This is a genomic window from Lachnospira pectinoschiza (genome assembly GCF_020564355.1).
Classification (GTDB): Bacteria; Bacillota; Clostridia; order Lachnospirales; family Lachnospiraceae; genus Lachnospira; species Lachnospira intestinalis.
In genome coordinates, this window is sequence record NZ_JAJCRR010000001.1 from 346,029 (window position 1) to 403,699 (window position 57,671).

Here is a 57,671-nt window from a genome sequence, read left to right on the forward strand (position 1 = left end):
CTGATGCAGTTTTTTTATTCACTCAAACCGGAAGATTTATCGGATGTGGATTCCTTTCTTGAAAAAGGCATGCCCTATACAGAAGTCAATAAAATTACTAAGCAGAGTGATGCACTGACGGCATTTTTTTCGGGAGTAACAGTCTGCTTTATTGACGGCTTTTCAGAGTGCCTGTCCTTAGACTGCCGGACGTATCCGATGCGTAGTGTGACAGAGCCGTGGAAGGATAAAGTACTTCGTGGTTCAAGGGACGGTTTTGTGGAAACACTTGTTTTAAACGCGGCACTTCTGCGCAGAAGAATCCGCGATCCCCAATTAAGTCTGGAGCTGATGGGGGTAGGCACACGCTCGCGTTCCGACGTTGCTGTCTGCTATATGGAGGATAAAGTCGACAAAAAGCTGTTAGACAGCATAAAAAGGCGAATTCAGGCAATACGTGTAGAAGCATTGACGATGAATATAGAAAGTCTTGCAGAGTGTTTATATGAGCATAAATGGATTAATCCGTTTCCGAAATTTAAATATTCAGAACGTCCGGACACCGCTGCTGCTGCGGTTTTGGATGGAAATATTGTGATTATGGTAGACAATTCACCGGCGGTCATGATTGTGCCGACTTCGATTTTTGACATTATTGAAGAGGCAGACGATTATAATTTTGCACCGGTCATCGGGACGTATTTAAGAATTTCAAGATTTCTGCTGACACTGGTTACAATGCTTCTGACCCCGACATGGCTGTTACTGATTGACAATCCGCAGTGGCTGCCGGAGTGGATGATGTTTATTACAGTGTCTGATGAGATTACCGTACCGGTGTTTTTCCAGCTGTTACTGCTGGAACTCTCCATTGACGGATTAAAGCTGGCAGCTGTTAATACGCCGACTCTGCTTTCAACACCGCTCAGCGTTGTTGCCGGTATTGTGGTAGGTGAGTATGCAGTCAGCTCCGGGTGGTTTAATGCAGAATCCATGCTGTATATGGCAGTGGTTTCGGTAGGCACGTATTCGCAGGCAAGCTTTGAAATGGGATATGCAATGAAATTTATGCGGATTATTCTGCTGTGTCTGACGGCGGCATTCAACCTGGCAGGATATATTGCGGGAATCCTTTTAATAGCGGCAACGATAGCTTTTAACCGTACCATGACGGGATGCAGCTATATTTATCCGCTGATTCCGTTTGATAAAAAAATGCTGAAACGCAAGCTTTTAAGAGTCCGTCTGCCACATGGAAATGAAAAATAGGTGTGTACAGGGAAGAGATTAAGCCCGCAAAGCGGGCTTGATTATTTTCTGTGCAATTTTGTGAAAATTGTATAGCATTAAAAAACTTTTTCAAAAATAAATAGCTTTAACTTTGTAAAACACGGCAGTATCTGGAAACGCTAAAGGTAATAAAAAATGCAAAAAACAATCAATTGTAGAAAGTGCATGAAAATACTTTTTGTATGTAGAAAATATGTACAAAATGCACAAATATATTTGTAAAAATTGCCGTTGACTTTTGGTTTGTAAAAAAATACAATGACTGCATTGTGCCGGCAAAGCAAAAATAAAGAGGAAAATCATTTCTCACATGAGATTTTTGTTTCGCAAAAACAAACAGGCAAAAACAAGGAGGTTTCACAAGGTGAAAGCGAAAAAGGGTTTAAAAAAAGTATTGGCATGGGGCATGAGTATTGTCTGTATGCTGGCAATGGTGCTTGCAGGCAGTCCTATGACGGCAAAAGCATCTGATTCTACATCATGGAATTTTAAAAATACCGGTTTTAAAAATCTGGGGACAATTTCCTCTACGGTAACAGTGGATAACCTGTCACTGATTGCAACATCGTCAAAGACCATGTCTGTGATTGCAAACAGTCAGACAGTGGATGGAACAGCATATACATATGCACTGGCTTTGGGCGGCAGCGGTTCGACAAGCTATCGTGCAGTCAAAGTACCGGTATCGGGAACAGACACCATTAAAGTAACCTGTATGAGTTCCGGCAGTGCGGCAAGAACACTCGTTGTGGCAGACGGTTCTGGAAATAAGCTTGGCACGATGAATGCAGGCACAACGGCTGCAACGGTTTCATATAATTATTCCGGTTCATCAGGATACGTGTACCTGTATTCCTCAAACAGCGGTATTAACATTTACAAGATTCAGGTGGACAGTTCTGCTTCATCCGGTTCTGGAAGTTCATCTTCCGGCAGTTCCACAACTGATACCAGCAACGGAACAGTCGTTACTTCTTTTTCAGAACTGACGGCGGCTGTGACAAAGGCTGAAAAAGCGGGCGGCGGCATTGTCTATGTGAAGGGCAGCAGTATCAGCTGTACGGCACAGCTTGCATTAAAAGCTTCTAATGCCAATGTATCTATTATCGGTGTAAAAAACAGTGACGGTACCTATCCGGTGTTAGACTTTTCAGCATTCCGTTCAGCTTATATCGGAAAAGCAACAACGGATTCAGAAGTCGGCATCCGCATTTCGGGAAGCAATTATACAATCAAGAACCTGATTATCCAGAAAGCACCGGATAACGGCATCCAGATTAAGGGAAGCAGCGCAGGAAACAATACGATTGAAAACTGCATGGTGCGTTACAACAATGATGCCGGGGTGCAGATTACAGGTGGTGCATATAGCAATACCATGCGTTTTGTATACAGCTACAGAAATTGTGATGTCTATACACTTGGTGGCAACGCAGACGGCTTTGCGCCGAAGCTTGGCGCAGGCAAGGGAAATGTATTCTACGGCTGTTATTCATGGGAAAATTCAGATGACGGCTGGGATTCTTACGATAAGGACAGCTTAACCTACAACCTGACATATACCAACTGTGCATGCTGGAACAACGGTGACCCGACCATTTTTACCGGGGAATACGATTATAATAACGGAAATGCGCTGGATACGGATTTACTTTTAGTAGAATTAATCAGCAAGAAGGATTCTTCTTTTGCAAGCAATTACAAAAAAGGAAAGTTCTCTCTGCCAGGCGGCAGCTTTATCCGCACCACACAGGGAACTTTAAGCATTGCAAACTGGAAAAGCAAATATGACGGCAATCCAAACGGATTTAAGTTCGGTTCAGTGAATACTACAAGCAGCTGTGTAAGAACCGTAACCAACTGTTTAGCCTTTGGACACAGCAGTAAAGGCTTTGATAACAATAACAGCTCCTGCACGGCATATTTAAGCAACTGCATTTCTTATGACAACGGCTACAATTATTATATGCCGCCGTTTACACTCAAGAAATTCAGCAATATCCTCAGCTTCTCAGGAGCATCTTCTAACAAGCTGCCAAGCGGATATACGGCTTCCATACCGTCTTCCTCAAAGCAGGCACAGATTAGAAGCACAGTCAATGCAACGGTAAGCAGTATTACAACACAGTGTAAGAACAATGTAATACCGGGAGAAGTATATTTTAATATTTTCAGTTAAGTAAATAGAAATGAAGTTGGGGCGAAAGCTCCCAACGAGGATGCCGGCACAGCAAAAGGCAGAAAATAAGCGTCACGGAAAAGTTTATGTTTCCGTGACGCATTTTTACTTTATAAATGTAGTGACAGTATTTCAGCAATACGCATTTGTAATATTCCCTTTCGTCTGATAATATGATGTAAAATTGATTTTTATATTGGAAAAGGAGAAATGCGAAAATCCATAAATTAAAGATTTTCGCATAACAGAATTGTGCCACAGGCGTCACAATTCTGAATTTATCGCAGAACTGAATAAATTCAGTCCGCGATTCTTCCGGCATTAAAATGCCTACAGAATAGGAGAATGTTATGAAATATATTGACCTGCACTGTGATACGCTCACAGAGTTAAAAGAAGGGGAAACGCTAGTCCGGAATCATAAAAATGTAGATTTAAAATCCTTGAAAAAGGGCGGGTGTGTGATTCAGTGTGCATCCATTTTTATTCCGACAGGGACGTATACGGGAGTGGACAGAAAAGAAGCCATACAGACAGAGTATGACCGTGTAGTTTCCGTTTATAAACGCGAATTAAATGCCAACCCAAAAGAACTGTACAGGGTTCTGACCCGGCGGGATATACCGGATATCCGGCAGAACGATAAAATGCAGGATTTAGGCACGGGTATACTGCTTACGATTGAGGATGGCGGCGTTATGGGCGGAGAAATGCAGAAATTATACCGTGCGTATGAAGACGGTGTACGCCTTGTAACCCTGACATGGAATCATGAAAATGAAATCGGATACCCCAACAGCACAGACCGGGATATCATGCAGAAGGGCTTAAAACCGTTTGGATTTGAAGTGCTTGAAGAAATGAACCGGCTCGGCATGGTAATTGATGTATCGCATTTATCGGACGGCGGATTTTTAAATGTGTCGGAGTTTGCAAAAAAGACAGGCATGCCGTTTGTAGCATCCCATTCCAATGCACGCGCCATAACGGCGCACCCACGCAATCTGCCTGATATGTATATAAGGAAGCTTTCGGAAGCGGGCGGCGTTATGGGCTTGAATTTTGCATCGCATTTTCTTTCGGATACACAGCCGCCGGACGGTGAAAGCCGTATCTGCGATATGGTTACACACATTCTGCATATCCGCAAAATTGCAGGCAGTGAGGTGCTGGCAATCGGTTCGGATTTTGACGGGGTGGAGAGCCGGATGGAAATTGACAGTCCTGCCAAAATGGTCATGCTGTATGAAACACTTCATCAGACAGGGCTTTCGGAGGATGAACTGGAGAAAATATTTTACAAAAATGCACAAAGAGTATTGACCGCTGTTTTACGATAATCCCGGTTTTATAATTTTTTTTATTTTTTTCCGCTAAATTAATAATTATCCCGGCAGATTTATGGTATGATTATATATATGTGGTATTGGGGTTAAAAGTCCCCAAACGATGATTTTTACGGATTATGTGCTAGAACGAAGATTGGAAAGTGGATGGTCATGAGTAGAGTAATTGGAATTGACTTAGGGACAACAAATAGCTGCGTTGCAGTGCTGGAGGGCGATGTGCCGACAGTGATTGCCAATAAGGAAGGATACCGGACAACACCGTCTGTTGTGGCTTTTGCAAAAGACAAGACGATGCTTGTGGGAGATCCGGCAAGAAGGCAGGCGGCTGTCAATGCAGAGCGGACAATTTTTTCCATTAAACGTCATATGGGATCGGATTACAGAAAAAAGATTGACGGAAAAGCATATTCGCCGCAGGAAATATCTGCTTTTATTTTAATGAAGCTGAAAAAAGACGCAGAAGATTTTCTGGGGGATACGGTCACAGATGCCGTGATTACCGTACCGGCGTATTTTAACGATGCACAGCGGCAGGCGACTAAAGATGCGGGACGGATTGCTGGGTTAAATGTACTGCGTATCATCAATGAGCCGACTTCTGCAGCATTGGCATATGGTCTTGACAACGGACAGGCACAGAAAATTCTTGTCTATGATCTGGGCGGCGGCACATTCGATGTGTCCATTATTGAAATCGGCGACCATGTGATTGAAGTACTTGCAACGTCCGGTGACAATCATCTGGGCGGTGATGATTTTGATGAGCGCATTGTGCAGTATCTTGTGGAGCAGTTTAAAAAGACGGAGGGAATTAACCTGTCTAAGGATACGGCAGCGCTTCAGCGGTTAAAAGAAGAAGCGGAAAAAGCGAAAAAGGAGCTGTCATCCTGTATGACAACGAATATTAACCTGCCGTTTCTTGCGATGGCAAAAGACGGACCACATCATATGGATATCCAGCTTTCCCGCAGTAAATTTGAAGAACTGACCAAAGATTTGATTGAGCGGACGGTGATTCCGGTTGAAAATGCAATCCACGATGCAGGGCTTACAAAGTCACAGATTGATATGGTATTGCTGGTAGGCGGTTCAACAAGAATCCCGGCAGTGCAGGATAAAGTGCGGACCTTGATGGGCAAAGAGCCTTCAAGAAATGTTAATCCGGACGAATGTGTGGCAATCGGTGCGGCAGTCCAGGCAGGAAAGCTGGGCGGACAGCTTATGGCGGGGTCTGCGGCTTCTGAGATGATTTTAATGGATGTAACGCCGCTGTCGCTTTCAATTGAAACGGTAGGCGGTGTGTCAAGCCGTCTGATTGAGCGCAATACAACGATTCCTACAAGACACAGCCAGATATTTACGACTGCGGGCAATTTTCAGACAAGTGTAGATATCAAAGTGTTTCAAGGTGAGAGAAAATTTACAAGGGATAATAAACTGCTGGGGAATTTCCGCCTTTCGGGTATTAAGCGGGCGATGGCGGGGACACCGCAGATTGAAGTGACCTTTGATATTGATGCCAACGGCATTGTCAATGTATCGGCAAAGGATTTAGGCACGGGTCATGAACAGTCCATTACGATTACGTCCAGCTCCAATTTGTCCGAGGAGGAGATTGAGCGCGCAAAATGGGAAGCCCAGATGTACGGAAGACAGGATGAAGCAAAGACACAGCTGCTTGCGGTACGTCAAGAGGCAGTGCAGTTTGCAGGACAGGCGCAGGCAGAATTGGACAGCCATAAAAAAGAGTGGGAACGCAGTAAGAAAAAGGCGGTTAAAGAAATCCTCGGTAAGCTGAAACGTACTTTATATAAAGTGCCGCCGGAAAAGATTACGGCGGATTCTGCCGCAGTTATACGTGATTTGCAGGAAGAGCTGCAGCGGGCATTAAACAGCTAGGACATTCCTGCACTTTCTAAAAATCTATAAAAATGCAGAACCGGGACAAAACAGACAGTTGAAAACATAACCTTGTATATGGTATGATGAAGTGTCAGATAGAAAGTGGAAATGCCGCATTGTGTGGCGGAATGGAGAGAAAATGGCTGGTTCTACATATGGAAACAGATTTAAGATTATGACATGGGGCGAATCCCATGGAGAAGCGTTAGGCGTTGTAGTGGACGGCTGCCCGGCGGGTTTAGAGCTTTGTGAGGAAGATATCCAGAAACTTCTTGATCGAAGAAAACCGGGACAGTCTAAATTTACGACACCCCGCAAAGAAGCTGATAAAGTAAAGATTCTGTCGGGCGTTTTTGAAGGGAAAACGACAGGAACACCGATATCCATGGTAGTATTTAATACCAATCAGCGCTCAGGCGATTATTCGGAGATTGCAGGATACTACAGACCGGGACATGCCGATTATACATTTGATGCAAAATACGGATTCAGGGATTACCGCGGCGGCGGAAGAAGTTCCGCAAGAGAAACGATTGGCAGGGTCGCAGCGGGTGCGATTGCGTTAAAGATACTGGACAGCCTTGGGATTACCCTGCACGCTTACGCAAAGGAAATCGGCGGAATTGCGATTGACTATGAAAAGTTTGATCTGCAGGCAGCACGCGAAAATGCATTTACAATGCCGGATAAGGAAGCGGCAGCAAAGGCTGAAGCGTATGCTACGCAAAAGATACAGGAGGGCGATTCAATCGGCGGTATCATTGAGTGTGTGGTTGAGGGTATGATGCCGGGAATCGGTGAACCGGTATTTGACAAGCTGGACGCTTCTCTTGGAAAAGCAATGCTTTCAATCGGTGCGGTTAAAGGCTTTGAAATCGGAAGTGGCTTTGAAGCGGCAAAGATGACCGGCAGCGAAAATAATGACAGCTTTGTCATGAAGGACGGAAAACTTACAAAAAAAACCAACCATGCAGGCGGCGTTTTAGGCGGCATGAGTGATGGCAGCAACATTGTATTCCGTGCGGCGGTTAAACCGACACCGTCTATTTCGGCAGTGCAGGATACGGTCAATAAAGATGGTGAAAATATTGAAATTTCCATTAAGGGCAGACATGACCCGATGATTGTGCCGCGTGCCGTAGTCGTTGTGGAAGCAATGACGGCGCTGACACTCGTGGATCTGATTTTTGAAAATATGACGGCAAGATTGGATGGAATCTGTGCCTTTTATAATAGAAGCAAGTAAGAGTAAGAAAGAGGAAAGAGATGTATCGTTTATTAAAAACAGACGGGCGTGCAAAACGCGGTGAATTACAGACCGTGCATGGAACAATCCAGACACCTGTATTTATGAATGTCGGAACAGTAGCAGCCATTAAGGGTGCCGTATCGACAATGGATTTAAAGGAAATCGGAACACAGGTGGAATTGTCAAACACATATCATCTGCATGTACGTACCGGGGACAAACTGATTAAGGAGATGGGCGGTCTGCATAAGTTTATGAACTGGGACAGACCGATTCTGACCGATTCGGGTGGATTTCAGGTGTTTTCCCTTGCAGGTCTTAGAAAGATTAAAGAAGAAGGCGTAACTTTCCAGTCTCACATTGACGGCAGAAAGATTTTTATGGGTCCGGAAGAAAGTATGCAGATTCAGTCTAACTTAGGTTCTACAATTGCCATGGCATTTGATGAATGTGCACCGGCGAAGGCAGAACGCGATTATGTGGAAAAGTCTGTTGCCCGTACAACGCGCTGGCTGGCACGCTGTAAAAAAGAAATGCAACGCTTGAATTCCCTGCCGGATACCGTTAATCCAAACCAGCTTTTATTTGGTATCAATCAGGGTGCAGTTTATGCAGATATCCGTATTGATCATGCAAAACGTATTTCGGAACTGGATTTGCCGGGCTATGCAGTCGGCGGACTTGCAGTCGGTGAAACCCATGAAGAAATGTACCACGTACTCGATGAAACCGTTCCGTATCTGCCGCAGGACAAGCCGACTTATCTGATGGGTGTCGGTACACCGGCAAATATTCTGGAAGCGGTAGACAGAGGGATTGACTTCTTTGATTGTGTATATCCGTCCAGAAACGGAAGACACGGGCATGTGTATACAAAGTTTGGTAAAATCAATCTTTTTAACGCACAGTACGAAAAGGACGACAGACCGATTGAAGAAGGCTGTCAGTGTCCGGTCTGCAAAAACTATACGAGAGCATATGTACGCCATCTTTTAAAGGCAAAAGAAATGCTTGGTATGCGTTTCTGTGTACTGCATAATCTGTACTTCTACAATCATTTAATGGAGGATATCCGGGGAGCGATTGAAGAAGGAAGATACAGTGCCTTTAAGAAAGAACGCCTGGAAATGTTAAATACCTATGATAAAAAGTAAAAAATTATAAACAAAATGTTTTTTAGTGGACAGAAAGAATAAATTCCGCTATTATAGAGTGTATGTGTCAGGGACACGTATGTTATTACATTTGAAAGTATATTTTAGGAGGCAAATTAAAATGGGTTCAATCGGAATTATCGTTATTTATGTCGTTGCATTAGGACTGATGATGTATTTTCTTGCAATCAAGCCACAGAAGAAACAGCAGAAGGCACAGCAGCAGTTAATGGATTCAATCGAAATCGGCGATTATGTATTAACAACAAGCGGTTTCTACGGCGTAATTATGGATATTACAGATGATGATGTTATTGTAGAATTCGGTAACAACAAAAACTGCCGTATCTCCATGCAGAAGAAAGCTATTGCACAGGTAGAAAAGGCAAAGAGTTCGGAAGAATAAGTAATGAAAGTACAGACACCGGAGCGGAAAGCATCAATTCCCGCTTCGGTGTCTTTTGTTATTCATTTATCAGGCATTACATATTGAAAAATACATAAAAATACGTTATGATAATAAACAATAACCTTTTTCATACATAAATATGAAAGTGGAGAAGTATTCAGGGGCGGCAGGTACGGGTAGAACCCGCCGGATTCCTGTAAGAAAAGAGAAAGACAGGTGGTAGTAGCATGGATTGTAAAATAACATTAATTCCGGGAGACGGAATCGGACCGGAAATCGTAAGAGAGGCCGTAAAGGTATTAGATGCTGTGGGAAAGAAGTATGAGCATCATTTTACCTATGAAAAGATTTTAATGGGCGGTTGTTCCATTGATGCATACGGTGTGCCACTTACAGATGAGGCAATTGCTGTAGCAAAGGCATCCGATGCCGTATTACTGGGGGCAGTCGGCGGCAATGTCGGCAACTCCAAGTGGTATGACGTTGCTCCGAATTTAAGACCGGAGGCAGGACTGTTAAAGATTCGTAAGGAACTGGAATTGTTTGCCAATATTCGTCCTGCATATTTATACAATGAATTAAAAGATGCGTGTCCGTTAAAGCAGGAAGTAATCGGGGACGGATTTGACATGGTTATCATGAGAGAATTAACCGGCGGACTGTATTTTGGTGAACGACACACAGAAGAAGTAAACGGTGTCGTAACAGCAACCGATACGCTCACTTATAATGAAGAAGAAATCAGAAGAATTGCCATTAAAGGCTTTGAAATTGCCATGAAGCGCAGAAAGAAGCTGACAAGCGTGGATAAGGCAAATGTTCTTGATTCTTCAAGACTTTGGAGAAAGGTCGTAAAGGAAGTTGCAAAGGATTATCCGGAAGTTGAAGTAAGCGATATGCTTGTAGACAACTGTGCAATGCAGCTGGTTATGAATCCGGGACAGTTTGATGTGATTTTAACAGAGAATATGTTTGGTGATATTTTATCCGATGAAGCCAGCATGATTACCGGTTCAATCGGTATGTTATCGAGTGCCAGCTTAGGAAAGACAAAACTCGGATTATATGAACCAAGCCACGGTTCCGCACCGGATATTGCAGGCAAAGACATTGCCAATCCGATTGCCACCATTTTAAGTGCGGCAATGATGCTTCGCTACTCACTTGATTTAGATAAGGAAGCAGATGCCATTGAAGCGGCAGTAGCACAGGTATTAAAGGAAGGCTACAGAACCGTGGACATTATGGCAGACGGCATGCAGCAGTGCTCAACAACAAAGATGGGCGATTTAATCGCAGAACGTGTTTAAGATACGGATATAAAAATGTAAAATCTGTTATGAAGCCGGAATCCCGTTTATGCAGATACAGCGGGATTTCAGGCTTTCATGTTTAGAATAAAAAGAAAAGAAACGGAGAACAGTCATGAAAAGTGATAACGTTAAAAAAGGAATGCAGCAGGCACCACACCGCTCGCTGTTTAACGCATTAGGCTTTACAAAGGAAGAAATGGATAAGCCGCTCGTTGGTATTGTAAGCTCTTACAATGAAATTGTACCGGGACACATGAATCTGGATAAGATTGTAAATGCCGTAAAATTAGGTGTTGCAGAAGCAGGCGGTGTACCGGTTGTATTTCCGGCAATCGCAGTCTGTGACGGTATTGCAATGGGACATATCGGCATGAAATATTCTCTTGTAACAAGAGATCTGATTGCGGATTCCACAGAATGTATGGCACTGGCACATCAGTTTGATGCACTTGTTATGGTGCCAAACTGCGATAAGAATGTACCGGGACTTTTAATGGCAGCAGCAAGAGTGAATGTGCCGACTGTATTTGTCAGCGGCGGTCCGATGCTTGCAGGTCATGTAAAGGGTAAAAAGAGAAGTCTTTCATCCATGTTTGAAGCAGTCGGTTCTTATGCAGCCGGTTCAATGACGGAAGACGATGTACGTGAATTTGAAGAAAAAGTATGTCCGACATGCGGTTCATGCTCCGGCATGTATACGGCAAACTCCATGAACTGTCTGACAGAAGCACTGGGTATGGGACTTCGCGGCAACGGTACAATCCCGGCAGTATATTCTGAAAGAATCAAGCTGGCAAAACATGCCGGTATGGCAGTGATGGATATGTACCGCAAGAATATCCGTCCAAGAGACATTATGACAAAAGAAGCAATCATGAATGCACTGACAGTCGATATGGCATTAGGCTGTTCTACCAACAGTATGTTACATCTTCCTGCTATTGCACATGAAATCGGCTTTGATTTTGATATTAAATTTGCAAATCCAATCAGCGAAAAGACACCGAACCTGTGCCATTTAGCACCGGCAGGTCCTACTTATATGGAAGATTTAAATGAAGCGGGCGGTGTATATGCGGTTATGAAGGAACTGGCTGATGCAGGACTTCTGAATACTGACTGCATGACCGTAACAGGAAAGACGGTCGGAGAAAATATTAAAAATGCGGTAAACTTAAATCCGGAAGTCATAAGACCGTTAGATAACCCATATAGTAAGACAGGCGGACTTGCGGTATTGAGCGGAAATCTTGCACCGGACGGCAGTGTTGTAAAGCGTTCAGCCGTTGTAGATGAAATGATGGTTCATGAAGGTCCGGCAAGAGTCTTTGACTGTGAAGAAGATGCGATTGCGGCAATTAAGGGCGGCAGGATTGTAGCAGGCGATGTCGTTGTAATCCGCTATGAAGGACCAAAGGGTGGTCCGGGTATGAGAGAAATGTTAAATCCGACTTCTGCAATTGCAGGCATGGGCTTGGGTTCAAGCGTTGCACTGATTACAGACGGACGTTTTTCCGGTGCAAGCCGCGGTGCTTCTATCGGACACGTTTCACCGGAAGCAGCAGTCGGCGGACCGATTGCACTGGTAGAAGAAGGCGATATCATTAAGATTAACATTCCGGCATTAACACTGGAACTGGCAGTATCTGATGAAGAACTTGCAGCAAGAAAAGCAAAATGGCAGCCACGTGAACCGAAGGTTACAACAGGCTACTTAAAGAGATATGCTTCATTAGTAACCTCAGGAAACAGAGGGGCTGTTCTTCAGGTACCGGAAAATGAACAGTAACAAAAAGGTCAGTGGGTACCGGTATGAAAAATAGAATATAAAGGAAGGAAAGATACATGAAGTTAAATGGCTCAGAAATCATTGTAGAATGTTTAAAAGAACAAAATGTGGATACAATTTTTGGTTATCCGGGCGGCGCAATTCTGAATGTATACGATGCGTTATACAAACATTCAGATGAGATTACACATATTCTGACATCTCATGAACAGGGTGCTTCCCATGCAGCAGACGGTTATGCAAGAGCAACGGGAAAGGTTGGCGTATGTTTTGCAACATCCGGTCCGGGTGCGACAAACCTCGTAACGGGAATTGCCACAGCATATATGGATTCGATTCCGGTTGTTGCAATTACCTGTAATGTAACCGTTCCGCTGTTAGGTAAGGACAGCTTTCAGGAAATCGATATTGCAGGTGTGACAATGCCGATTACAAAGCATAACTTTATTGTTAAAGACGTAACAAAGCTGGCAGACGTTATCCGTGCGGCGTTCCGGATTGCAAAGGAAGGCAGACCGGGTCCTGTTTTAATTGATGTAACAAAGGATGTAACGGCAGCAGAATGTGATTATATCAAGGAAACGCCGAAGACAATTGAACGTCAGACAGATACGATTAAAGAAGAAGATGTGGAACGTGCCGTTGAAATGATTAAGGCATCAAAGCGTCCATACGTTTTTGTCGGCGGTGGTGTCATTGCTTCGGATGCTTCTGATGAGCTGGCGAGATTTGTAAAGAAGATTGATGCGCCGGTTGCAGATTCCCTGATGGGCAAAGGCGCATTTGACGGAACAGACCCGCATTATACAGGGATGCTTGGTATGCATGGTACAAAGACGTCTAACTTCGGAGTATCTGAATGTGACCTGCTGATTGCCATTGGTGCGAGATTCTCAGACCGTGTAACCGGTAATGCAAATAAATTTGCAAAAAATGCAAAGATTCTTCACTTTGATATCGATGCAGCAGAGATTAATAAGAATATCCATTCTGATGCAAGCGTTGTCGGTGATGCCCTTGAAATCTTAAAACGTGTCAATGCAAAGTTAGAACAGCAGGACAGACATGAGTGGCTGGAACATATCCACGATTATGAGAAACAGTATCCGATGGCATATCGTAAGGACTGCTTAAACGGACCACTCATTATGGAAAAAATTTATGAGCTGACAAAGGGTGAAGCGATTATTTCAACTGATGTCGGACAGCATCAGATGTGGGCAGCACAGCATTACAAATATAAAAAGCCAAGAACGCTGCTTACATCAGGCGGTCTTGGTACAATGGGCTACGGACTTGGTGCGGCAATTGGAGCCAAGGTAGGCTGCAAGGATAAAACAGTCATCAACATTGCAGGTGATGGCTGCTTCAGAATGAATATGAACGAAGTGGCAACAGCAACCCGTTATAACATTCCGGTTATCGAGATTATTTTCAATAACCATGTACTCGGTATGGTACGCCAGTGGCAGGATTTATTCTACGGAAAACGCTATTCGGCAACTGTTCTGGATGATTGTGTGGATTTTGTCAAAGTGTCGGAAGGCATGGGGGCAAAGGGCTACCGTGTTCAGACGATTGAGGAATTTGAAGCAGCATTAAAGGATGCAATGGCATTAAATATTCCGTGCGTCATCGACTGTCTTATTGACAGAGAAGATAAAGTATTCCCGATGGTTTCACCGGGTGCGGCAATTTCAGAAGCATTTGACAGAAAAGATTTAGACAGAATGAACTCAGAAAAATAAAGAATTGAGTTGACAGGAACACTTTAATGGAATAAAATGTCAGATAATAGTTTTAAAACTTGTAGGAGGAAAGAAAAGTGGCAAGAGTTTATAATTTTAGTGCAGGTCCGGCAGTATTACCGGAGGAAGTATTGAAGGAAGCAGCAGATGAAATGCTGGATTATCAGGGTTCAGGACAGTCTGTTATGGAGATGAGCCATCGTTCTAAAGTATACGATAACATCATCAAAGAAGCAGAAGCAGATTTAAGAGAACTGATGAATATCCCGGATAATTATAAGGTATTATTCTTACAGGGCGGTGCATCCCAGTTTTTCGCAGAAGTTCCGATGAACCTTATGAAGAATAAGAAAGCAGCTTACATTATCACAGGACAGTGGGCAAAGAAAGCTTATAAAGAAGCTCAGATTTACGGTGAAGCCGTTGCAGTTGCTTCATCTGAGGATAAGACATTCTCGTACATACCGGATTGTTCGGATTTGGATATTCCGGAAGATGCCGATTATGTTTACATCTGTGAAAACAATACAATTTATGGTACAAAATTTAAGACTCTTCCAAACACAAAGGGACATCTGCTTGTATCGGATGTTTCATCCTGTTTCTTATCTGAACCGATTGATGTAACAAAGTACGGCGTTGTATACGGCGGCGTTCAGAAGAACATCGGACCGGCCGGTGTGGTTATTGCAATTATCAGGGAAGACCTGATTACAGATGACGTATTACCGGGAACACCGACCATGTTAAAGTGGAAGACACAGGCAGATGCAGATTCTCTTTACAATACACCTCCTTGCTATAATATTTATATCTGCGGTAAGGTATTTAAGTGGATTAAGAAGATGGGCGGTTTAAGCGCCATGAAGGAACATAACGAAAAGAAAGCAAAGATTCTGTATGATTTCCTTGACGAGAGCAGGTTATTTAAGGGAACTGTTGTAAAAGAAGATCGTTCTTTAATGAATGTTCCTTTTGTAACCGGTGACAAGGAACTGGATGCAAAATTTGTTGAAGAAGCAACAAAAGCAGGCTTTGTAAACTTAAAGGGACACAGAACCGTTGGCGGTATGAGAGCATCTATTTACAATGCAATGCCAATCGAAGGTGTGGAAAAACTGGTTGAGTTTATGAAGAAGTTTGAAAAGGAGAATACAAAATAATGGTAAACGTACATTGCTTAAATAATATTGCCTCTGTAGGTCTTGACCTTTTTTCAGATGACTACAATATGGAGAGTTCTTATGAAGATGCACAGGCAGTTCTTGTAAGAAGTGCCAAAATGCATGATATGGAATTAAATGATCATTTACTTGCAATTGCAAGAGCCGGTGCAGGAGTCAATAATATTCCACTTGATAAATGTGCAGAAGCCGGTATTGTTGTATTTAATACACCGGGTGCGAATGCCAATGCCGTAAAAGAACAGGTGCTAGCAGCAATGCTGTTAGCTTCCCGTGATTTAATCGGCGGTAATCAGTGGGTTGCTGAAAATAAAGACAATGCAGATATTGCAAAAGCAACCGAAAAGGCAAAGAAAGCTTTTGCAGGACAGGAATTAAAGGGTAAGAAGCTTGGCGTTATCGGTCTTGGCGCAATCGGACAGCTTGTTGCCAATGCAGCCATTGCACTGGGTATGGATGTTTACGGTTATGATCCGTATCTTTCAGTCAATGCTGCTTGGAATCTTTCAAGCAAGGTTACGCATATTGTCAATGTAGAAGACATTTATAAAGAATGTAATTATATTACCATTCATGTTCCGGCATTAGACAGTACAAAGGGGATGATTAACAAAGCTGCATTTGATTTAATGCAGGATGGTACAATTATCGTCAACTGTGCAAGAGATGTTCTTGTCGATGAAACAGCAATCGGTGAGGCTTTAAAGTCCGGCAGGGTAAAGAAGTATGTAACAGACTTCCCGAATCCGACAACTGCCGGAATGGAAGGTGCAATTGTACTTCCACACCTTGGGGCTTCTACCGCAGAAGCAGAAGATAACTGTGCAGTGATGGCAGTCAAGGAATTGAGAAATTACATTGAAAACGGTAATATTATAAATTCTGTAAATTATCCTGCCTGTGATATGGGCGTCTGCACGGCTACAGGACGAATTGCAGTCTGCCACAAAAATGTTCCGGCTGTTATCAGCAAGATTACAACGATTCTTGGCGATGCAGGTGTAAACATTGAGGAAATGGCAAATAAATCCAGAGGCGATTATGCATATTCTTTATTTGATGTTGATAAGAATGTAGATGACAGTGTGATTGATAAACTGGCTTCTATTGAAGGAATCATCAAAGTCAGGGTCGTAAAATAATAAATTCAGAGCTGTTTTCCACAATTGGAGGAGAACAGCTCTTTTTTTGCTTTGATTTTAGAAATGTTTGTTTACTTAAACAAATGGGTACGGTATAATAATAAAAAAATACAAATGTGATAGTGGAGGAGTGAAAATGAACAGCGGGATAAATCCAAAAGAAAAAGATTATGAGCTGGCAAGGGAGAATACCGTTGCCATGAATTGCCACTTTTTAGTATGCGGAATCATTTCCATTGCTTATTTTGTGGAATTTTTAAAAGGTGACGGCACCCTGTTGTATGTACTGGCAACCATTATTTTAGCAATGGGACCGGTAGTAGGAGAAATTATCTGCTATAAAAAACAGCATGATACAAAGATGATTAAGCATTTCGTAGGAATTGGCTATGCAATTTTATATACATTTGTAATGTTTACAACCAATAATCACTTTACGTTTGTATATGTTATTCCCATGCTGATTGCCATTACGGTATACAATGATTTTAAGTATTCGCTGCCGATTGAAGTGGGGGTGGTAATTGTCAATGTTATACAGCTGGCATTGTTTTTTAAAAGAGGGATTTATACGAAAGCGGATATGGCATCTGTGGAAATCCAGTTCTTTGTTATTGTACTGATTTGTGGTATTCAGCTGTATGTCTCAATTGTGGCAGAAAAGTTGAATCAGAAGAAGCTTGCAGAGTTGAAGGCAGAACATGAAAAGACAGAAGAATTGCTGACGCGGATTATGGATACATCCGATAAGATGACACAGCAGATTACAGAAAGTGCACAAAAGACGGCATCGCTTGGTGAAAGCATGCAGGCAATGAAAGAATCCATGGAAGAGGTGAATTCAGGCTCTAATGATACGGCAGAAGCAGTGCAGAGCCAGTTAAACCAGACCGAAGAAATTCAGGCAATGGTAGAGCAGGTTGAAAAAGGCACAGAGAATATCATTGACAGTATGAATCAGAATAAAGAAGCCATTGCGCAGGGAAATGCAAATGTCGGTATTCTTGTAAAACAGGCAGAAGAAACGGTTGAATCCGGCAAAAAGGTGACAGAAGAACTTTCACAGCTGGATACATATATGAGCCAGATGAATTCAATTCTGGATATTATTAACAGTATTACGTCACAGACAAGTCTTCTGGCGTTAAATGCAAGCATTGAAGCGGCGAGAGCCGGAGAAGCAGGGCGTGGTTTTGCGGTTGTTGCTTCCGAGATTTCACAAATGGCACAGCAGACGAAAGATTCCACGGTGCAGATTTCGCAGCTGATTGAAAATGTATCCAATGCCATTCAGATGGTGGTTGAGGTCAGCGGCAGTATGATTTCCATGATTGAAAGCCAGAATGAAACCACTGAAAAGACAGCAGAAAGCTTTACGGTTATTGAAAAGAATTCGGACAATGTTTACGGACAATCTAATGAACTGGCAGCCTATGTTACAAAGTTAGCCGATGCGAACAAGAAAATTATTGACAGCATTTCTACCATTTCGGCAATTTCCGAAGAAGTGGCTGCCCATGCAAGCGATACACTTTCCGCAACGGAAAGCAACAATGTGATTGTGGAAGAACTGGCAGCGTTAAGCGGACAGCTTGAAACACTGGCACAGGAATTAAAAGAACAGTAAAAAGGGGCAGGGGATGACCCCGGAAAAGAGGACATATGGCAGTAATCAGACCTTTTGAATGTGTACGTCCGCAGGCAGAAAAAGCAGAGCGGGTGGCAGCACTTCCGTATGATGTATACAACAGAGAAGAAGCGTGCAGGGAAGTTGCCCGCGAGCCGCTTTCATTTTTAAAAATAGACCGTGCGGAAACACAGTTTGACAGTTCGGTCGATACCTACGCACCGGAAGTTTATGCAAAGGCAAAAGAACTTTTGGAAAACGCTATTGCAGACGGTACATTTATCAAAGACAGCGAGCAGGCATATTATATTTATGAACTTACAATGGATGGCAGAGTGCAGACCGGACTTGTGGCATGTGCTTCAATTGATGACTACGAATCCAATGTAATTAAAAAACATGAAAATACAAGAGCTGATAAGGAATTAGACCGCATTACGCACGTGGATACCTGTAATGCGCAGACCGGTCCGATATTTTTAGCATACCGTGCCAATGCCGTGATTAACGGTGAGATTGATAAGGCAAAGAAAAATTCTTCTTTATATAATTTTGTATCGCCGGACGGGGTCCGTCATCAGGTATGGAAAATCAGCGAACCGCAGTCCGTTAAAGCAATCCGCGGTGCATTTGAAGGAATTTCATCTATATATATTGCAGATGGACATCACAGAGCCGCTTCAGCAGTTAAAGTCGGCTTAAAGCGCCGTGCCGAAAACCCACAGTATACGGGAAAAGAAGAATTTAATTATTTCCTGTCTGTGCTGTTTCCGGACGAGCAGTTAAAGATTCTGGACTATAACAGGGTGTTAAAGGATTTAAACGGTTATACCGAACAGGATTTTTTAGAAAAAGTTAAAGAGAAATTTACAGTTAAAGAAAGTGCTGTACAGGTGCATCCGGACAAGCAGGGAACCTTTGGCATGTATCTGGGAAAGAAGTGGTATCGGCTGACGGCAAAGCCGGAAATCTTATCGGACGACCCGGTAGACGGTCTGGATGTATCTGTTTTGCAAAATGCCCTGTTGTCGCCGGTACTTGGCATTAAAGACCCAAAGACCGATGCACGCATTGATTTTGTAGGTGGTATCCGTGGAATTGGAGAACTGGAAAGGCGCTGTGAAACAGATTGTGTACTGGCATTTTCAATGTATCCGACATCAATTGCACAGCTTTTTGCCGTGGCAGATGCAGGACGGCTGATGCCGCCGAAGTCCACATGGTTTGAACCGAAGCTGCGCAGCGGACTGTTTATACATCAGATTTAAAAATATGGAGAAATGTGAAAAATCATAAATCACAATTTTTCACATAGATATTTGTTTTGAGCGAAAACAAATATCATAGATGGCAGATGAGAAATCGCCTGCGCGAATTTCTCATCGCCGCTTCGCAACAAAGTCGCTCAGAAATGAGGAAAATGTGAAAAATCATAAATCATAATTTTTCACATAACTAATTGTGCCGCAGGCATCACAATTAGATTTATCGCAGGACAAAATCAGTCATTTTGTCCGCGGTTCCTCCAGCATTAAAATGCCTGCGGAATTGGAGAAGAATATGATTCATCAGACTATGGAACTGGATATTGATTATGAGAGAGTGGGGATTTTACATAAGGGACAGAAAGCGACACTGACAACTTATATTAAGGAAATGTATCCGGGGATGCAGAAGCCGTTTCACAGACCAATGGTTTTAATCTGTCCGGGCGGCGGCTATGAACATCATTCGCCGCGGGAAGGGGAAGCGGTTGCAGTGAAAATGCTCTCACTTGGCATGAATGCGGCAATTTTAAGATACAGTCTGATTCCCGATGAATTTCCGTGTGCGCTGTACGAAGCGGCGTACGCTGTACGGTATCTGCGGGAACATGCTAAAGAATGGGACTGTGACCCGGATAAAATTATTATCGCCGGTTTTTCGGCGGGGGGACATGTAGCGGCAAGTCTTGGAACAATGTGGAACAGCAAAGAACTGGAAGGGTTTGTCAAAGAGTACCTGCATACAGAGCCGGAAATGATAAGGCCGGATGGCATGCTGCTTGGATATCCGGTGATTACATCCGGGGAGAAAGCCCACAGAAAATCATTTGAAAGACTGCTTGGGACACGTTATGAGCAGCTGCTTGAAAGTGTATCACTGGAAGAACGTGTAACGAAAGACACACCACAGACCTTTTTATGGCATACGGTTACAGACGGTGCTGTACCGGTAGAAAATTCCATGCTGTTTGCACAGGCATTGCAAAAAGAACATATTGGATTTGAATTGCACCTTTTTCCACACGGTAATCACGGACTTGGACTTGGAACGCGGGAAACAGATACCGCAGACGGAACACATTTCCAGCCGGAAGTATCCGTCTGGCCGGAATTATTTGCAACGTGGGTGGAAAATTTATAAAAAAGAATGGAGATTAGTATGAATCGGTTATATCAATTCATGAACTGGCCTGAAATTGAAGGACTGGTATATTCAGAGTGCAGTCATCCGATGGAGCTGCTCGGTGCGCATATGTGCAGGGATGGTATGCTGGTACAGGTTTTCCGTCCCGATGCGGTCGAGGCAGAGATTCATATTGCGGGGAGAAAAAAAGCGTACGCTTGTGAAAAGGTTGACGAATCAGGCTATTTTGCAGTCTGTATTCCGATAAAGAAACAGACTGCCTATACTGTCTGTATTGAAGATATCAAAGGACAGAAAAAAGAATATATGGACCCTTATGCGTGCGGCACGGCTTTAACGGCAGAGCAGCACAAAAAACTTGCGGCAGGCGATGACTGGGAAGCATACCGGCTTTTTGGCGCGCATGAGCGCACTGTGGGCGGAATCCGCGGCGTTTGCTTTGCTGTATGGGCCCCCAATGCACAGCGTGTCAGTGTGGTAGGTGATTTTAATCACTGGGACGGACGGATTTTTCCGATGGAAAAACATGAGGACAGTGGTATCTTTGAACTGTTTATACCTGAAATGAAGGCAGGCACAGCCTATAAATATGAAATTAAATTTAAAGGCGGCAATATTGCGGTAAAGACAGACCCGTACTGCAGACAGTGCGACGCCGGTCAGGGCTTTGCATCGGTTGTGTATGCAGATATTCCGTTTGCATGGGAAGATGGTGCATGGCAGAAGGCGGAAGAAAACCGGGATATAGAAAAAGAACCGGCTGCCATATATGAAATATCACTGGAAACCTGTCGACAGATTAAAGAACCGGAGCAGTTCGCGGCACAGATTGCAAAACTTGGATACACACATATTGAACTGCAGGCGGCAGCGCAGTATGACAGCAGACGCAGAAATCTCCGGGAAACAGCAGGCTATTTCGCACCTGCGGATATTTTTGGTACGCCGGATGACTTGAAGCGCCTTGTCAATGCAATGCACAAAGAAAATATCGGTGTGATTGCAGATTGGAATGCTGCATTTATGGGAAATCTTCCATCAGGGCTTACGTGGTTTGACGGAACGAACCTTTATGAGAGCAGTGCATTCTGCCTGACACCGGATGCAGATGTGGCGGTATCCTCATTCCAATATGGAAAGCCACAGGTAAAAATGTTTTTAATTTCCAATGCAATCATGTGGATAAAGGAGTATCATATAGACGGGCTTTTTGTAGATGAAGTGGCAAGTGCGCTGTACTTAGACTATGGCCGCGCACCGGGCGAGTGGATTCCGAATCTTTACGGTGAAAATGAAAATCTCGATGCGGTTGCATTTTTCAAACAGCTAAAAAAAGTGCTGATAAAAGAAAAATGTCCGGCGGTTCTGATTGCGCAGGATTCCAGTACGTGGGGCAGGGTGACCGGCAGCCATGAAGATGCACTGGGGTTTGATTTTAAATGGAACCACGGCTGGAAAAATGATTTTGATAAATTTATGCAGAGTGACCCGCTTTTCAGAAAGGGTGTATATCAGAAACTGACAGATAATATGCTGTATTTTTACAGTGAATTTTTTATACAGGAACTGCATATAACCGAACAGGAACTGCCGGGCAGCAATGATGGGGAAAAACATGCCAATATGCGTCTTGCAACGGCATATCAGTATTGTTATCCAGGTAAAAAGCGGACGGCGGAAAACTGTACCGGCACATTGCCGCAAAGCTTTATGGAAGCATTAAATGCATTTTATAAGGAACATCCTGCATTATATACCGCAGATTATGAACCGGAGGGCTTTGCATGGACAGATACGCAGGATGAACAGGAAACGGTGCTGGCATTTGTGCGCCGGAGTATGGTATCAGACAGTACATCGCAGGATTTGCTGGTAATTGCGAATTTCACACCGGTTGTCCGTAAGGATTTCCGTATGGGTGTTTTAGAGCCGGGTAAATATAAGGAAATTTTTAATACAGATGCAGCACATTTCGGTGGACAAAACATTTTAAATGAACAGCAGCTGTCTTCGGAAAAGGTGGAAAGAAACGGCTGTGAAAATTCTATTGTACTGGATTTACCGCCGCTGGCACTAACCGTTTATGCGTATGAACCGTTTACAAAACTGGAACTGGAAGAAATCCGAATCCGGGAAGAAGCTGAACTTGCGGCAAAGGCAGCACAGGAACAGGCATGGCAGGCAGAACAGCTGAAAGTCAAAGCCGAAGAAGAAGCGCAGGCTGCCCTTGAAGCGCAAAAACAGGCTGAACTTGCGGCAAAGGCGGCACAGCAGGCGTGCGAAGAAGCCGAAAAACAGGCACAGGAGGCAGAAGCTGCCAAGTTAAAAATCGAGCAGGAAACCAAAAAGAAGCTTGCGGCTTTAAAGCGCCGGAAATAAGTAGTCCGGGATAAAATGCCCCAACAGGCGCAAAAGCTGAAAAAAACAAAAAAGAAAACAAAAAACGGAGGAAATTATGAATTATTTTGTCGCACTCAGTTCAACACAGGATACGGCAGAACAAATTGAGTTTTTCTTTTCAAGGGCAAATCTGGTTGCGCTGTTTAATAAACTGTGCAATTGGAGTGTCAGTCTGGCAGGAAAAATCATTATGGCACTGATTGTCTGGCAGATTGGAAAACGTCTGATTATCTGGATGGTTAAAATTATTGTAAAAGCACTCGGAAAAAGTGATTTAGATGTCGGCGTAGCCAGATTTATCGGTTCAATTACAAAGTTTGCAGGATATGCCATTCTGATACTGATAGTAGTAGGAATACTGGGAATTCCGACAGCCTCGCTGATTACGGTATTCGGTTCGGCGGCACTGGCAGTCGGTATGTCCTTACAGGGCAGTCTGTCAAACTTTGCGGGTGGAATTTTACTTTTGATATTTAAGCCGTTTAAAATCGGCGATTATATCATATCGGGAAGCTGTGAAGGAACGGTTGTGTCCATTGAGCTTTTATACACCAAACTGCATACAATTGATAACAAGATTATCATGATGCCAAACGGCACCCTGTCCAACTCGAATATTATCAATGTCGGTGCGGAAGAAGTGCGAAGACTGGATATCCAGATTGGCGTGGGATATCAGACGGATTTATCCAAGGCAAAGGCGCTGCTGATGGAATGCTTAAACCGCAAGGAAGAAATCATCAAAGACAAAGATGTCCGCGTTATTGTAAAGAGTCTGGACGAGAGCTGTATTACACTCGAAACCAGAGCGTGGGTTGCCAATGACAAATACTGGGATACCCGCTTTGAACTGTTAGAAGAATACAAAAAGATATTTGATGAAAACGGCATTGAAATTCCGTTTAACCAGTTAGACGTACATATTACAAAGTAAATATAAAAAGATACAGACTAAAAGAGCTGTCACATGAAAATGTGGCGGCTCTTTTTAGTGCGCCTTGCGGCGCATGCCGCTAATGTGAATTCCTTTCATATTTTTTACGCAGATTTTACAAACTTTGGACACATTTAATGGATAAACTATCCAACATAAGGAAATGCATTTTTGAAAAAACAAAGGGAGGGATGCACATGGCAATCGAAGTATTTAACCGATATGAGAAAAAATACATGTTAAATGCCATACAGTACGAAAAACTGACACAGGCAATCAGTGAATATATGGTTGTGGATGCGTATAACCGCGATAAGCCGTTCTATGAAATCTGCAACATTTATTATGATACACCGGATAATGCATTAATCCGGGCATCGATTGAAGGACCGGTGTATAAAGAAAAGCTCCGCATGAGAAGCTATGGAACACCAAAGGAAACAGATCATGTTTTTGTTGAAATTAAAAAGAAGTACAAAGGCATTGTCAACAAGCGGCGTACGATTATGCCGTTAAATGAAGCCTATGACTATTTAAACCATCATCGGGTGCCGGATATGGAAAATCCGCAGATGAACCGGCAGGTATTCCGGGAAATCGATTATTTCTGCCATACCTACAATTTGGTGCCGAAGGTTTATTTATCCTATGAACGGCGGGCATATTTTGAAAAAAACGACGGGGATTTCCGTGTTACATTTGACAAAAATATCACAACCCGCAGGGAAGATGTCCGGTTAGAGAGCGGAAGCTACGGTCAGCAGCTTTTACCGGAAAATACGTATCTGATGGAAATTAAAATCAACAGGGCAGTGCCGCTGTGGTTTACAAGGATTTTATCGGAACTGGAAATTTATCCCGTATCTTTTTCAAAATACGGAACAGAATATAAAAAATATGTTATGGAAAATCAAAGAATGAATGGAGGAGAAACATTATGTTTGAATCAATATTTACAAGTACAGCGCAGGATACAATTAGCATTGGTCCAGCCATGTTAGGGCTTCTTACGGCACTCGTGTTAGGACTTTTAATTGGCATCGCTTATATGATTGCCTGCAAAAAAGACGGTTACAACAAAAACTTTATCATCGGTCTGGTACTGCTTCCGGCGATTGTGTCTGTTGTTATCTTATTAATCGGCAGTAACGTAGCAAGAGCATTTTCAATGGCAGGCGCATTTGCACTGGTTCGCTTCAGAAGTGCACCGGGTAATGCAAAAGATATTGCCGTCGTATTTTTCACCATGGCAGCAGGACTTGCCTGCGGACTCGGATATGTTGCATTTGCAGCCATATTTGCAGTTGTGATTATACTTGTTTTAATCGTACTTTCTGTCTCAAACTTCGGCGATATGGCATCCGGAAACCGCCAGTTAAAGATTACAATCCCGGAAAACTTAAATTATACCGATGCGTTTAACGAAGTTTTTGACAGCTATACCACAAACAGCCAGCTTCGCAAAGTAAAGACAACCAACATGGGAACCCTGTTTGAACTTACATACACGGTCGCATTAAAAAAAGATGTCAATGAAAAGAACTTTATTGACGCACTGCGTGTAAAAAACGGCAACTTAAATATTGTGCTTGGCATTCCTGAAACGGAAAGCACGAATTTAAACTAATCTGTGAAGATATTGCCACGAAAGTCTGGCAGAAGTATTTAAGTCAAGTCAGAAGGAATTCAAATTACAAAAATAATAAAACAAAAAGGATATGAAGCAGCCACACAAATGCCGCTACAGGCAGGGCTGTCTTTGTATCCTTATTTTTATGGAAAATGTGGACACCACTAAGCGATGTGATGCGCACGGCAAAGGGCATATCAATCGAGAAATTTTCAAAAAACACTTGTATTATTGGCTCAATTATTATATTATAAACACATATACGAAAGGGACGTGAGGAAAATGATAGATAATAACACACAATTTTTTAAAACACAGCCAGACAAGGCAATTTCAGTAGAAGGAATTTTAGAGCAGGTATATCGTGCTTTGAAGGAAAAGGGTTACAATCCGGTGAATCAGATTGTGGGATACATTATGTCAGGAGATCCTACCTATATTACAAGCCATAACAATGCAAGAAGCCTGATTATGAAGGTAGAACGCGATGAGCTTGTTGAAGAAGTGATTAAATATTTCATCGAAGGAAAAGGCTTATAATATGAGAATCATTGGACTGGATTATGGTACGAAGACAGTAGGTGTTGCAATCAGTGATGCACTCGGCATTACAGCACAGGGCTTAGAAACCATTACGCGCAAAGAAGCGAATAAGTTACGAAAGACACTTGCCCGGATAGAGGCAATCATTGAAGAATATGAAGTAGAGCAGATTGTTTTAGGATTCCCAAAGAATATGGATAATTCTGTTGGAGAGCGTGCGCAGGATTGTCAGAATTTTGCAGAAATGTTAGAAAGAAGAACGGGACTGCCGGTCGTATTATGGGATGAACGCCTGACTACGGTATCGGCAGATAAAGTATTGATGGAAAGCGGTGTACGCAGAGAGAACCGTAAAGCTGTAATCGATAAGATTGCGGCAGTATTTATCTTACAGGGATATTTAGATTACAAAGCAAATGGCAACTAAGCGTGTGAGCATGGCAGTTTTGGAAAGTCTTCCGGAACTGCCATCAAAACTATTGGTTTGTCCCTTTTACCCTGTCGTATAGAATCTCAGAATCAGGAATGGAGAAGAACATGGAAAAGCTTACCTTTGTAACGGAAGACCAGGAAAGTGTAGATTTTTACATTATAGAGGAAACGAGAGTCAATGGTATCAATTATCTTTTAGTCACCGAATCTGAAGACGAAGAAGATGAAGAAGCGGAAGCTTATATTTTAAAAGACACATCAAAGGCAGAAGATACAGAAGCGGTTTATGAATTTGTTGAATCGGAAGAAGAACTGGATGCAGTCAGCCGCATTTTTGCCGAGTTACTGGAAGACATGGATTTAGAATAGTTTTAGAGGTGTTAAATGAAGAAAGAATATGTAGGTTCTGTTAAGATTATCCCACTGGGTGGTCTTGACAAGATTGGTATGAACATTACTGCCATACAATACGATGACAGTATTATTGTAGTGGACTGCGGTCTTGCATTCCCGGAAGAAGAAATGTTAGGAATTGATCTGGTTATCCCGGATGTCACCTATTTAAAGGAAAATGCAGATAAAGTCAAAGGTTTTGTAATTACGCACGGACATGAAGACCACATCGGTTCAATTCCGTATGTATTAAAGGAAGTCAATGCGCCGATTTATGCGACAAAGCTCACGATGGGCCTGATTGATTCCAAGTTAAAAGAACACGGCATGCAGCGTCAGGTAAAGCGTAAGGTGGTACGTTACGGACAGTCTATTAATTTAGGTGATTTCAGGGTTGAATTTATCCGTACAAACCACAGTATTGCAGATGCAGCAGCACTGGCAATTTTCTCGCCGGCAGGTGTCATTATCCATACCGGTGACTTTAAAGTGGATTATACACCGGTTTACGGTGAACCGATTGATTTACAGAGAATGGGCGAACTGGGCAAAAAGGGTGTTCTTGCACTGATGTGTGATTCTACGAATGCACTCCGTCCGGGCTTTACAATGTCAGAACGTACCGTTGGTGCAACGTTTGATAAGATTTTCACAGATAATAAAAACAGCCGTTTGATTATTGCAACTTTCGCATCCAATGTAGACCGTGTACAGCAGATTATCAATTCTGCGGTAAAGTACGGCAGAAAAGTCTGTGTTGAAGGACGAAGCATGGTCAATATCATTGAAGTTGCCGAGAATCTGGACTACTTAAAGATTCCGGAAGGCACACTCATTGATACGGAAGAAATGAAAAATTATACACCGGAGCAGATTGTACTGATTACAACGGGCAGTCAGGGTGAGTCTATGGCGGCACTTTCAAGAATGGCAGCTTCCCTGCACAGAAAAGTGTCTATCCAGCCGGGTGACTGTGTTGTCTTTTCATCAACACCGATTCCGGGTAACGAAAAGTCTGTCGCAAAGGTTATTAATGAACTCGGTATGAAAGGGGCTAAGGTTATTTTCCAGGATACCCACGTATCAGGACATGCCTGTCAGGAGGAAATTAAGTTGCTCTACTCCCTGATTAAGCCGAAATATGCAATTCCGGTTCATGGCGAATATAGACATTTAATGGCACAGAAAGAAGTTGTGCAGTCTTTAGGTTATGATAAAGAGGATATTTTCATTGCAAAATGTGGTGATGTACTGGAATTAAGCGAAGAAAAAGCAGGCATTGTAGGACATGTACAGACTGGCGAGATTCTTGTTGACGGTTTAGGTGTCGGTGATGTCGGCAATATTGTACTGCGTGACCGTCAGAATCTTGCAGAAAACGGTATTATCATCGTTGTACTCACACTTGAAAAGTACAGCGGACAGCTGGTAGCAGGTCCGGATATTGTGACAAGAGGTTTTGTCTATGTCCGTGAAGCAGAAGAACTGTTAGATGAAGCAAGAGAAGTGGTATCCGGTTCTGTAGAAACCTGTATGGATAAAAACATTACAGACTGGAGCAAAATTAAGAACATTATCAAGGATGATTTAAGCGAATATCTTTGGAAGAAGATGAAAAGAAACCCAGTTATACTTCCGATTATTATGGAAGCACATATGTAACGTAAAATGGAGATGTAAATGGGAAGAATCGATGAGCTGAAAGCAGAATTAATACAGGCGGTTTTAGACAGTGAAGAATACCGCGAATATAAGAGGCTGGAGGCGGAAGTGTCCAAAAATGCCGATTTAAAAAGGGCAATTGATGAATTTCGGAGACGGAATTTTGAAATACAGTACAACGATGAAATTCAGGAGATTGATGAGAATATTTCGCAGCTGGAAGCGCAATACGCTGATATGAGAAATCAGGGACTGGCAAAAAGTTACTTTTCGGCAGAACTGTGTCTGTGCCGTCTGGTACAGGATGTCTGCGTATCGCTTGTGGATGCGGTAGATTTTGATGTGGACTTTTTAAATGAAAGCGGCAGATAAATGCCGGGCAGTATGGGAGATTGACAAAAAATGAACAAAAAAAGTATCCGGATGATTTTAGGTGTTTCGCTTAATGTAATTGTAATTGCGGTAGGTGTGTTTATCATTTTTACGGCAGGAAGCAAAGCGTATACCTTTGGTCATAATATTTTTGATGAAGAAGCCGTTTCTTCCGAGGCACAGGCAAGGGAAACACAGGTTACGATTTCAGATGGCATTACGTCTAAGCAGCTTGCAAAGCTCCTTTATGACAAAGGACTTGTAAAAGATAAGACCTGTTTTTATTATCAGATTATATTATCTGATTATAAGGATAAATTTGTAGGAGGTACGTATACCTTAAATACGGCGATGACACCGACAGAAATGATGAAAGTGCTGTCGTGTGCAGATACAGGAGAGGATAAATAATGGGAACAATTGTCAATGAACGGATTGTTGATTACATTAATTCTTTAGATAAAGGGAATTCTCCGGTTTGTAATGCAATAGAAAAGGAAGCGTTGGCGGACGGTGTTCCGATTATCAGAAAAGAGATGGGTAATCTGCTCAAGGTGCTGCTTTTGTTAAAGCAGCCGCAAAAAATTCTCGAAGTGGGAACGGCAGTAGGTTACTCATCTATTCTTATGAGTGAAAATATGCCTCAAAACTGCCGCATTACGACAATTGAGAATTATGAAAAACGGATTCCTGTTGCAAAGAACAATTTCAAACGGGCAGGAAAAGAAGAGGTCATCACGCTTTTAGAGGGTGATGCGATGGATATTTTAAAAGAACTTGATGGAACGTATGATTTTATCTTTATGGATGCGGCAAAAGGACAGTATATTAATTTTCTGCCCGAACTGCTGCGGTTAATGCCTGCGGGCGGACTGCTCATTTCAGACAATGTATTACAGGAAGGTGATATTGTAGAGTCCCGTTACGGTGTAACAAGAAGAAACCGGACAATCCACACAAGAATGAGAGAATATATTTATACACTGACCCATGCAGAACAGTTAGAAACGAGTATCGTTCCGATTGGTGACGGTATTACATTAAGTGTTAAGAAAGGATAGTGTGAAAAATAACGCTGATGCGCTTATTCTTCACACGGAGATTTGTTTCTGAGCGAAAACAAATCTCCCTGATAGCAGATGAGAAATCGCCTGCGCGAATTTCTCATCGCTTCTTCGCAACAAGTCGCTCAGAAATGAGGATAAGAGAATGGCTGGACATTTTTATAACGGACGCGAACTGGAACTGCTGATTCCGGCAAGCAGTCTGGAAGTTTTAAAGACAGCGGTAATATTTGGTGCGGACGCAGTATATATTGGTGGTGAAGCCTTTGGACTGCGTGCAAAAGCAAAGAATTTTTCGATGGAAGATATGAAGGAAGGTATTGCATTTGCACATGCACATGATGTGAAAGTTTACGTGACGGCAAATATTCTGGCACACAATTATGATTTAGAGGGTGCAAGAGCCTATTTTGAAGAATTAAAGACAATCGGACCGGATGCGCTGATTATTTCCGATCCGGGGATGTTTACGATTGCAAAGGAAGTGATGCCGGATACGGATATCCACATCAGCACACAGGCAAACAATACCAATTATATGACGTATCAGTTCTGGTGGAAGCAGGGTGCAAAGCGTGTTGTAACGGCAAGAGAGCTTTCTTTAAATGAAATCAAGGGAATCCGTGCGCATATCCCGGATGATATGGAAATTGAAACGTTTATTCACGGGGCTATGTGTATTTCCTATTCGGGAAGATGTCTGCTCAGCAGCTTTATGGCAGGACGCGATGCAAACCGCGGAGCGTGTACACATCCATGCCGTTGGAAGTATTCTGTTGTGGAAGAATCCAGACCGGGCGAGTATATGCCGGTTTACGAAAATGAACGCGGAACGTATATTTTTAATTCCAAGGATTTATGTATGATTGAACATATTCCTGAACTGATTGAAGCCGGCATTGACAGCTTTAAAATCGAAGGAAGAATGAAGACGGCATTATATGTGGCAACGGTTGCAAGAACGTACCGTCTGGCAATTGATGAATTTTTACAGGACCCTGAATTATATAAGAGCCGGATTCCTTTTTACAAGTCTGAAATCCAGAAATGTACGTACAGACAGTATACAACAGGCTTTTTCTTTGGAAAACCGGATGAAAACACCCAGATTTATGATTCCAATACGTATGTCAAGGAATATACGTACCTCGGCATTGTAGGAGAGTGTAATGACAAGGGATTGTATCATATTGAACAACGTAACAAATTCTCTGTCGGGGAAACGATAGAAGTTATGCGCCCGGATGGTACGAACCTGGAAGTTACCGTCAAGGCAATTTACAACGAAGACGGAGAAGCGATGGAAAGTGCACCGCATCCGAAACAGCAGCTTTATATTGATTTAGGTGTTCCGCTTTGCCAGTATGACATATTAAGAAGAAAAGAAGATTAGATTGGAAAAGCAATAAAAGGCATTCCGGCACATACTATATATAAATATGTGTCAGGGGTGCCTTTCTTTGAAAGCATTTGAAAAGCCGCTATCGGCAAAAGAAGAAAAGGAAATGATAGAACGTTTTCATAATGGGGATATGGAAGCGAGAAATATATTGGTGGAGCGCAATATGAGGCTCGTGGCACACATGGTCAAAAAATATCTTCAGGCAGACCGTGATACGGATGATTTAATCTCTGTCGGCACGATTGGGCTGATTAAGGCGGTCAATTCATTCAAACCGGATAAAAGTATCCGGCTGGCAACCTATGCCGCAAAATGCATTGATAATGAACTGCTGATGATGCTCCGCATGGAAAAGCGCAAATCCAAAGAAGTGTCGATGTATGAGCCGATTGGAAAAGATAAAGAGGGCAACGAAATCAGCCTGATAGATATTGTCGGTGAAGAAAAAGAAGATGTAGTAGAAGATTGTCTTTTTGCACAAAGGGTGTTGTGTCTGTATCAGAATCTTGATAAAGTATTAAATGAAAGAGAAAAAACAATTATTATCCGGCGGTACGGTTTAAACGGCAAAGAACCGATGACCCAGAGTGAACTGGCAGACCGGCTGGGTATCAGCAGAAGTTATATCAGCAGGATTGAAAAAAAGGCACTTTTAAAGCTTAAAAAACTGCTGGAGGATGCCAAACTATAAAAGCAAAAGAAGGGAATTGCCATGCAGGAAAAACATGAAGTCATAAAAGAAAGACTGCGTTTTGTGAGGGAACGCATGAAAGCAGAAAATGTAGACATATTTGTAGTATTTACCGATGATTATCATATGTCTGAGTATTCGGGCGCATATTTTGCAGACCGGGAATACCTGTCCGGGTTTACCGGCTCTGCGGGAACATTGGCAGTGACACAGACAGAAGCAGCACTTTTTACGGACGGCAGATATTTTGTGCAGGCACAGGCACAGCTTGAAGGTACGGGCATTACGCTGATGAAAATGGGCTGTGCAGGCGTGCCGACGCTTACAGAGTATATCCGTGAGCGGCTGGGCGCAGGCGGTGTGCTCGGCATGGATGCAAGAACGTGTGCGGCACAGACAGGAATGGAGTGGATAAAACTTACAGAGGCGTGCGGCGGCAGGATCAAAGGGGATTTTATGCCGGTACAGGAACTGTGGAAAGACAGACCGGCATTTCCGGCTTCCAAAGCGTATGAACTGGAACTTAAATACAGCGGAGAGAGCCGTGAGGATAAAATTCACAGAATTTATCAGGAAATGGAGACGGCACACGCGGCATATCATGCGGTGGCTTCGTTAGACGACATCTGCTGGATTTTAAATCTGCGCGGCGATGATGTAGCATGTAATCCGGTGATTATGGCATATCTGCTGTTTGCACCGAATGCAGTGTATCTGTATACAGAGGAATCCCGTTTTACGCAGGCAATGAAAGCTGATCTGGCACAGGATGGGATACAGCTTCGTCCGTATAATCAAATCTATGCGGATTTACGCAGTCTTGCGGGTAAGAAAACTTCGGTGTGGATGGATATGAAAAGAGTGAATCTGGCGCTTTTCCAGAGTGTGCCGGAAACTGCAGAATGCATTTGTAAGGAAAATCCGTCCGTGCGTATGAAAGCGGTCAAAAATCCGACAGAACTTGCGAATCTGCGGGATGTCCACATTGATGACGGACTTGCCGTGACGAAATTTATGTATTGGCTAAAAAATACAATGAAGCAGTACGAAGCAGGAAAAGAATGGAATGTCACGGAAGTGACGGCAGCAGAGTATCTGGATAATTTAAGAAGCCATATTCCGGATTACAAGGAATTGAGTTTTGATACAATCAGTGCATACGGTGAAAATGCGGCAATGATGCATTATCACGCAGAAAAAGACCACTGTGCGGTGCTGTATCCAAGGGGGATGCTTCTGGTAGATTCGGGCGGACAGTACCTTCGCGGCACGACAGATATTACCCGTACCTTTGCACTGGGTGAAGTGACAGCAGAGATGAAAAAATATTTCACACTCACCTTAAAAGGCATGTTAAATCTTGCCAATGCACGTTTTTTAAAAGGCTGTACGGGCTTTAGCCTGGACATTCTGGCAAGAGGTCCGCTGTGGGAACAGGGCATGGATTACCGGTGCGGCACGGGTCACGGAATCGGGTATCTGCTCAACGTGCATGAGTCGCCCAACGGCTTCCGTTGGAAGCACAATCCGGGCAGAAATGATTTGTGCGTATTTGAAGAAGGCATGGTCACTTCCGATGAGCCGGGTGTATACATTGAAGGCGCTTACGGTATCCGTATTGAAAATGAAATAGAGTGTGTCGGTGACGGTGAAAATGAGTACGGCACCTTTTTAAAATTTAAACCGCTGACCTTTGTTCCGATTGATCTGGACCTGGTAGACACGGCATGGCTGGAGAAAAAAGACATCGAAAGGCTCAATGCGTACCATGCGGCGGTTTACAGCAGATTGTCACCGCATTTATCCGGTGAGGAACTTGAATTTTTAAAGCAGTATACAAGACCGGTAGAATAAACAGCCGTATCAGGCGGGAAAAGAGGGAAAATGAGTAAACAGCAAATGAGTAAAAATGAACCTGTGGATAAAACAGTCGATTTAAAACTGGGCAAATGGAGAGAAAAATCCATTGCGATGGAAGAAGAACGCAAAAAAGAGGAGGAAGAACGCAGACAGCAGGGAAAATTCAAGTGTTTCATGCAGGATTTTACCGGCTGGGTGCATAAAGAACCAAAGACGGCGGCAGGTGCAGCAATCGGTGTACTGGTGCTGGTGATCCTGCTTGTAAGCCTTATCTGTGCGGTGGCGTCAAAGGTAAAGCCGGAAGACTACATTACGGTATCCTACACCGGAGCGGACGGATATGCCGTAGCAGAGTGCAGCGTGGATACGGAAAAGCTCTACCGCAGGCTTGCAGGAAAGACAAAAGATGCAGATAAACAGAGCCGTTACAGAAGTCTTGCAGAATCCGTATCGGCAGCAGTGCATCAGATGAATATTGCAAACGGTCAAAAAGTAAAGATTGAGGTTTTATTTGATAAGGAGCTTGCAAAAGAACTGGGAGTTAAAATCAAAGCAAAAGACTATACCGTGCGTGCCAAAGGTATTGATGCAGGTACAAAGATTGATTTATTCTCTAATGTAGAAGTGACCTTTGCTGGAATCAGCCCGGATGCGTATGCACTGGTTACCAACAAGTGGGGCGATGAGTATCTTGGCAGCCTTATATTTACGGCGGATATGACGGAAAACATTCAAAAAGGTGATGCAGTGACAATCCGCTGTGAAACCGGCAAAGAAGAACTCGGACGGCACGGTTATATCACAGATACATTAGAGGTAACAGTGCGCGCCGAGGGTTTAAGTGAGTATGTACAGACACCGGTTGACATAGACAATGCAGTGCTGTCAGAAATGCAGGGACAGATTGAGGATACGATTTCTGCACAGACAGAGAATACAACCTTCCGTATGTTATATAAAGCCACAGGAAAGACCTCTTATTTAAGAAGCAGCAACATTGAGGAAGCTTCGGATATTGAATGTCTTGGCATATACTTTTTAAAGAAAAAAGAAACAGCAGACACGGTGGCAGGACCGGACAATTACCTGTATTTTCTTTATCAGGCAGTGATAGAAAATGATGACAATGAAGAAGATGTTTATTTTGCATTTGCTTATTCAGATGGATATGTGACATCACAGGGAATATTTGACATTGTCCATGATGAAAATGAAAAACGCTACAGCTGTTCGGATGATTATGACAGAATTTATGAGGAAGCAATAGAACAAAATGAAACACAGTACCGGATTGAACAGATACAGTAACCGGTTGATGGAATGAGGTGGAAAGATGGTTACAATTGAACAGTTATTCAGACAGGCACAGCAGGCAGGCGCAGCAGAAATATATCTGATGGCGGGCAGAAAACCGGCAGCACGGATTGGTGGAAAGATAAAGAATCTCGATTATCCGGAATTAAGCAGCACAGAAGCAGAAAAAATTCTGCTTGAAATGCTGGATGCAAAACAGGCGGCACAGTACAGGGAAACAAAAAGCGTGGATGAAGTGATTGCATTTCATGGAATCGGCAGATTCCGCGTGCATATTTACCAGAATGACGGTGTGCCGTCAGCCTGTGTAAAAATTATCAATAAGAAAGAGGGACTTCCGGAAGAACTAAAAGCACTGGCAGGGATTACGCAGGGACTGGTACTTGTCTGCGGAAAGCCGCACAGCGGAAAGAGTGCCACACTTGCGGCACTGGCAGAACAGATGCTTGCAGGACGTTTTATGCATCTTGTAACGCTGGAAAGTCCCGTAGAATATCCGATAGAAGCAGGAAAAGGGCTGTTAAGCCGCCGCTGTATCGGAAAAGATACCGGTTCTTATAAGGAAGGAATGGACAATCTGCTGCATGAATCGGCAGATGGTGTTTTAATCGGTGAACTTGAAACACCGGAAGCTGTACAGGCGGCACTGCGTGCGGCAAAGATGGGACTTGTTGTGCTTGGAACGGTAAACAGCGTGGATGCAGATACGGCTGTTGAGCGGATTGCACAGTTATCGGGAATGGAAGCACCGTTGCAAAAGACCCGGGTCTGGAAAATGACAAAGGCAGTAATTCAGCAAAAGTATGAGCTGTGTGAAAGTACAGGCAAATTTGTATATAATTGTGAAATTTTAAAATATAATAGTTGACAAATTAAAAATATATCTGTAATATGAATAGTGAGAAGAATAAAACTATATTATATTACAGAGGTGAGCAATGTTTTCAAAGGTTTACAGTACTACGATTACGGGCATTACAGCCTATGTAGTTACAGTAGAAGTGGATGTGGGGAGAGGACTGCCGGTATTTGATATGGGCGGTTATCTTTCCACAGAAGTAAAAGAGGCGAAGGAGCGTGTGCGGATTGCCCTGCGTAATTCCGGTTATGAACAGAAACCGCGGCGCATTACGGTCAATATTTCTCCGGCGGACATACACAAATACGGGACAGGATTTGATCTGCCGATTGCCATAGGGATTCTTGGCGCACAGGATGAAGTCAATATGACGGCATTTGAAGATATGGTCATTATTGGGGAGTTAAGCCTTGATGGCACGGTCAACCCGGTAAAAGGAATTCTGCCATCGGTATGTGAAGCATTACAGCAGGGAAAGAAGCGCTGTATTCTGCCGGCAGAGAATATGGCAGAGGGAAGTGTTGTAAAGGGAATGGAACTGATACCGGTACGGACACTGAAAGAAGCGGTGGTATATTTACAGACGGGAAAAAGTCCGGCGCAGGAAAGGAATAGTCCTCTAAAAGGAAACTATGATACGGCAGGGAAAGAAAGTCCACAGGAACAGCTGGACTTCCTGGAGATAAAAGGGCAGGAGAGTGCAAAGCGGGCAACGATGATTGCTGCGGCGGGGATGCACAACATTTTATATGTAGGACCGCCGGGAAGCGGTAAGACGATGCTTGCTAAAAGAATTTCATCGATTATGCCGGAATTATCGTTTGAGGAACAGCTGGAACTGACAAAGATATACAGTATTGCAGGACAGTTAAATCCCAATCATCCGTTGATGACGAAAAGACCGTTCCGGGCGCCGGGGCATGGTGTGACCCAGGCGGCACTTTTGGGCGGAGGCAGAGTGCCAAGACCGGGAGAGGTCACGCTTTCGGGAAAAGGCGTTTTATTTTTAGATGAACTCACAGAGTATCGTCAGACAGTTCTGGAGGGGCTTAGAGAGCCGCTTGAGGAGAAAAAAGTGATTCTTACACGTTTAACGGAAACGTGTGTCTATCCGGCAGATTTTATGCTGGCAGCAGCGATGAATCCATGTCGCTGTGGATATTTTCCAGACAGAAGCAGATGTACCTGCACACAGCAGGATGTTACACGATTTTTGGGCAGAATCAGTCGTCCGTTATGGGACCGCTTTGATATCTGTATACAGGTTACGGATGCAGGTGTCCATAAAATGCAGTATCAAAGCTGTAATAAAAAAGGGTCATCGGCTTACATGAAAGAAAAGGTGGAGTGTGCAAGAGCATGGCAGGCGGAGCGTTTTGCAAAGGAGAATATTTATTTTAATGCGCAGATGAGTGCCATGCAGCTTGAAAAATATTGCAGGCTGGGAGAAAAAGAACAGGAGTTTATGGAAAAAGTCTATGATAAATTCCACCTTACATCAAGAGGATATCACAAGATTTTAAAGACGGCGCGCACGATTGCGGATATTGAAGAGTGTACAGAAATTGAAATTGCCCATTTAAGTGAGGCACTTTCTTACCGCAGCTACCGTTCGGTAATCGAATAAAATGATACCGAGGTTAAATAGCAGTTTATTTACACAGAAGAAATGGAGAATATATGCAGGAAAAAGAAGAATTATACTGGTACTGGCTGTGCAATCTTTCAGGGATAGGCAATAAGCGGATAAAAAGACTGCTGGATGTATTTAAAAGTCCAAAGGCGGTTTTTTATGCGGCGCCGGAAGCACTGCACGGCTGTACAGGTCTTACACAGCAAAACATAGAAACGATTATGAAAAACAGAAATATGGAAAAAGTTTATAAAAGTTTTACACAATTACAGCATAAGGGAATATCGTTTATATATAAGGAAGGAAAACAGTATCCCCAAAACCTTCTGCAATTATATGATATGCCTTACGGATTATACAGCAAAGGACAGCTTTTGCGCGCAGATGAACCGGCAGTTGCCATGGTGGGGGCAAGAGGATGTTCCGGCTATGGAAGGTCGGTTGCGTACAGCTTCGCAAAGGCATTTGCACAACTTGGCATTACTGTGGTAAGCGGCATGGCATCGGGTATTGATACTGCGGCACATGAAGGTTGTATTGCGGGCGGGGGAAGAACGGTGGCGGTACTTGGAAACGGCGTGGATATCTGCTATCCGCGTGAAAATATCCGGCTTTATATGCAGATTCAGGAGAAGGGAACAATTCTTTCGGAATATCCGCCGGGGACAGTACCGGCAGCAGGTAGATTTCCGGTTAGAAACCGCATTATCAGCGGGATATCAGATGCGGTGATTGTTGTAGAAGCTAGAAAAAGAAGCGGTTCACTTATAACGGCAGATGCGGCATTGGAGCAGAATAGGGATGTTTATGTTGTGCCAGGGAATATCGGGCAGCCGCTCAGTGAAGGATGTAATGAACTGATAAAACAGGGGGCAATTGTAATTACAAAACCGGAAGATATTTTTCAGACAAAGGCGTTAAAAGATAAAATTTTTATGAATAAAACAGTCGGAAAAGGGGAAGAAAAAGAAAAAATACAAAAAAAAATTTCTTGCAACCCCCAAAGATATGGTGTATAGTTGTTTCGATTTGTATCCAAAAAGCCTTGATGAACTTTTAGCAGAAACAGGGCTTGAAATAGCAGATTTAAATCAGATGATTCTGGAAATGCAGCTTGAGGGGCTGATTACGGAAATCTCAAAAAACTGTTATGCAAGGAACGATTTAGAGATTTGAGGAGGAAAAAAGAGACTATGGCAAAATATCTGGTAATCGTAGAGTCCCCGGCAAAGGTAAAGACGATTAAAAAATTTCTGGGGGCAAATTATGAGGTTATGGCATCTCAGGGGCACATCAGAGATTTACCGAAAAGTCAGATGGGAATTGATATAGATAACGATTTTGAACCGAAATATATAACAATCCGTGGGAAAGGAGATATTCTTGCTGCTTTAAGAAAAGAAGTCAAAAAAGCAGATAAAGTGTATCTTGCAACCGATCCCGACCGCGAAGGAGAAGCGATTTCATGGCATCTGGCAAAGGCATTGAAGCTGGAGGATAAAGATATTTACCGGATTACATTTAATGAAATTACAAAAAATGCAGTAAAAGCTTCTATTAAAAATGCACGCAAGATTGATATGAATCTTGTGGATGCCCAGCAGTCCAGACGTGTGCTTGACCGGATGGTAGGTTATCAGATTAGTCCACTGTTATGGGCAAAGATTAAAAGAGGCTTAAGTGCCGGCCGTGTACAATCTGTTGCTCTGCGTATCATTTGTGACAGGGAAGATGAGATTAATTCATTTATTCCGCAGGAATACTGGACAATGGAAGCAGTATTAGACGTAAAAGGTGAGAAAAAGCCCCTGACGGCAAAGTTTTACGGAGATGCTGACGGGAAAATCGACATTAAAGATGAAGCACAGATACAGGAAATTACACAGGCGGTAGAAAAAGAAAAATTCTATGTTGAAAGCATTAAAAAAGGTGAAAAGACAAAAAAATGCCCACTGCCGTTTACAACAAGTACCTTACAGCAGGAAGCAGCAAAAACATTGAATTTTTCAACACAAAAAACCATGCGCCTTGCACAGCAGCTCTATGAAGGTGTGGATATTGCAGGCAGAGGGACAATAGGTGTAATTTCGTATCTGCGTACGGATTCCACAAGAGTAGCAGATGAAGCAGTAGCTATGGCAGCAGAATATATTGAAGCTTCTTATGGAAAGGATTATGTAGGAAATACCGGTGCGGGAAAAAAAGATGATAAAAAGATTCAGGATGCACACGAAGCAATCCGGCCGACAGATATTGCACTGTCGCCGGTTGTGATTAAAGAATCGTTATCCAGAGATCAGTTCCGTCTTTATCAGCTTATCTGGAAGCGCTTTACGGCAAGTCAGATGCGTCCGGCGGTCTATGAAACCATTTCTGTAAAGATTGCGGCAGGAAAATACCGTTTTACGGTAGCAGCTTCCAAGGTAAAGTTTGAAGGATTCTTATCTGTATATAAGGATAATGAAGAAAAGGAAGCCTCCAATGCACTGGTAAAGGGAATTGATGAGCAGTCAGAACTGACATTAAATGAACTGAATCCACAGCAGCATTTTACACAGCCGCCGGCACATTATACGGAAGCATCGCTTGTAAAGACACTCGAAGAACTGGGAATCGGCCGCCCGAGTACGTATGCGCCGACCATTACAACGATTATCGCAAGACATTACGTTGCAAAGGAAAATAAAAATCTTTATGTGACAGAACTGGGTGAAGCGGTCAATAACATTATGAAGAAAGCATTTCCTTCTATTGTAGATGTGAATTTTACCGCAAACATGGAATCACTGCTCGACGGTGTGGAAGAGGGCTCAGTAAAATGGAAAGAGGTTATCAGAAATTTCTATCCGGACTTAAATGAAGCTGTCAAAGCGGCAGAAAAAGAACTTGAATCGGTAAAGATTGAAGATGAAGTAACGGATGTTGTCTGTGAGAAGTGTGGCAGAAACATGGTTGTAAAATACGGTCCGCACGGTAAGTTTTTAGGCTGCCCTGGTTTCCCGGAATGTAGAAATACCAAACCATATCTTGAAAAAATCGGTGTGGCATGTCCGAAGTGCGGAAAAGAAGTCGTTATGAGAAAGACCAAGAAGGGCAGAAGATATTTTGGCTGTGAGGATAATCCGGAATGTGATTTTATGACATGGCAGAAGCCTTCTAATAAGAAATGCCCGAAATGCGGCGGCTATATGCTGGAAAAAGGCAATAAGCTGGTGTGCGGTGATGAAAACTGCGGCTATGTAGAAAATCGTGAAAACGATGAAAATAAATAGAAAGCTTTTGGAATAAAGTGAAATTTTGCGAAAAATACAGTGAATTCAGTTGAATTGTAATAAAAAATGTGTTATTATCAATAATAGAGTATGGCAGTTTGCCAAGTAAACATAAGGAGGATAGAAATGAGTGTCCAGTTATTAGATAAAACCAGAAAAATCAATAAATTGCTTCATAACAATCACTCACATCGGGTTGAATTCAATGATATCTGTGCTGTGTTGAGCGGCATTCTCGAATCCAATATCCTTGTGATCAGTAAAAAAGGCAAGGTGCTTGGCACGGGATTTTATAACAGTGAGGAAGTTATTGATGAACTGATTTATGACAAGGTTGGCGGATTTGTGGATAATATGCTGAATGAAAGACTGCTCAGTGTTCTTTCGACAAAAGAAAATGTAAATCTGGCAACTTTGGGATTTACAAATGAGAATGTCAAAAAGTTTCAGGCACTGCTTGCACCGATAGAGATTGCCGGTGAACGGCTTGGAACGCTGTTTATGTACAAGAGCAATAACAGCTATGAAATTGATGACATTATTTTGTGTGAATATGGAACAACTGTTGTCGGACTGGAGATGATGCGTTCCGTAAATGAGGAAAATGCTGAGGAAGTCCGCAAACAGCAGATTGTGAAATCGGCAATCAGTACGCTTTCTTCTTCAGAGCTGGAAGCGATTAAACACATTTTTAAAGAATTGGATGGGACAGAGGGCATTCTTGTTGCGAGTAAGATTGCAGACAGGGTTGGTATTACAAGGTCTGTTATAGTAAATGCATTGAGAAAATTTGAAAGCGCAGGAGTTATTGAGTCTAGATCATCGGGGATGAAGGGAACGTACATCAAAGTCATTAATGAAGTCGTTTTTGAAGAAATAAAAAAACTTGATCAAAACTAATAAAAAGGTCTGATGCGTATATAGGAATTATGATACACAAGTGTAGCGCATCAGTCCTTTTTTTATGGTAAAATCTGTCAAAATTGGAATAATAATGTAAAAAATGCTAAAAAAAACTTGTAATTTTTCATATATAATTTATAATATATCTTAGGTTTTTTATGTGATGAGTACATAGGAACGCATCGAAGAAAGGAGTATAGAATATGAATTCGGGGGCATTTGGATATGTAGATGTTTTAAAGACGGCAGCAGATGCAAGCTGGTTAAGAGAGGAAGTTCTTACCAATAACATTGCAAATGTGGATACACCAAATTATAAAAGACAGGACGTGGAATTTACAACTTATTTAAAGTCTGCGCTTGAGCAGGCAGGTACACCGGCTTCAACGCTGACACAGAAGGTGAATGAAGCTAATTTGAGCGGAATTACAACCAGGACATATACGGAAAATACAACATTGTCATACAGAATGGATGGTAATAACGTGGATTTGTCTACAGAGAATGCTGAACTGGCAGCAGAACAGATTAATTACAATGCGTTAATAGACAGCATGAATAATGAATTTACAAGAATGAAGGCAGTATTAAAATAAATAGGCGTGACAGCTTTTAGCAGAATGTTTGTTATAAATGGGAGGAATGATTAATATGTCGATGTTTACAGCTTTTAATATCAGTGCTTCTGGAATGACGGCACAGCAGTTGCGGACAGATGTGATTTCACAGAATATTGCAAATGTCAATACGACAAGAACGTCCGATGGAACACCTTATGTCAGAAAGGCAGTCGTATTTACGGAAAAGACACTGACAGCTTCAACCGCCGTGACCGGCTCAAGCTCAAACGGTTCATCTTTTGCCAGCGTGTTAAAACAGGCACACAATGGATTGTTAGGCGATGGTGTAAAGGTAACTTCTGTCTATGAAGATAATTCAACAGATATGAATATGGTATATGATCCGTCACATCCGGATGCAGATGAGAATGGATACGTAACCTATCCAAATGTAAACGTTGTACAGGAAATGACAGATTTAATTGATGCTTCCAGATCTTATGAGGCAAACATTTCTGCATTTAATGCAAGCAAAACAATGGCAAATAAAGGACTTACAATCGGAGAACAGTAAGCAGTAAATAAAACCGTAAATAGAGGAATGGAGATTTATTATGGACGTAACATCAGCAATTAACAGCCTTGGAACAGATTATGTATCAAAGGTTTCACAGGCAATGCAGGATTCGGCAACGGGAAGTACAGCAAAGACAGACAGTACATTCGATTCCATTTATAATGCAGTATCCGGACTGTTAGACAGTACTAATACCTATATTCAGCAGGCACAGCAGGCAGAAGTTGATTTTGCACTGGGAAATATGACCAATACTCATGAACTGGGTGTTTATCAGCAGAAAGCTAATATGGCATTACAGTATACGGTGGCAATTCGTGACAAGGCGCTTGAAGCGTATAAAGAAATTATGAATATGTCAATTTAATTGATGGGAGTTAATGGATAGATGGCTGAAAGAATAAAACAGATTCCAAAGAAACTGTTGGAAATCTGGAATAATTGGACAAAAAAACAAAAGACGGTAATTGTAAGTGCAGTGGCTGTGTTTTTGGTGGCGGTTGTAATTCTTGCAGTGGTTTTAAACCAGCCGAATTACCAGGTGCTTACAACCTGTAAGGATTATACTGAATTAAGTGAAGTAACGGCATTGTTAAAGAGTAACAGCTATGATTATAAGGTGGCAGACAATTCACTGATTGTTCAGGTGCCAAAAGCAAAGCTGACAGATGCTAAAATGTTAATTGCCTCTGAGAATATCCAGTCAGACGGATACAGCTTTGACGATGCAATGAACAGCAGTTTTACAACGACAGAATCGGATAAGACAAAGAAATATGCACATTATCTGGAATCAAAGCTGAAATCAGATTTGGAATCCATGGATGGAATTAAAAATGCAACAGTAAATATCCAGCTTGCAGATTCAACCAATTCCTTTTATACGGCAACCTCTGACGCATCAGTAGGTGTTACGTTAAAATTGTCAAAGACGATGGAAGATGAAAAGGCGGAAAGTATTGCGAATTTCCTTGCAACATCAGTCGGTAATACCAATACAGACAACATTACAATTTTAAGCAGTGATGGTTCAACACTGTACTCCGGTGCAAATAATTCAACGGTTTCCGGTGTCAGCTACAACAGCAAATTAAAGTATAAGGAACGTATTGAAAATACAACCAAGAATTCATTAAGACAGGGACTTCTTGCAACTGGTTTATACGATGATGCTTATATTACAATGAATCTTGTACTCGACTGGGATGCAGTCAATACGATTGCAAAGCAATATACACCGGCAGACGGACAGGAACAGGGACTTTATTCAGAGTCCTATGATGAAACATCTGTTGGAACAAACGGTGCGAGCGGCACGCCGGGTACAACATCAAATGATGATACAACCTATGAAGTGACAGACGGGACTTCTTCTACTTCAACCTATGAAGTACATAAGTATGCTTACCTGCCAAATGAACTGGTAACAACCACAACAAAAGAGCCGGGTTCTATTGTGTATGATTCATCTACGCTTCAGGTTACATTTATTAAGAACCGCATTTACAATGAGGATGAATGTAAGAAGCTTGGCTATCTTGATAACATGACATGGGATGAGTTTAAGGCACAGAATGCAGATTCCGTTGCATTAGACGTTGATAATACATGGCTGGATGCGATTTCAAGAGGTACAGGTGTTGCACAGGGCAATATCAATGTACTGGCTTATGAAACACATTACTTTGAAGATTCGGATTCACCGAGCGTATTCCAGACAGCAAGCTTCTGGATTCAGATTGCACTCGCTGTTGTTATTTTAGGACTGCTTGCATTTGTAGTAATCAGAAGTGCAAGACCATTAACAGTAGAGGAGACAGAACCGGAATTGTCAGTAGAAGAAATGCTTGCAACAACCAAAGAGAACCAGCCTGCTGTTGATGACATCGATATTCAGGAGAAGTCAGAAACGAGAAAGGCAATTGAAAAATTCGTTGATGAGAATCCGGAAGCAGTGGCATTACTGCTGCGTAACTGGTTAAATGACGGATGGGATTAATAAAAGGCAGATAAAGATATAGATGTATATTGGAATGGAGTGAGAGTATGCCAAAGGCAGCAGGGAAAGATAAAGAAATGGACGGTGTTGAAAAAGCAGCGATTCTTTTGATAGCATTAGGACCGGAAAAATCAGCACAAATCTTTAAACATTTAAAAGAAGATGAAATAGAACAGCTTACGCTGGAAATTGCAAACACCAGCAGCGTATCACCACAGACCAAGGAAATGGTACTGAATGAGTTTTACGAAGTATGTCTGGCACAGCAGTACATTGCCGAAGGCGGTATTTCTTACGCAAAGGAACTGCTCGAAAAGGCGCTTGGCGAAGACAAGGCAAAGGATGTTATCAGCAAGCTGACAGCATCATTACAGGTAAGACCGTTCGAGTTTGTCAGAAAGACAGATCCGAGCCAGCTGTTAAACTTTATTCAGGACGAGCATCCGCAGACCATCGCTTTAATTCTTTCATATCTGCCGGCTTCCATGTCTTCGATGGTAGTGTCATCACTGCCGCCGGAGAAACAGGCAGATGTAGCAAGAAGAATTGCACAGATGGACAGAACATCACCGGATGTTATCAAGCAGGTCGAAAAAGTGCTTGAAAGAAAGCTTTCTGCACTGGTCAACCAGGATTACACAATTGTCGGCGGTGTCGATGCAATCGTAGAAATCCTCAATTCGGTTGACCGTGGAACAGAAAAACATATTATGGAAACTCTCGAAGTTGAAGAACCTGAACTTGCAGATGAAATCCGTAAGAAGATGTTCGTATTTGAGGATATTCTTTCACTGGACGACAGAGCAATCCAGCGTGTATTACGAGATGTAGACAATGCCGATCTGGCACTTGCATTAAAGGGTGCAACAGAAGAAGTACAGAATGTAATCTTAAACAACCTTTCAAAACGTCTTGCTGTTATGATTCGCGAAGATATGGACTTCATGGGACCTGTCCGTATGAAAGATGTTGAAGAAGCACAGCAGAAGATTGTAAATGTAATCAGAAAGCTTGAAGATTCAGCAGAGATTGTAATTGCAAGAGGCGGAGGTGACGAGATCATTGTCTAATTTGCTAAAGGTTGGAACAACAATCAGTAAAAGTGAAAGAATCATTGATTACAATGATATTATTAAAGACAGAGTAGAAGCAGCAAGAGCGGCAAGCCGTCAGAAGGCAGATTCGGACGGATTTATCAACGGGTTAAATGCAGATGTTGTAGAACGGCTTCCGGAAGATGAAATTGATACAGAAGCAGCGGCATCGGAAGAAATGACACAGGAATCCGCTGAAGCTGCAAGAGCAGAAGCAGAAGAAATCCTTGCACAGGCAAAAGCGGAAGCAGAAGAAATTCTGGCACAGGCGCAGGCACAGGCAGGACAGATTCGTGAAGAGGCAAAGAAGGAAGGATTTAATTCGGGAACGATTGAATCAGAACGCCAGCTCACAGAAAAAAAACAGGAATTAGAACAGCAGCACGCACAGCTGGTAAAACAGCTGGAAGAAGATTATGAACAGCGCAGAAACGATATGGAACCACAGATTGTTGAAGCACTGCTGGCAGTATTTACCGAAGTGACACATACAGTTTCTGAAGACAACAAAGAAATTGTTCTGCATCTGATTAACAATGTTTTGAAGAATGTAGAGAACAGTCACAGCTACAGCATTAAGGTATCACCTGATGATTACAATTTTGTACTCAATAATCAGGGGAAAATCTATTGTGCGATGAACAATGAGGTAAATCTTGATATTGTGCAGGATATGGCGTTAAAGCAGAATGAATGTATGATAGAAACAGATTCAGGAGTTTTTAACTGCAGCCTTGATGTGGAACTGCATAATCTCATTAAACAGATTAAATTATTAAGCTGTATGTAGTAAGTTGGGGGATTTGGATTTGGCAGAATTTAATGTAGCAAAATACTATAATTTAACACAAAAATCCTACTTTGATAAGCTGGGCAAGGTTTCAAAGATTGTCGGATTGACCATTGAATCCATTGGACCGGATGCAAAACTCAATGATTTATGCGTGATTCATTCCGCAGATAATGAGTCCCATCTGTATGCAGAAGTTGTAGGATTTAAAGATTCCAGAGTGCTTTTGATGCCGTTTGATAATGTAGATGGTATCGGACCGGGCTGTATTGTGGAAAATACAGAAAAACCGTTAGCGGTAAAAGTCGGTGATGCCATATTGGGACATACACTTGACGGACTGGGCAATCCAATGAATGGTGAAGAACTGGGGCTCACAGAAGAATATTCCGTTGAGGCACAGCCGCCGGACCCGATGTCAAGGGAAATTATCAGTCAGGTGCTTCCGCTTGGTGTAAAAGCCGTTGACGGTCTGTTGACAGTCGGTAAAGGACAGCGAATCGGCATTTTTGCCGGAAGCGGTGTCGGTAAAAGTACCCTGCTTGGTATGTTTGCAAGAAATACGAAGGCGGATATTAATGTTATCGCACTGATTGGAGAGCGTGGCAGGGAAGTGCGGGAGTTCGTTGAGCGGGATTTAGGTCCTGAGGGAATGAAACGAAGTGTCCTTGTTGTGGCGACCTCTGATAAACCGGCTTTAATCCGTAATAAGGCAGCAAAAACAGCGACAGCCATTGCGGAATATTTCAGGGATCAGGGGAAAGATGTTTTACTCATGATGGATTCGCTGACCCGTTTTTCCATGGCACAAAGGGAAATCGGTCTGGCTTCCGGGGAACCTCCGGTAACAAGAGGATATCCGCCGAGTGTATACAGCGAAATGCCAAAACTTCTGGAACGGGCAGGAATGTCTGCAAAAGGTTCTATTACGGGACTGTATACCGTTCTGGTTGACGGTGATGACTTTAATGAGCCGATTACAGATACAGCGCGAAGCATACTGGATGGCCATATTATGTTATCACGAAAGCTGGGACATAAAAATCATTATCCGGCAATTGATGTTCTTCAGAGTATTTCAAGATGTATGAGTCAGATTACAACGAAGGAACATAAACAGATGGCGGGCAGATTGAAAAATGTACTGGCAACTTACAATGAAGCAGAAGATTTAATTAATATTGGTGCATACAAGAGTGGTTCTAATAAAAATATTGACTATGCGATTTCAAAGATTGATGCAGTAAATGAATTTTTGCGGCAGGCAACGGATGAAAAATTCAGTTTTGAAGAAGAACTGGCAATGCTGTCAGAGATTTTTAAGGACTACGAAGCTTAAAACCATAGAGGGATAGCAGGGCATGGCAAAATTCATTTACAGAATGCAGAATATTTTGAATATTAAGCTGCGACTGGAAACACAGGCAAAGACAGAATATGCAGAAAATGCGGCAAGACTTGCAGCTGAAGAAGAAAAAATGCATCATCTGGCGTCAAGAAGACAACAGTATGAAAATGAAGCCAAGCAGAGTGCAATGAACCGGGTAAATATTGCAAGCATAAAGCAGAGTAATGAATCGATGGCGGTCATGAAAGAACTGATGACACAGCAGGCTGTCCGTATCCGAATTGCACAGAAAAATCTTGACAGGGCAAGGGATAAGCTAAATCTTGCCATGCAGGAGCGCAAGATTTATGAAAAACTGCGCGAGAAAGCATTTGAGGAATTTAAGCAGGAGTTAAATGCACAGGAAAAGAAAGAAATTGATGAACTTGTAAGTTTTAACTACAATGATAATAATATGGAAACAGGTGAATAAATATGGCGAGGAAAAAATCAAAGGAAGAGCTTAATTTAGACAATGTAGAATTAGATGAAAACGGCGAACCTGTGGAAAGCAAAGGGAGTAAGCTTACCAGTTTTCTGGTTGGTCTGGTAGTTGTAATTATATGGCTTGTGATCTTTGCACTGTTGATTAAAATGGATGTCGGCGGTGTAGGAACGATGTTAAGACCGTACTTAAAAAATGTTCCGGTCATCAATCAGATTCTTCCTGATGCAAGCAGTGAAGAAATTGCAGATGAAACCGGTTACAAATTTAACAGTATCGCAGAGGCAGTAGAACGTATCAAAGAACTGGAAAGCCAGCTTTCCGCTTATCAGAATTCCGGGGATGCATCCGCACAGCAGATTGCTGATTTACAGGCAGAGGTTGATCGTTTAAAGGTGTTTGAAGAAAATCAGGAGTACTATGAACAGTTAAAGGATGAGTTCGACAGGGAAGTTGTCTTTACGGATAATGCGCCTGATATTTCAGAATATAAAAAATGGTATGAATCTATTGATGCGGATAATGCAGCCGCACTGTATGCAGAAGTCGTAAGACAGCTGGAACATAAACAGGAAGTACAGGATTGGGCTGCGGCATATGCAAAGATGGATGCAAAGAATGCTGCGGCAATCTTACAGGAAATGACGGGAGATACCAATCTTGTTGCAGAAATTTTAGAGTGCATGACAGCAAAACAGCGTGCAGCAATTCTTGCAGAGATGGATACAGTCTTTGCGGCAAAGATGACAAAGATTATGTATCCGTAGGAATATTAAAAACGGTATAATCTGCCATGACATATGTTGTGGCAGTTTATATAAAAAAGAATTGAAAGGAGGCGTAAAGATGATAAGCACAGCAATTAAAGGCACAGACACAGCTTCAGGCATTGATTTAACACAGCTTTCGTCAGCAGGTAAGTCCGGTGGTGCAAGTTTTCAGAAGATTATGTCAAAGTCCCTGTCTTCTAATGTCAATAATAAGGCATCGCAGAATATGGTACAGACAAAGACTGCATCAGGTATGAAAAGCACTTCCACACAGCAGAATACAAAACAGGTATCCGCACAGGACGATACAGCAGCTTCTACCGCAAAGAAAACGTCTGACAACACCCAGTCTACGTTATCTGACAACAGTGACAAGCTGACAGATGCAGGTGAAAAAATCAAAGACTTTTTAAAGGAAAAGCTGGGTGTGACAGATGAAGAATTTGAAAAGGCTATGGCTGATCTTGGGCTTTGCATGCAGGATTTACTTCAGCCGGCAAATCTTACGGATTTAGTCGTAGAACTGACCGGTGTGGAAGATGCAGTTGCAATTATTACAAATGCAGGATTGTCAGAAACCCTGACTGATGTGATTGATTATGCAAAGCAGCTGGTTTCAGATGTGCAGGCAGGACGCGAACTGACACCGGTTCCGGCAGAAGCAGTACAGACTGTGGATACAGCGCAGGCTGATACGCAGGAAAATACAGTTGCCATGGCAGCACCGGTTGCAAAGGAAATACAGCCGCAGGAAGAAGCACAGGATAATACGGCAGCTGAAAGCACAGCAGTTCTTGAAGATGTATTAAAGTCGAAGCTGACACTGGAAGGAGCAGAGAATAAGACCTCTGATTCCGGTACAGGAAAACAGGAAAATGCACAGACCCAGACAAAGGCAGAAGCGGTGAATGAAATCGCAGGAAACCTTTCGCAGAACATCCAGGATGTTTTTGCCAATGCAGTACAGGAAGCAGCACAGGTAAATCCTGTTGAGGTTGTTCGTCAGGTCGTCGATGCCGTAAAGGTAATTCAGAAAGAATCGTTACAGAGTATTGAAGTTCAGTTAAATCCTGAAAATCTCGGTAAACTTCACATTACGGTTTCAGCAAGAAACGGAGTGCTGACAGCAGAGATTGCAACACAGAACGAGCAGGTAAAACGTGCAGTGGAAAGCCAGATGAGCATGCTAAAAGAAAATCTGGAAAGTCAGGGCATCAAAGTTGATGCAGTTGAAATTACTGTACAGAGCCATGCATTTGAAGGCGGACAGAATCTTCAGGGAAACAATTCCCAGCAGGAAAAAGCCGGTAAAGAAGGAAAACGTCATCTGGATTTAAGCAGCTTAGACGAACTCTCAGATGATGAATTGTCTGAGGACGAAGCGGCAGCAAAAAATGCAGTAATGAATGAAAACAGCAGTGTAGAATACACCGCGTAAAAGAAAGGAGTGTTTCAATGATCTGGTCTAATGTAACAACTACAAACGGAACAACATCATCAACGACAGAGAGTACAACTATCAGTTCAAAGTCAACGAAGGAAAAAGATGCTAAAGAATCCAGCACACTGGACGTCAATGATTTCTTAAGCCTTCTGGTAACGGAAATGCAGTATCAGGATCCGCTTGAACCGACAGACAACTCACAGTATATTGCACAGATGGCAACGTTCTCACAGGTTGAAGCGACCAAAGAAATGTTAGATACGGCAACACGCCAGACAGCTTCAAATCTTGTAGGAAAGACCGTTATTATGACAACGGATTTGAATAAAGACGGTTATATTGCAGGAAAGGTAGATTACTGGGAAGTTATCAGCAATAAGATTTATCTTGGTATTGACGGCAAGCTTTATGACATTGACGACTTAGATACCGTTATGGATGATGACTATTATAAGAAGTGGAATAAGAATGATTCAACAACAGATACTTCGAATAAGTCCGACAGTTCATCATCAGATACATCATCTGATAAAAGTGACACAACGGGTAAGACAGAATAGTTCAAAGAAGAATTAAGGAAGTGAAGATTATGATGAACCATATCGTAACCGGAGGCTTTTCTTCTATTGAACAGGCAACCGGAAAGTTTGGGGGAAAAAGGAGTTTAACCAACAATACGGGGACAGCCGCAACATCTTCTTTTGGTGAAATACTACAGCAGAAAAAAAGTATTGAAGCAGCGGTAGATGAAACTCAGTCCACATCATTACGTTTTTCAAAGCACGCAGGGGAACGGCTCACACAAAGAGATATCCAGCTGACCAGTGAGCAGATGATGCGGTTAGAGGAAGGCACACAGCGCGCCGGAGAAAAGGGAATTAAGGAATCCCTGGTGCTGTTAGACAACATGGCATTCATTGTGAATACACAGAATAAGACAGTGATTACTGCTATGTGTCAGAATTCCGGTGAGGAAAATATCTATACAAATATTGATGGGGCAATTGTTATCTAGCTGGACCGCAAGGAAGCGATTATTCCGGAATGACAGAAGGAATAAAAATAACTGTCTTCATCATCAGATTATGGAGGGCGAAAGCTATGATGAGATCAATGTTCTCTGCTGTGTCAGGTTTAAAGGCACATCAGACAAAAATGGATGTTATCGGTAATAATATTGCCAACGTAAATACGGTAGCATTCAAATCACAGTCTGTTACATTTAGTGATGTATACTATCAGACAACACAGACCGCAACAGGACCAAATACCAAAACAGGAGCAGGCGGTACGAACCCAATGCAGATTGGTACAGGTTCTTCAGTAGCAAGTATTTCTACAGCCATTACAACACAGGGTGCTCCTGAAAGAACAGATAGCCCATACGATTTACAGATTTCAGGAGATGCATTCTTTATTGTAAATAATCAGGGTAACACTTACTTTACAAGAGCCGGAAACTTTAAGCTGGATGAAGAAGGTGCGTTAGTTACAAGCGAAGGCGCCAATGTCATGGGCTGGCAGGTGGATAAAGATGGTGTTGTACAGAAAGACCTTGTTTCTGCATTACACGTTACAAGTTCAGATTTTACATATACAGCACCGGAACGTACAACCGGCATTACAGCAAAGGGAAATGTAAAGGCTTCTGATACAGGCTTAAATTCATTTACATTTAACTTCTATGATTCATTGGGAAATTCCTACCAGGGAACAATTTCTTTACAGTACAGTGCAGATACCAGTGATGCCTCCATTGCACGTTATACTGCAACAGGCGGAAGTATTTCTATCAACGGAAAGCCGACAACCCTTACAATGGCATTAGATCCGGCAGAATTCCAGTTTAATGCAACAACGGGTGCTGCAATTACCGATGCCATGCAGGCGATGACAATTACAATTACAGATAATGACGGTACAAACAACATTGCAAATATCGGTGTCAACAACGGTGGTAACTCATCTACACTGACATTAGACGCCTCCTCTCTTACAATGTATGCAGATGATACGGATATCAACTGCAGCCGTGGTCTTGGAACGAATAAGACAGGTGCCGGTAAAGCAGTCGGTACAATGTCTTCTGTTGGTATTGACCAGTACGGAAAGATTGTTGCAAGTTATACCAACGGTGATATAAAGACAATCGGTCAGATTGCCGTTACAACATTTTCTAACCCGGCAGGTCTTGAAAAGGTTGGTGATAACCTGTATGCAGCAACTATGAATTCTGGTTTGTTTAACGGAATCGGACAGGATGTTTCCGAAACAGACGGATCAATTACATCCGGTTATCTGGAAATGTCTAACGTAGATCTTTCACAGGAATTTACCAATATGATTACCACACAGAGAGGTTATCAGGCAAATTCAAGAATTATTACAGTTTCAGATACTTTACTCGAAGAGTTAATTAACTTAAAGAGATAATTAAAAGTTCATATGGAGGAGCGTGATAGAAGGAATTTTATCACGCCTCTCCAAAACATTGGAATCATATTTGAAATGAAAATTAGTTGCAGAAATTTACAAAAAAAGTGGAAAATTTCACTATTTTGTTGCAATCATGCCATAATAGTGTTTTAATATAAATAGTCTGAGTAACAGGGGAATTGTACTCTACTAAAAGAAAAAATGGAGGTATTAGGCTTGGGAGGTGGAAAAGTGTGATTGATGTAACGCGGATTAATAATACCCGGTTTGTTCTGAATTGTGACCTGATTCAGACCGTGGAAGAAACTCCGGATACAGTGATTACCTTGACAACAGGAACGAAGTATGTTGTGAAAGAAAGCTGTGAAGAAATTAAAAAAAAGGTTTTGGAATATAAAAGAAGTATTATTAGTGTACTTAACGAAAATATGTAGAAATGGAAGGTGTTAACTGTGGATTTAGCGACACTTGTAGGACTTGTCCTTGGTTTTGTAATGATTATCTTCGGAATTGTTTCCAGTGCCAGTTTTGCGGCAATTACGGAGAGCTTTATTGATTTACCGTCAATTATTATTACTATTGGTGGTACAATTTCATGTTTGATTACGTCTTATACATTCAAAGACTTAATTACATATTTAAAGGGTGCTGGTATTGCATTTAAGGATCCGAAGCTGGATCATGGCGCAGTAATTTCGAAAATTATTGAATTATCTAATGTGGCCAGAAAAGAAGGTCTTCTTGCACTGGAAGAAGTAGCAAGTAATCTTGAAGATGAATTTATGAAAAAAGGTATTCTTCTGATTGTCGATGGTACGGAACCGGAGCTGGTAAGAGGCATTCTTGAAACAGAGCTTGCAAACATGGATGACCGTCACAGAAAAGTATCCGGATTTTTTGATTACATGGCTGCGATGGGTCCTGCATGGGGTATGATTGGTACACTGATTGGTCTTGTAAACATGCTTGCCAAGCTTGATGATATTTCAACAGTAGGACCAAACATGGCGGTAGCCTTAATTACTACTTTATACGGTTCTATTATTGCAAACTGGTTTGCAACTCCGGTTTCCAATAAATTAAAACTGATTAACAATAATGAATATCAGATGAAAGAAATCGTCATTGAAGGTCTATTATCTATTCAGGCAGGTGAAAACCCTCGTGTTATTGAAGAAAAGTTAAAGTCATTCTTAGCACCGGGCTCAAGACAGCTTCAGGGTGAAGGCGAAGGTGGAAATGCTGGAGGTGAAGCTTAATGGCAAAAAAAAGAGCAGAGGACGCACCACCGTCCTTATTGTGGAAGGATACATTCAGTGATTTAATGAATCTTTTGCTTTGCTTTTTCGTATTGTTGTTCTCTATGTCGACTGTTGATGCGGATAAATTTCAGGAACTTGCGGCTTCTTTAGCTTCTGCATTCAGTGTGCTTCCATCAGGAGGTTCAACGATTAAATCCGACGGCATCTTAGTCGGAAGCGGTGCCAGCCAGTTAAATGAGCTGAGTGATTACTATAATAATATGGGTATGAACAGTGAAGGCGATGTTGAACTGGATAAAGAGAGTAATACAGTAGATGTAGCGTATGAAAAAGTACAGGAAGAAGGGCTTGAACAGTCTGAAAAGATGGCAGATACCATACAGGCAGCATTGGATATGTCTAATGTAGATTCTTCCCAGGTTGAAATTACAACCACCAGTCAGTACGTTATGCTGAGCTTAAGCAGCGGAATTTTGTTTGATTCCGGTAAAGCGGACTTAAAGGCAGAAGCAATTTCGGTTGTAGATAAGGTTGCAGATGCTGTTAAGATTTATGATGACAATACCATTTCAATTGAAGGACATACCGATAATGTTCCGCAGAATACGGCACAGTACCCGGATAATATGGTGCTGTCAATGTACAGGGCATATTCTGTATATACATATTTTGTAGATACAAAGGGATTTAATGTCAACAGTATTTCATCAACAGGACGTGGTGAGGCTGTTCCGGTTGCTTCAAATGCGACAGCAGAAGGAAGGGCACAGAACAGACGCGTTGAGATTAAGATATATAATATGCTCAATAGTTAGTAGCAGCATAATATATAAATGATATTTAGGAGGAAGAGTAATGAAAAAGAGTATGCTGAATGTGATTACATTAGCGTTAGTACTTATTAATCTTATTTTGACAGTGTTGCTGACTTTTTCACTTGTTTCAACAAATAATAAGACCAATAATTTGATAACAAAAGTTGCTCAGATTATCGATTTGGATATTGGTGAAACAACCGTTAAAGATGACACCACTTCTGCGGGTGCAAATATCGCTGATATTGCATATGTAGATGTTAAGAATAATGACAGTACAGATATTACTGTATCATATACGGATGGCGGTAAAACGCATTATGCTGTATTAAATGTTACAGTAGGCTTTAATACAAAGGCAAAAGACTATGAAGAAAAAAAGTCCAGCCTTGAAAACAGCATGAAAGTAGTTGTCAGTCAGGTAAACACAGAAGCATTAAAGTATTCTTACAGTGAATTAAATGCAAATAAGGCAACAGTAGAAAGCAATCTGCTTAGTTATTTAAGAGATTTATTCCAGACAGATTCTATCACATCTGTCACATTGACTAAGATGGTTGTATCGTAATGATAGAAATAAGAAAATAAGACAAAGGAGGTGAGGAAGATGGGAGAGGTCTTATCCCAGGATGAGATTGATAACCTCTTGAAAGCTTTAAGCACAGGTGAGTTAGATGCTGATGAGATGAAAAACACGGATGAACGCCAGGTCAAAGATTATGATTTTGCACGTCCGGCAAAATTCTCAAAAGAACATTTAAGAACACTTGAGATTATATTTGAACATTTTGGAAGACTTTTAGCAACCAATCTTCCTGCATATCTTCGTAAATCTGTTAGTGTAGATGTGGTGAATTCGGAAGTTGTTATTTATTCAGAATTTTCCAATGCATTGTCCAATCCAGTTTTGCTTGGTGTAGTTGGAATGGATCCTTTAATGGGGAACGTTATTATGGAGATGGCATCCAATCTTGGGTTTGCAATTGTAGACAGACTCTTGGGCGGTGTTGGAAATTCTCTGGAAAAAGAAAGGGATTTTTCAGAAATTGAATTATCAATATTAGAGAGAGTATTTACAATCTGTGTGAATCTGCTTCATGAACCGTGGGAAAACGTAGTAGAGATTACACCGCGTCTGAACCGGATTGAAACGAATTCTCAGTTTGCACAGATTATATCGCCAAGTGAAACGATAGCGATTGTTACCATCAATTTAAAGATTGGTGATGTGGAAGGATTGATGAACATCTGTCTTCCATATACAACATTAGAACCGGTTATGGATAAGCTGAATACGAAGTACTGGTTCTCAACAATGAAAGAAAAAGACAGTAACTCCTATGAAGCTGCGATTGAAAATATTATTGACAATGCACTGATTCCAATGAAAGCAGTTCTTGGTACAAGTAAGATTAATGTACAAGACTTTGTAAATCTCCAGCTGGGAGATGTTATCAGACTGGATAGAAAGGTCGATGACGAATTGGAAGTTTACGTGGGCAATATTAAAAAATTCAAAGCTTTGCCGGGGTATTCAGATAATAAGTATGCAGTAAGAGTTACAGAAATTTTGAGAGAGGAGAGTGAGTAAGAATGGATGGCATGCTGTCACAAGAAGAAATTAATGCACTGCTCAATGGCATGGGCGGTGAAGATGCAGCACAGGATACAGCAGCAGATACAGCAGCAGATACAGCAGCACCACAGACGGAGGACTTTACACTTGCTGACTCAGATAAAGATGCAGTTGGTGAAATATCCAATATCAGTATGGGAACTGCAGCAACGACATTGAGTTCCTTGTTAAATCAGAAAGTAAATATTACAACACCGAAGGTTTCTGTTTCTTCATGGGATGATCTTGCAGAAAGATATGACAGACCATGTGTAATGATGCAGATTTCTTATAAAGAAGGTATTGATGGCAATAATGTGCTTATTTTAAAGGAAAACGATGTTAAGATTATTACCGACCTTATGATGGGAGGTGCGGGGGAAGTTGATG

55 protein-coding genes (2 of these 55 cut by a window edge) are annotated in these 57,671 nt (G+C 42.2%); all 55 read left to right on the forward strand.

Features of this window, described 5'->3' with window-relative positions:
• Positions 1 to 1,248, forward strand: partial view of a spore germination protein gene (locus LI288_RS01655; RefSeq protein ID WP_022433425.1) — the 3' portion only. 192 nt of this gene lie to the left of the window's left edge; 1,248 of the gene's 1,440 nt are visible here — the last part of the coding sequence; the start codon falls outside the window, past its left edge; it ends in the stop codon at positions 1,246 to 1,248.
• A 385-nt stretch (positions 1,249 to 1,633) separates the two neighbouring features.
• Positions 1,634 to 3,448 (forward strand): right-handed parallel beta-helix repeat-containing protein, encoded by a 1,815-nt coding sequence (locus LI288_RS01660; RefSeq protein ID WP_227089227.1) that lies wholly within the window; start codon positions 1,634 to 1,636, stop codon positions 3,446 to 3,448.
• A 350-nt stretch (positions 3,449 to 3,798) separates the two neighbouring features.
• Positions 3,799 to 4,788, forward strand: a complete 990-nt coding sequence (locus tag LI288_RS01665; protein WP_227089228.1) for a dipeptidase — start codon at positions 3,799 to 3,801, stop codon at positions 4,786 to 4,788.
• 159 nt (positions 4,789 to 4,947) lie between these two features.
• Positions 4,948 to 6,696, forward strand: a complete 1,749-nt coding sequence (gene dnaK / locus LI288_RS01670) for a molecular chaperone DnaK (protein WP_227089229.1) — start codon at positions 4,948 to 4,950, stop codon at positions 6,694 to 6,696.
• 142 nt (positions 6,697 to 6,838) lie between these two features.
• A complete protein-coding gene (gene aroC / locus LI288_RS01675) occupies positions 6,839 to 7,945 on the forward strand; it encodes a chorismate synthase (protein WP_227089230.1) in 1,107 nt (368 codons plus the stop codon).
• Between the two features lie 20 nt (positions 7,946 to 7,965).
• The gene (gene tgt, locus LI288_RS01680) at positions 7,966 to 9,102 is read left to right on the forward strand and encodes a tRNA guanosine(34) transglycosylase Tgt (RefSeq protein ID WP_227089231.1); all 1,137 of its coding nucleotides are present in this window, start codon (positions 7,966 to 7,968) and stop codon (positions 9,100 to 9,102) included.
• A 121-nt stretch (positions 9,103 to 9,223) separates the two neighbouring features.
• Positions 9,224 to 9,508, forward strand: a complete 285-nt coding sequence (gene yajC, locus LI288_RS01685; protein ID WP_022433419.1) for a preprotein translocase subunit YajC — start codon at positions 9,224 to 9,226, stop codon at positions 9,506 to 9,508.
• A gap of 230 nt (positions 9,509 to 9,738) precedes the next feature.
• On the forward strand, positions 9,739 to 10,821 hold the full coding sequence (gene leuB, locus LI288_RS01690; RefSeq protein ID WP_022433418.1) for a 3-isopropylmalate dehydrogenase: 1,083 nt from the start codon (positions 9,739 to 9,741) through the stop codon (positions 10,819 to 10,821).
• 115 nt (positions 10,822 to 10,936) lie between these two features.
• On the forward strand, positions 10,937 to 12,613 hold the full coding sequence (gene ilvD / locus LI288_RS01695; protein ID WP_022433417.1) for a dihydroxy-acid dehydratase: 1,677 nt from the start codon (positions 10,937 to 10,939) through the stop codon (positions 12,611 to 12,613).
• 56 nt (positions 12,614 to 12,669) lie between these two features.
• Positions 12,670 to 14,361: a biosynthetic-type acetolactate synthase large subunit gene (gene ilvB, locus LI288_RS01700; protein WP_022433416.1), complete on the forward strand. Its 1,692-nt coding sequence runs from the start codon at positions 12,670 to 12,672 to the stop codon at positions 14,359 to 14,361.
• Positions 14,362 to 14,438: 77 nt separating this feature from the next.
• Positions 14,439 to 15,524 carry a 3-phosphoserine/phosphohydroxythreonine transaminase gene (gene serC, locus LI288_RS01705; protein WP_022433415.1) on the forward strand — a complete coding sequence of 362 codons (1,086 nt, stop codon included), beginning with the start codon at positions 14,439 to 14,441 and terminating at the stop codon, positions 15,522 to 15,524.
• Positions 15,524 to 16,687, forward strand: coding sequence for a phosphoglycerate dehydrogenase (locus LI288_RS01710; protein WP_022433414.1), 1,164 nt, complete (start codon positions 15,524 to 15,526; stop codon positions 16,685 to 16,687). Before serC ends, LI288_RS01710 begins: the two co-directional genes overlap by 1 nt.
• Positions 16,688 to 16,823: 136 nt before the next feature.
• On the forward strand, positions 16,824 to 18,314 hold the full coding sequence (locus LI288_RS01715) for a methyl-accepting chemotaxis protein (RefSeq protein ID WP_022433413.1): 1,491 nt from the start codon (positions 16,824 to 16,826) through the stop codon (positions 18,312 to 18,314).
• Between the two features lie 35 nt (positions 18,315 to 18,349).
• The gene (locus LI288_RS01720) at positions 18,350 to 19,582 is read left to right on the forward strand and encodes a DUF1015 domain-containing protein (protein WP_227089232.1); all 1,233 of its coding nucleotides are present in this window, start codon (positions 18,350 to 18,352) and stop codon (positions 19,580 to 19,582) included.
• A 292-nt stretch (positions 19,583 to 19,874) separates the two neighbouring features.
• Positions 19,875 to 20,720 (forward strand): alpha/beta hydrolase, encoded by an 846-nt coding sequence (locus tag LI288_RS01725; RefSeq protein ID WP_227089233.1) that lies wholly within the window; start codon positions 19,875 to 19,877, stop codon positions 20,718 to 20,720.
• 18 nt (positions 20,721 to 20,738) lie between these two features.
• Positions 20,739 to 23,102 carry a GlgB N-terminal domain-containing protein gene (locus LI288_RS01730; protein ID WP_227089234.1) on the forward strand — a complete coding sequence of 788 codons (2,364 nt, stop codon included), beginning with the start codon at positions 20,739 to 20,741 and terminating at the stop codon, positions 23,100 to 23,102.
• Positions 23,103 to 23,178: 76 nt separating this feature from the next.
• On the forward strand, positions 23,179 to 24,057 hold the full coding sequence (locus LI288_RS01735) for a mechanosensitive ion channel family protein (protein ID WP_227089235.1): 879 nt from the start codon (positions 23,179 to 23,181) through the stop codon (positions 24,055 to 24,057).
• Positions 24,058 to 24,254: 197 nt separating this feature from the next.
• Entirely contained in the window at positions 24,255 to 25,058 is an 804-nt protein-coding gene (locus LI288_RS01740) for a polyphosphate polymerase domain-containing protein (RefSeq protein WP_227089236.1), read from the forward strand.
• On the forward strand, positions 24,995 to 25,684 hold the full coding sequence (locus LI288_RS01745) for a DUF4956 domain-containing protein (protein ID WP_227089237.1): 690 nt from the start codon (positions 24,995 to 24,997) through the stop codon (positions 25,682 to 25,684). Before LI288_RS01740 ends, LI288_RS01745 begins: the two co-directional genes overlap by 64 nt.
• Before the next feature lie 285 nt (positions 25,685 to 25,969).
• Positions 25,970 to 26,227 carry an IreB family regulatory phosphoprotein gene (locus LI288_RS01750; protein WP_022433406.1) on the forward strand — a complete coding sequence of 86 codons (258 nt, stop codon included), beginning with the start codon at positions 25,970 to 25,972 and terminating at the stop codon, positions 26,225 to 26,227.
• 1 nt (position 26,228) lies between these two features.
• Complete coding sequence (gene ruvX, locus LI288_RS01755) at positions 26,229 to 26,657, forward strand: Holliday junction resolvase RuvX (protein ID WP_022433405.1); 429 nt, start codon at positions 26,229 to 26,231, stop codon at positions 26,655 to 26,657.
• A gap of 110 nt (positions 26,658 to 26,767) precedes the next feature.
• Positions 26,768 to 27,031 (forward strand): DUF1292 domain-containing protein, encoded by a 264-nt coding sequence (locus LI288_RS01760; protein WP_022433404.1) that lies wholly within the window; start codon positions 26,768 to 26,770, stop codon positions 27,029 to 27,031.
• Between the two features lie 15 nt (positions 27,032 to 27,046).
• Positions 27,047 to 28,717, forward strand: a complete 1,671-nt coding sequence (locus LI288_RS01765) for a ribonuclease J (RefSeq protein ID WP_022433403.1) — start codon at positions 27,047 to 27,049, stop codon at positions 28,715 to 28,717.
• Between the two features lie 18 nt (positions 28,718 to 28,735).
• The gene (locus LI288_RS01770) at positions 28,736 to 29,089 is read left to right on the forward strand and encodes a YlbF family regulator (protein ID WP_022433402.1); all 354 of its coding nucleotides are present in this window, start codon (positions 28,736 to 28,738) and stop codon (positions 29,087 to 29,089) included.
• A 30-nt stretch (positions 29,090 to 29,119) separates the two neighbouring features.
• A complete protein-coding gene (locus LI288_RS01775; RefSeq protein WP_227089238.1) occupies positions 29,120 to 29,500 on the forward strand; it encodes an endolytic transglycosylase MltG in 381 nt (126 codons plus the stop codon).
• Entirely contained in the window at positions 29,500 to 30,150 is a 651-nt protein-coding gene (locus tag LI288_RS01780; protein ID WP_022433400.1) for an O-methyltransferase, read from the forward strand. Before LI288_RS01775 ends, LI288_RS01780 begins: the two co-directional genes overlap by 1 nt.
• A 148-nt stretch (positions 30,151 to 30,298) precedes the next feature.
• Positions 30,299 to 31,546, forward strand: coding sequence for a peptidase U32 family protein (locus LI288_RS01785; protein WP_227089239.1), 1,248 nt, complete (start codon positions 30,299 to 30,301; stop codon positions 31,544 to 31,546).
• Positions 31,547 to 31,613: 67 nt separating this feature from the next.
• A complete protein-coding gene (gene sigK / locus LI288_RS01790) occupies positions 31,614 to 32,246 on the forward strand; it encodes an RNA polymerase sporulation sigma factor SigK (protein ID WP_227089240.1) in 633 nt (210 codons plus the stop codon).
• 21 nt (positions 32,247 to 32,267) lie between these two features.
• Complete coding sequence (locus LI288_RS01795) at positions 32,268 to 34,100, forward strand: aminopeptidase P family protein (RefSeq protein WP_227089241.1); 1,833 nt, start codon at positions 32,268 to 32,270, stop codon at positions 34,098 to 34,100.
• 30 nt (positions 34,101 to 34,130) lie between these two features.
• Entirely contained in the window at positions 34,131 to 35,414 is a 1,284-nt protein-coding gene (locus tag LI288_RS01800; protein ID WP_227089242.1) for a hypothetical protein, read from the forward strand.
• A gap of 25 nt (positions 35,415 to 35,439) precedes the next feature.
• Positions 35,440 to 36,288 carry an ATPase, T2SS/T4P/T4SS family gene (locus LI288_RS01805; protein ID WP_227089243.1) on the forward strand — a complete coding sequence of 283 codons (849 nt, stop codon included), beginning with the start codon at positions 35,440 to 35,442 and terminating at the stop codon, positions 36,286 to 36,288.
• 70 nt (positions 36,289 to 36,358) lie between these two features.
• Positions 36,359 to 37,906 (forward strand): YifB family Mg chelatase-like AAA ATPase, encoded by a 1,548-nt coding sequence (locus tag LI288_RS01810; protein WP_227089244.1) that lies wholly within the window; start codon positions 36,359 to 36,361, stop codon positions 37,904 to 37,906.
• A 53-nt stretch (positions 37,907 to 37,959) separates the two neighbouring features.
• Entirely contained in the window at positions 37,960 to 38,931 is a 972-nt protein-coding gene (gene dprA, locus LI288_RS01815; protein ID WP_227089245.1) for a DNA-processing protein DprA, read from the forward strand.
• A 10-nt stretch (positions 38,932 to 38,941) separates the two neighbouring features.
• Positions 38,942 to 39,088, forward strand: coding sequence for a hypothetical protein (locus LI288_RS01820; RefSeq protein ID WP_264473878.1), 147 nt, complete (start codon positions 38,942 to 38,944; stop codon positions 39,086 to 39,088).
• Positions 39,089 to 39,105: 17 nt separating this feature from the next.
• Entirely contained in the window at positions 39,106 to 41,184 is a 2,079-nt protein-coding gene (gene topA / locus LI288_RS01825) for a type I DNA topoisomerase (protein ID WP_227089247.1), read from the forward strand.
• Positions 41,185 to 41,310: 126 nt separating this feature from the next.
• On the forward strand, positions 41,311 to 42,084 hold the full coding sequence (codY, locus tag LI288_RS01830; RefSeq protein ID WP_022433391.1) for a GTP-sensing pleiotropic transcriptional regulator CodY: 774 nt from the start codon (positions 41,311 to 41,313) through the stop codon (positions 42,082 to 42,084).
• A 206-nt stretch (positions 42,085 to 42,290) separates the two neighbouring features.
• Complete coding sequence (gene flgB, locus LI288_RS01835; protein WP_022433390.1) at positions 42,291 to 42,683, forward strand: flagellar basal body rod protein FlgB; 393 nt, start codon at positions 42,291 to 42,293, stop codon at positions 42,681 to 42,683.
• A 55-nt stretch (positions 42,684 to 42,738) separates the two neighbouring features.
• Positions 42,739 to 43,221 (forward strand): flagellar basal body rod protein FlgC, encoded by a 483-nt coding sequence (gene flgC / locus LI288_RS01840; RefSeq protein ID WP_227089248.1) that lies wholly within the window; start codon positions 42,739 to 42,741, stop codon positions 43,219 to 43,221.
• A gap of 40 nt (positions 43,222 to 43,261) precedes the next feature.
• Entirely contained in the window at positions 43,262 to 43,591 is a 330-nt protein-coding gene (locus LI288_RS01845) for a flagellar hook-basal body complex protein FliE (RefSeq protein ID WP_022433388.1), read from the forward strand.
• Positions 43,592 to 43,612: 21 nt separating this feature from the next.
• A complete protein-coding gene (gene fliF / locus LI288_RS01850; protein WP_022433387.1) occupies positions 43,613 to 45,223 on the forward strand; it encodes a flagellar basal-body MS-ring/collar protein FliF in 1,611 nt (536 codons plus the stop codon).
• A 47-nt stretch (positions 45,224 to 45,270) separates the two neighbouring features.
• The gene (fliG, locus tag LI288_RS01855) at positions 45,271 to 46,293 is read left to right on the forward strand and encodes a flagellar motor switch protein FliG (RefSeq protein ID WP_022433386.1); all 1,023 of its coding nucleotides are present in this window, start codon (positions 45,271 to 45,273) and stop codon (positions 46,291 to 46,293) included.
• Positions 46,286 to 47,107: a FliH/SctL family protein gene (locus tag LI288_RS01860; RefSeq protein ID WP_227089249.1), complete on the forward strand. Its 822-nt coding sequence runs from the start codon at positions 46,286 to 46,288 to the stop codon at positions 47,105 to 47,107. The genes fliG and LI288_RS01860 overlap by 8 nt, the downstream gene beginning before the upstream one ends.
• Before the next feature lie 19 nt (positions 47,108 to 47,126).
• Positions 47,127 to 48,446: a flagellar protein export ATPase FliI gene (gene fliI / locus LI288_RS01865; RefSeq protein ID WP_022433384.1), complete on the forward strand. Its 1,320-nt coding sequence runs from the start codon at positions 47,127 to 47,129 to the stop codon at positions 48,444 to 48,446.
• A 22-nt stretch (positions 48,447 to 48,468) separates the two neighbouring features.
• Positions 48,469 to 48,927, forward strand: coding sequence for a flagellar export protein FliJ (gene fliJ, locus LI288_RS01870; RefSeq protein ID WP_022433383.1), 459 nt, complete (start codon positions 48,469 to 48,471; stop codon positions 48,925 to 48,927).
• Between the two features lie 2 nt (positions 48,928 to 48,929).
• Positions 48,930 to 49,706: a hypothetical protein gene (locus LI288_RS01875; RefSeq protein WP_022433382.1), complete on the forward strand. Its 777-nt coding sequence runs from the start codon at positions 48,930 to 48,932 to the stop codon at positions 49,704 to 49,706.
• A gap of 79 nt (positions 49,707 to 49,785) precedes the next feature.
• Positions 49,786 to 51,147, forward strand: a complete 1,362-nt coding sequence (locus tag LI288_RS01880) for a flagellar hook-length control protein FliK (RefSeq protein WP_227089250.1) — start codon at positions 49,786 to 49,788, stop codon at positions 51,145 to 51,147.
• Positions 51,148 to 51,164: 17 nt separating this feature from the next.
• Positions 51,165 to 51,713, forward strand: a complete 549-nt coding sequence (locus LI288_RS01885) for a flagellar hook assembly protein FlgD (protein WP_022433380.1) — start codon at positions 51,165 to 51,167, stop codon at positions 51,711 to 51,713.
• Positions 51,714 to 51,742: 29 nt separating this feature from the next.
• Positions 51,743 to 52,168, forward strand: coding sequence for a TIGR02530 family flagellar biosynthesis protein (locus LI288_RS01890; protein WP_022433379.1), 426 nt, complete (start codon positions 51,743 to 51,745; stop codon positions 52,166 to 52,168).
• An 86-nt stretch (positions 52,169 to 52,254) separates the two neighbouring features.
• Positions 52,255 to 53,586: a flagellar hook protein FlgE gene (locus tag LI288_RS01895; protein ID WP_227089251.1), complete on the forward strand. Its 1,332-nt coding sequence runs from the start codon at positions 52,255 to 52,257 to the stop codon at positions 53,584 to 53,586.
• Between the two features lie 236 nt (positions 53,587 to 53,822).
• On the forward strand, positions 53,823 to 54,023 hold the full coding sequence (locus LI288_RS01900) for a flagellar FlbD family protein (RefSeq protein ID WP_022433377.1): 201 nt from the start codon (positions 53,823 to 53,825) through the stop codon (positions 54,021 to 54,023).
• Positions 54,024 to 54,041: 18 nt separating this feature from the next.
• The gene (locus tag LI288_RS01905; protein WP_227089252.1) at positions 54,042 to 54,848 is read left to right on the forward strand and encodes a motility protein A; all 807 of its coding nucleotides are present in this window, start codon (positions 54,042 to 54,044) and stop codon (positions 54,846 to 54,848) included.
• On the forward strand, positions 54,848 to 55,666 hold the full coding sequence (locus LI288_RS01910; RefSeq protein WP_227089253.1) for an OmpA/MotB family protein: 819 nt from the start codon (positions 54,848 to 54,850) through the stop codon (positions 55,664 to 55,666). The genes LI288_RS01905 and LI288_RS01910 overlap by 1 nt, the downstream gene beginning before the upstream one ends.
• A 40-nt stretch (positions 55,667 to 55,706) precedes the next feature.
• A complete protein-coding gene (locus LI288_RS01915) occupies positions 55,707 to 56,234 on the forward strand; it encodes a hypothetical protein (protein WP_022433374.1) in 528 nt (175 codons plus the stop codon).
• A 39-nt stretch (positions 56,235 to 56,273) separates the two neighbouring features.
• Positions 56,274 to 57,257 (forward strand): flagellar motor switch protein FliM, encoded by a 984-nt coding sequence (gene fliM / locus LI288_RS01920; protein ID WP_022433373.1) that lies wholly within the window; start codon positions 56,274 to 56,276, stop codon positions 57,255 to 57,257.
• A 2-nt stretch (positions 57,258 to 57,259) separates the two neighbouring features.
• A protein-coding gene (gene fliY / locus LI288_RS01925; RefSeq protein WP_227089254.1) for a flagellar motor switch phosphatase FliY crosses the window boundary here: on the forward strand, positions 57,260 to 57,671 show its 5' portion. 845 nt of this gene lie beyond the right edge of the window; only the first 412 of its 1,257 coding nucleotides appear in the window; it begins with the start codon at positions 57,260 to 57,262; its stop codon lies beyond the right edge, outside the window.

Excerpts from the sequence above, each read along its gene's own strand:
- LI288_RS01665 (WP_227089228.1), top strand. The coding sequence starts at position 3,799 with ATGAAATATATTGACCTGCACTGTGATACGCTCACAGAGTTAAAAGAA.
- dnaK (WP_227089229.1), top strand. The coding sequence starts at position 4,948 with ATGAGTAGAGTAATTGGAATTGACTTAGGGACAACAAATAGCTGCGTT.
- aroC (WP_227089230.1), top strand. The coding sequence starts at position 6,839 with ATGGCTGGTTCTACATATGGAAACAGATTTAAGATTATGACATGGGGC.
- tgt (WP_227089231.1), top strand. The coding sequence starts at position 7,966 with ATGTATCGTTTATTAAAAACAGACGGGCGTGCAAAACGCGGTGAATTA.
- yajC (WP_022433419.1), top strand. The coding sequence starts at position 9,224 with ATGGGTTCAATCGGAATTATCGTTATTTATGTCGTTGCATTAGGACTG.
- leuB (WP_022433418.1), top strand. The coding sequence starts at position 9,739 with ATGGATTGTAAAATAACATTAATTCCGGGAGACGGAATCGGACCGGAA.
- ilvD (WP_022433417.1), top strand. The coding sequence starts at position 10,937 with ATGAAAAGTGATAACGTTAAAAAAGGAATGCAGCAGGCACCACACCGC.
- ilvB (WP_022433416.1), top strand. The coding sequence starts at position 12,670 with ATGAAGTTAAATGGCTCAGAAATCATTGTAGAATGTTTAAAAGAACAA.
- LI288_RS01710 (WP_022433414.1), top strand. The coding sequence starts at position 15,524 with ATGGTAAACGTACATTGCTTAAATAATATTGCCTCTGTAGGTCTTGAC.
- LI288_RS01715 (WP_022433413.1), top strand. The coding sequence starts at position 16,824 with ATGAACAGCGGGATAAATCCAAAAGAAAAAGATTATGAGCTGGCAAGG.
- LI288_RS01720 (WP_227089232.1), top strand. The coding sequence starts at position 18,350 with ATGGCAGTAATCAGACCTTTTGAATGTGTACGTCCGCAGGCAGAAAAA.
- LI288_RS01725 (WP_227089233.1), top strand. The coding sequence starts at position 19,875 with ATGATTCATCAGACTATGGAACTGGATATTGATTATGAGAGAGTGGGG.
- LI288_RS01730 (WP_227089234.1), top strand. The coding sequence starts at position 20,739 with ATGAATCGGTTATATCAATTCATGAACTGGCCTGAAATTGAAGGACTG.
- LI288_RS01735 (WP_227089235.1), top strand. The coding sequence starts at position 23,179 with ATGAATTATTTTGTCGCACTCAGTTCAACACAGGATACGGCAGAACAA.
- LI288_RS01740 (WP_227089236.1), top strand. The coding sequence starts at position 24,255 with ATGGCAATCGAAGTATTTAACCGATATGAGAAAAAATACATGTTAAAT.
- LI288_RS01745 (WP_227089237.1), top strand. The coding sequence starts at position 24,995 with ATGTTTGAATCAATATTTACAAGTACAGCGCAGGATACAATTAGCATT.
- LI288_RS01750 (WP_022433406.1), top strand. The coding sequence starts at position 25,970 with ATGATAGATAATAACACACAATTTTTTAAAACACAGCCAGACAAGGCA.
- ruvX (WP_022433405.1), top strand. The coding sequence starts at position 26,229 with ATGAGAATCATTGGACTGGATTATGGTACGAAGACAGTAGGTGTTGCA.
- LI288_RS01760 (WP_022433404.1), top strand. The coding sequence starts at position 26,768 with ATGGAAAAGCTTACCTTTGTAACGGAAGACCAGGAAAGTGTAGATTTT.
- LI288_RS01765 (WP_022433403.1), top strand. The coding sequence starts at position 27,047 with ATGAAGAAAGAATATGTAGGTTCTGTTAAGATTATCCCACTGGGTGGT.
- LI288_RS01770 (WP_022433402.1), top strand. The coding sequence starts at position 28,736 with ATGGGAAGAATCGATGAGCTGAAAGCAGAATTAATACAGGCGGTTTTA.
- LI288_RS01775 (WP_227089238.1), top strand. The coding sequence starts at position 29,120 with ATGAACAAAAAAAGTATCCGGATGATTTTAGGTGTTTCGCTTAATGTA.
- LI288_RS01780 (WP_022433400.1), top strand. The coding sequence starts at position 29,500 with ATGGGAACAATTGTCAATGAACGGATTGTTGATTACATTAATTCTTTA.
- LI288_RS01785 (WP_227089239.1), top strand. The coding sequence starts at position 30,299 with ATGGCTGGACATTTTTATAACGGACGCGAACTGGAACTGCTGATTCCG.
- LI288_RS01795 (WP_227089241.1), top strand. The coding sequence starts at position 32,268 with ATGCAGGAAAAACATGAAGTCATAAAAGAAAGACTGCGTTTTGTGAGG.
- LI288_RS01800 (WP_227089242.1), top strand. The coding sequence starts at position 34,131 with ATGAGTAAACAGCAAATGAGTAAAAATGAACCTGTGGATAAAACAGTC.
- LI288_RS01805 (WP_227089243.1), top strand. The coding sequence starts at position 35,440 with ATGGTTACAATTGAACAGTTATTCAGACAGGCACAGCAGGCAGGCGCA.
- LI288_RS01810 (WP_227089244.1), top strand. The coding sequence starts at position 36,359 with ATGTTTTCAAAGGTTTACAGTACTACGATTACGGGCATTACAGCCTAT.
- dprA (WP_227089245.1), top strand. The coding sequence starts at position 37,960 with ATGCAGGAAAAAGAAGAATTATACTGGTACTGGCTGTGCAATCTTTCA.
- topA (WP_227089247.1), top strand. The coding sequence starts at position 39,106 with ATGGCAAAATATCTGGTAATCGTAGAGTCCCCGGCAAAGGTAAAGACG.
- codY (WP_022433391.1), top strand. The coding sequence starts at position 41,311 with ATGAGTGTCCAGTTATTAGATAAAACCAGAAAAATCAATAAATTGCTT.
- flgB (WP_022433390.1), top strand. The coding sequence starts at position 42,291 with ATGAATTCGGGGGCATTTGGATATGTAGATGTTTTAAAGACGGCAGCA.
- flgC (WP_227089248.1), top strand. The coding sequence starts at position 42,739 with ATGTCGATGTTTACAGCTTTTAATATCAGTGCTTCTGGAATGACGGCA.
- LI288_RS01845 (WP_022433388.1), top strand. The coding sequence starts at position 43,262 with ATGGACGTAACATCAGCAATTAACAGCCTTGGAACAGATTATGTATCA.
- fliF (WP_022433387.1), top strand. The coding sequence starts at position 43,613 with ATGGCTGAAAGAATAAAACAGATTCCAAAGAAACTGTTGGAAATCTGG.
- fliG (WP_022433386.1), top strand. The coding sequence starts at position 45,271 with ATGCCAAAGGCAGCAGGGAAAGATAAAGAAATGGACGGTGTTGAAAAA.
- fliJ (WP_022433383.1), top strand. The coding sequence starts at position 48,469 with ATGGCAAAATTCATTTACAGAATGCAGAATATTTTGAATATTAAGCTG.
- LI288_RS01875 (WP_022433382.1), top strand. The coding sequence starts at position 48,930 with ATGGCGAGGAAAAAATCAAAGGAAGAGCTTAATTTAGACAATGTAGAA.
- LI288_RS01880 (WP_227089250.1), top strand. The coding sequence starts at position 49,786 with ATGATAAGCACAGCAATTAAAGGCACAGACACAGCTTCAGGCATTGAT.
- LI288_RS01885 (WP_022433380.1), top strand. The coding sequence starts at position 51,165 with ATGATCTGGTCTAATGTAACAACTACAAACGGAACAACATCATCAACG.
- LI288_RS01890 (WP_022433379.1), top strand. The coding sequence starts at position 51,743 with ATGATGAACCATATCGTAACCGGAGGCTTTTCTTCTATTGAACAGGCA.
- LI288_RS01895 (WP_227089251.1), top strand. The coding sequence starts at position 52,255 with ATGATGAGATCAATGTTCTCTGCTGTGTCAGGTTTAAAGGCACATCAG.
- LI288_RS01910 (WP_227089253.1), top strand. The coding sequence starts at position 54,848 with ATGGCAAAAAAAAGAGCAGAGGACGCACCACCGTCCTTATTGTGGAAG.
- LI288_RS01915 (WP_022433374.1), top strand. The coding sequence starts at position 55,707 with ATGAAAAAGAGTATGCTGAATGTGATTACATTAGCGTTAGTACTTATT.
- fliM (WP_022433373.1), top strand. The coding sequence starts at position 56,274 with ATGGGAGAGGTCTTATCCCAGGATGAGATTGATAACCTCTTGAAAGCT.